Here is a 54,211-nt window from a genome sequence, read left to right as displayed (position 1 = left end):
ACCGCGGCGACCGCGATGGCCTGCCCTGCCCACTGGCCGCCGAACATGGCGTTGGCGGCGTCGGTGAACGGCGCCTTGCTCTCCTGCAACGCCCCGTTCGGCACGGTGCCGAAAACGGTGAACGTGCCGAGGATGTACACGACGGCACAACCGATGGTGCCGAACACGGTGGCGCGGCCGACGTTGCGCTCGGGGTCGCGGACGCGGCCGGCGGCCACCGATGCGGTCTCGATGCCGATGTAGCTGAACAACGCGATCGCGGCTGCGGCCGAGATGGCACCGCCGATCGAGGTGCCGCTCGCGTTGAACGGGCCGAAGTTCGCCGACTTGATGAAGAACAGGCCGACGGACGCCATGAACAGCAGCGGCACGATCTTCAGCACGGTGAAGACGATCTGCGTGACGGCCATGCTCCGCAACCCGGACAGGTTCACGAGCGCGGGAATCCACAGGCCTGCCAACGCGATGACGATCGACCAGCCGACCTGGTGCTCGGTGTTGACGAACACCTCGACGTAGCCGACCAATGCCACGACGATCGCCGCGTTGCCCGCCCACGCCGTGATCCAGTAACACCACGCGTTGAGGAACCCGGCGAACTCGCCGAACGCGTCCCGCGCGTACAGATACGGACCGCCCGAACCGCCGATGCGCTTCGCCAGCGCGCCGAAGGTGAGGGCGAGGGCCAGCGCACCGACCGTCACGAGGACGAACGCCAGAAGGCTGACCGGACCGAACACCGCCAACGCGGACGGCAGGCCGAAGACCCCGGTGCCGATCACTGATCCGACCACCAGCGCGGTCGCGGTGGGCAGGCCGAACCTGGACGGTCGCGGACGGTCACTTCCCGGGTCCGGCCGCGTGGCGGCCTCCGGTCCGGCGGTGTCTGTGCTCACGGCGAACTCCTCACTCCGATGTGGACTGTGTCGCTCTGAGCAGCCTGCGCCGCCGGCACGCGATTCCCCACCACCTCAGGTCTTCTGGGTGGCGGGCCCTAGGTCCCAGGCCACGCGGGCCCCCCGTCTCTGCGCGGCACACACCAGCGCGAGCAGCCTGAGGTGGAAACCTGACGGAGGAGGAATCCTGATGAAGGCGCTGGTCTACCACGGGCCTGGCCGCCGAGCGTGGGAAGAGGTTCCCAAGCCGGCGATCAAGGCCCCGACGGACGCGGTCGTGCGCGTCACGGCGGTGACGATCTGCGGTACCGACCTGCACATCCTCAAGGGTGACGTGCCCGAGGTCGAGCCGGGGCGCATCCTCGGCCACGAGGCCGTCGGCGTGGTCGAGGAGGTGGGCACGTCCGTCACCGGCCTCAAGCCCGGCGACCGCGTGCTGATCTCCTGCATCACCACGTGCGGACGCTGCCAGTACTGCCGCACCGGCAGCTACGGGCAGTGCCTCGGCGGTGGCGGCTGGATCCTCGGCCACCTGGTCGACGGGGTGCAGGCCGAGTACGTCCGCGTGCCGTTCGCCGACACCTCGACCCACCTGCTGCCGGACGACGTCAGCGACGTCGCCGCGGTCGTGCTCGCCGACATCCTGCCCACCGCCTACGAGGTCGGTGTGCTCAACGGAACGGTGAAGCCCGCGGACACCGTCGTGATCGTCGGCGCCGGCCCGATCGGGCTCGCGGCGATCCAGACCGCACAGCTCTACAGCCCCAGCCACATCATCGCCGTGGACCTCGCGGCGTCGCGGCTCGACGCGGCCAAGCAGTTCGGCGCGGACATCACCGCGTCGAGCGCCGAGGAGGCCGAACGGATCGTCAAGGAGCTCACCGGCGGTCTGGGTGCCGACGTCGCGATCGAGGCGGTCGGGGTTCCGGACACGTTCGAACTGTGCGCGAAGCTCGTGCGGCCCGGCGGGCACGTCGCGAACGTCGGTGTGCACGGCAAGCCCGCGACGTTGCACTTGGAGAGCCTCTGGATCCGCAACGTCACCATCACCACCGGGCTCGTCGACACCGTCTCCACACCCACGCTGCTGCGCATGGTCGAGGCCGGCCGGATCGACGGAGAGCGGTTCATCACGCACCGGTTCACACTGAACGAGATGGAGCAGGCGTACGAGGTGTTCGAGAACGCCGGTGACACCGGAGCGCTCAAGGTCGTCCTGCAAGCCTGACACCGCAACGACAAAGGCGCCGGGAGAACCCCGGCGCCTTTCGCTTGCTCCCAGTTCAGCTTCCCGCGTACTCCACGAACCGCACGTCGGTCACGCCCGCGACGGCCCGTGCCAGCACGTCTGCCACGTGCCGGTCGGTCGGGTCGTTCATCTTGTCCACAATGGACACCTTGCCGCAGTGCACCTCGACCGACCACCGGCGCGCGGAGCCGATCATGTCCAGGCGGTGCCGGATCTCGGCCTCGATGATCCAGTCGTCCCTGCTGATGGAGCGCAGCAGGTCCCGGCGCGTCACGATGCCCGCGAGGTGGCCCTCGTGGACCACCGGCACGCTTCGCACATCGTGCTCCAGCATCAGGTCCGCGACCTCGGCCAGGTCGGTGTTCGGAGTGACCGTCACCGGCGTCGTCATCACCTGCCCCACCAGGTCGGCGGGGGCGGTCCTGGCCTTCGGCGGCTCGCCGTGCACCAGCTTTCTCGGGTCCTGGGGCAGCCTGTGCCGCAGCAACTCGGTCTCGCTCACGAGGCCGACCAGCACGCCGAGCTCGTCCACGACCGGCAACGCGGTGAAGCCGCGCTCGGCGAGCAGGTGGGCCGCGTCGCGGGCGAGGGTGTCCGGCCTGACCACGATCACGTCGGCCGTCATCACGTCTCGAGTCCTCACAGCGCTCTCCTTCACCCGAAGATCTCGGTCTGGCGGGGGTGCTTGGTGTCGTTCCACCCGGCGTCCAGCCGGTTGTGCACGTCCACGACGCCAGGCAGGGACCGCACGAGGTGTTCGGCGATCTCGACCTCGCTCTGGCGCTCCAACGGCCCCTCCATCGTCACCACGCCGTCCGAAACCTCGACGTCGATGGTGTCCGGGTCCACCCACAGCATCCGGCCGAGGATCTCCTCGCGGATCTGCGTGCGCAGCTCGTCGTCCTCCCGCAGGAAGAGCTTGAGCAGGTCGCGCCGGGAGAGCACGCCGACGAGCGCACCGTCGGAGTCCATGACGAAGAGCCGGCGCAGTCCCTCGGCGGCGAGCTCCCGCGCCGCTGCGCTCGCGGTGGTGTCCGGCGACACGGTCTTCACCGGTGACGTCATCACGTCCCGGGCGGTCAGCCCGCTCGCCTGCTCCCACCGGTGCTTCACCGCACGGCCCGCGAACACACCGGGTGCGTCCCCGGTGCCACCGCGGAACTCCTCCTTCGGCAACAGGTCGGCCTCCGACACGACACCGACCGGGTAGCCGCCGTCGAGCACGGGAACAGCGCTGATCGCGTTGTCCTCCAGCAGTTTCACGACGTCCCTGAACGAGCTCCCGACGTCGGCGGTGATCACCTCACGAGTCATCAGCGAGGCGACTGTCGGTTCACGCATGACACCCTCCGGTGATCCTTGGTCCACGTGCCTCCAGCCTTCAACCAGGACCGCGAACAGGACACCTGCCAAAGGTGTCGGCAGGTCAGGACACGGGTCCCGGCAAGGCGGGGACCTACGCCCCTCACCGTCGGCCGTCGTCACTGCGAGTTTCAGAGGTGCGACTTCGACCTGGAGGTGAACCGGATGAACCGCGGTCAGCCGGACGAGAAGACACTGCGAGCGGCGGTGGCGCTCGCCTGCCGCGCACCGTCGGTGCACAACTCCCAGCCCTGGCGCTGGGAAATCGGTGCGCACAGCCTGCACCTGTACGCCGATCGCACGCGCAACCTGCCCGCGATCGACCCGACGGGCGCCGACCTCGTGATCAGCTGCGGGGCCGCGTTGCACCACGTGCGCGTCGGCCTGGCCGCGCTCGGCTGGCGGGCGGTCGTGCACCGGCTGCCCAACCCGAGCCGGCCCGACCACCTCGCCGCGATCGAGTTCGAGACGCAGGAGCCCACCGAGGCGCTCGTGGCGCTCGCGACCGCGATTCCCCGCAGGCGTACCGATCGCCGTGCCTTCTCCTCCTGGCCGCCGCCCGACGCGGTCCTCGACCAGCTCGTGATGCGCGCCCGCAGAGAGGGCGTCGAGGCCCAGGTGGTGACCGGCCGGGCACGGGACGAACTGCTGATCGCGATCGACAGGGCGGCCGCCACCCAGGAGGCGGATCCCGCCTACCGCACCGAGATCCGCGAGTGGAGCGGTGTCTACCCCGGTGCGTCCGCGGGTGTGCCCGCCGCGAACATCCCCTCCGGCTCGCACCAGTACGGCAACCTCCGGATGCGCGAGTTCGCCCCCGGCGAGCTGCTGCAGTCCGACCGCCGCCTGCTCGGTGAGGACGCGGGAGCGTTGCTCGTGCTCAGCACGTCGTCCGACGACGACCTGTCCCGGCTGCGTGCCGGTGAGGCGACGAGCGCGGTGCTGCTGGAAGCCACGTCGGCAGGACTCGCGACGTGCCCGCTGAGCCAGCCGCTCGAGGTCGTCGAGACCAAGGAACTGGTGCGCGACCGCGTGCTCGGCGGCTCGACCTGCCCGCAGCTCGTCATCCGGGTCGGCTGGGCCGGGTTCAACGCCGACCCGCTGCCCGCCACGCCCCGCCGTCCCGTCGTCGACGTCCTCAGCCGCCAGGGGCAGCGATAAGCACCTGCATCGGCGGTGTCGCCACGCTCGGCGGCACCGCCGATGTGCCCGGCCACCAAGAGCAGCAGCGACCACGACACCAACGTCCTCAGCCGCCAGGAGCGGCGGTTCGACCTGCCCGCAGCTCGTCATCCGGCTCGGCTGCGCCGGGTTCAACGCCGACCCGCTGCCCGCCGTCCCGTCATCGACGTCTCAGCCACCAGGAGCAGCAGTGAGCACGTACATCCGCGACTTCACCACGCTCGGCAAGAACGACACCGACATCGCCGGCGGGAAGGGCGCCAACCTCGGCGAGCTGACCCGCGCGGGACTGCCGGTGCCACCCGGTTTCGTCGTGACCGCCGATGCGTTCCTGACCTCGATGAGCCAGGTCCGCGACGACCTCGCCGCCGAACTCGCCGTCGCCCTCGACCGGGCCACCACACCGGACCGGCTCGCTGAGTCCGCCGAACGCATGCGCGACCTGGTGCGCAAAGCAGGCGTCTCCGACGACGTGCGGCACGCCGTGCTGCAGGCCTACCGCGAGCTCGGCCAGGACGAGTCCGTGGCCGTGCGGTCCTCGGCCACCTCCGAGGACACCGCCGGCGCCTCGTTCGCCGGGATGAACAGCACGTTCACCAACACCCGTGGCGCACACGCCCTTCTGGACCGGCTGCTGGACTGCTGGGTGTCGTTGTTCGGCACCCGGTCGGTCGCCTACCGGGCGGAGCAGGGCATCTCCGACGAGCCGGCCATCGCGGTGGTCGTGCAGCGCATGGTCGACTCGGAACGATCGGGCGTCATGTTCACCGCCGACCCGTCGACCGGCGAGCGCGACCGCCTGCTCGTCGAGGCGTCGTTCGGACTCGGCGAGGTGGTCGTCAGCGGCTCTGTGGAGCCCGACACCTACATCCTGCGCCGTGACGGCGACGCGGTGTCTCTTGTGGACACTCGCGTCGGCCGCAAGACGCACAAGATCGTGCGGGGCGCCAACGGGAACGACGAACGGATCGAGCTCACGGCCGAGGAGTCGCACGCACAGGTGCTCACCGAGGCGGAAGCCGTCGCGATCGGACAGCTCGGTGTGCGCGTGCAGCGGCACTACGGCGAGCCGCAGGACACCGAGTGGGCGATCGCCGACGGCAAGACGTGGCTCGTCCAGTCCCGTCCCATCACGACACTGCCCGCCGCCGGCGTGACTCCGGACGGGCCACTGGTCGCCGGGCTCGGCGCCTCACCGGGCATCGCGTCCGGCCGGGTGCGCGTGCTGACCTCCCCCGACGAGGGCTCGCGCCTGCGGGACGGCGAGGTGCTGGTCGCCGAGATGACCAACCCCGACTGGGTGCCGACGATGCGCCGCGCGTCCGCGGTCGTCACCGACGGCGGCGGCATCACCTGCCACGCCGCCATCGTGGCTCGCGAACTGCGCGTGCCGTGCGTGGTCGGCACCGGCTCGGCGACCACGGTGCTGAAGGAGGGCCAGCAGGTCACCGTCGACGGCAGTGCGGGCGAGGTGCGCGCCGGCGCCGCCGCGATCACGACGGCGCCGCGCATCGTGCCGCCTGCCGTGCTCGCCACCGAGGCGCTGGGCACGCGGGTGTACGTGAACCTCGCGTTGCCAGAGCACGCCGCGGAGGTGGCCGCGATGCCGGTGGACGGTGTCGGGTTGCTGCGCGCGGAGTTCATGCTGACCGAGGCGCTCGGCGCCGAACACCCGCGCCGGTTCCTGGCGCAGCACGGCACCGAGGACTTCCTCAATGCCATGACGTCGTCGCTGCTGCAGATCACGCACGCGTTCGCGCCGCGGCCGGTCGTCTACCGCACGATGGACTTCCGCACCAACGAGTTCCGCGAGCTCAAGGGCGGCGACGAGTTCGAGAAGCACGAGCACAACCCGATGATCGGCTACCGCGGCTGCTACCGGTACGTCGACGACCCGATGCTGTTCGCGCTGGAGCTCGAAGCCCTCGCACGCGTGCGAGAACAGACGCCGAACCTGCACCTGATGATCCCGTTCGTCCGCACCAAGTGGGAGCTCGAAGCCTGCCTGGAGCACATCGACCGCAGCCCGCTCGGCCACCACCGCGGCCTGCACCGCTGGGTCATGGCCGAGGTTCCCTCGGTGGCGTACTGGATTCCCGAGTACGCGCGGTCCGGCATCGACGGGGTTTCCATCGGCAGCAACGACCTCACGCAGCTGATGCTCGGCGTCGACCGCGACTCCGAGCTGTGCGCGGACCTGTTCGACGAGTCCGACCCCGCCGTGCTCGACATGATCGGCCGGATCGTCGGCGCCGCACGGGACGCGGGCATCACCTCGTCGTTGTGCGGGCAGGCCCCGTCCAACAAACCGGAGTTCGCCGAGAAGCTCGTGGAGTTCGGCATCACGTCCATCTCGGTCAACCCGGACGCCGTGCCGGCGGCCAGGGCGGCGATCGGTTCCGCCGAACGCCGGCTGCTGCTGCGGCACGCCCACTGACACCTCACTCACCAGGGAGTTCCACCATGGCTGTACGGGTCGGCATCAACGGGTTCGGGCGCATCGGCCGTGACGTGCTGCGCGCCGCCTTCGACCGCCACGACACGGCGATCGAGATCGTCGCCGTGAACGACATCACCGACGCGGAGACCTTGGCACACCTGCTCGCCTACGACTCGACGTACGGCCCGTGGAGCCGCCACGTCACCGTCGAGCGCAACACCATCACCGTGGACGGCCACAGCATCCTCGTGATCTCGCAGGCAGATCCGAAGGACCTCAACTGGGGTCTGCTCGGCGTCGAGGTCGTCATCGAGGCCTCGGGCCGGTTCCGCACCCGTGACACGGCGGGCGTTCACCTCGAACGCGGTGCGCGCAAGGTGATCATCACCGCTCCCGGCAAGGACGTCGACGCGACGATCGTGATGGGCGTCAACGACGACGTCTACGACGCGGGCAAGCATCACATCATCTCGAACGCCTCGTGCACCACCAACTGCGCGGCGCCGATGGCCGCCGTGCTGGACGAGACGTTCGGCATCGTCGAGGGCGTGATGACCACGATCCACAGCTACACCGGCGACCAGGCGCTGCTCGACCGCCCGCACAAGGACCTGCGGCGGGCGCGCTCGGCCGCGGTGAACATCATCCCGACGTCGACCGGTGCCGCCCGCGCCATCGGTCAGGTCATCCCGTCGCTGGACGGCAAGCTCGACGGCCTGGCGGTGCGCGTGCCGGTCGAGGACGGATCGCTCACCGACCTGACGGTCCGCCTCGCCGAGCCGGCGACGGTGGGACAGGTCAACCGCGCGTTCGCGGAGGCGGCCGCCCGGCACCTCAAGGGAATCCTGCGCTACACCACGGATCCCGTCGTGTCGCGAGACATCATCGGTGACCCGGCGTCGTGCGTGTTCGACGCCTCGCTGACCAAGGTGCAGGGCCACGTCGTCAAGGTGATGGGCTGGTACGACAACGAGTGGGGCTACGCCTGCCGCACGATCGACCTCACCGACAGGGTCGCCCGGACGCTGCCGTGAAGCTGCGGACCGATCGTTGACCAGTGCCGGGCACCGCTGGTGCCCGGCACTGGTCAGCATCGCGCAGCCTCGATGCCGGCGAGCACGTCCGAGATGGAGGCACTCCACCGCTCGATCTCCGCCCAGTCGCGGAAGTCTCCGAACCGGCCGCCCAGCAGACGGAAGACCAACGCACCGAACCGGCCCAACGCCTCCGCGGTGACGGCTCCCGTGAACAGGCGGTGTTCCACCGGGTCGACGTCGTCCAGCAGGGCTGCCAGCACGTCGGCCTCACCCCAGGCCGCCCACCTGCTCAGCGGATCGCGCAGCGCGCCGGGCAACCCGACGCTGAACAACCAGACCGGCTTGCCGCGCAGAGCCCGCCGCTGCCTGGTCAGGAACTCCCGGCCGACGGGCAGCCAGGCCTGGTCGTGCACGGCGCTCCCGATGACGAACGCGTCATAGGCGCTCGCATCGTGCACCTCGTCAACGGAACGCACCACGACGTCGTGCCCGCGCGCCAGCAACGCTCCCGCGATCCAGTCCGCGATTCCCGCCGTCGATCCCTCGGCGGTCGCATACACCACGAGAACCTTCATGGCCTTCTCCTCCAACGACCATCGTCACGCGCGAAGACCGTTGGCGGCAGTACCCGGCGTCCTGTCGTAGCGGAGCACAAGTGCTCTGTCGACACGCACCGCGCAGTCGCATTGTGTTGGTATGGCTGAGATTCTCGTCGCGTACGCGACCAAGTCCGGTTCCACCAGGGAGATCGCCGAGGTGATCGCGGAGCAGATCCGCCACGCCGCGCACGAGGTCACCGTGCTCGACGCCGCGGACGTGCGGTCCGTCGAGCCGTACAAGGCGGTCGTGCTGGGCAGTGCCCTCTACGCGGGCCGCTGGCGGCGCGAGGCCGTCAAGCTGTTGATGCGCAACGAGAAACTGCTCGCCCGCCGGCCGGTGTGGCTCTTCCACAGCGGACCCATCGGCCCGCAGCAGGTGCCCCAGCGCGCGCCGCGCAAGGTCCGCGAGATCGCGGCGCGCATCGGTGCGGACGAGCCCGCCACGTTCGGTGGCAGGCTCACGAGCGAAGCCGCGGTCGGCTTCATCGCCAGGAAGATGGCGGGCAGCAGCCTGGCCGGCGACTTCCGGAACTGGGACGACATCCGCCTCTGGGCGCACCTGATCTCCGAGAGACTGGTCGCCGCGCGCTGACCCCCGCGCTCACGCCACGTCCCGGCGCCTCAGCGCGGTCAGCCCCGCCGCCGTCAGTGCCACGGCCACGACCACCAGCCACACCAGCGGTGCCGCCGTGACGGTCCCTCCCGGCATGCGCGGCACGTGGGCGAACGGCGAGAAGTCCATCAGCCACTGGTCGAGCTCCAGCAGCGGTCCGAGCTCGCCGAGCAACAGGAACGCCACCAGCACCGCCCAGCCCGCCGCGGCAAGCCTCGGCGAGACACCGAACAACGTGACCACAACACCGGTCAGCACCCACGCTGCGGGCACCTGCACCAGCGCGCCGACGAGAACGCGACCCACCTGGCCCCCATCACCGGTCTGCACCGCGTGCACGACACCGGCCGCGAGTCCGGCGCTCACGAGCAGAAGCGCTGTGCCCGCGAGAGCGACCCAGACGTGACTCATCGCCCAGCGCGCACGGGTCACCGCCGCGGCGAGCACGGGATTCGCTCGCCCCGCCGTCTCCTCGGTGTGCAGACGCATCGAGGTCAGCACCCCGTACGCCGACGCGATGACGGCCAGCAGTCCGAACATGGCGGCGAACACCGCGTCCGTCAGCACGTCCCGGCCACCGAGCTTGAGGAGCATCTCCTGGGACTCGGCGCTGCCCATCATGGAGCCGATGCTGTCCGCGACGCTGCCCACCATCAGGCCGTACGTCACGAACCCGATGGTCCAGCCCAGCAACACGCCCCGGTGCAGCCGCCAGGCCAGCGAGAGCGGTCCTCGCAGCGACGGTGCCGCGGTGGCGGGCCCGAGCCGTTCGGGGAACACCCCCGCGCCGTGGTCGCGGCGCGAGACGAGCAGATAGGCCACCGCGGCAACGACGACCGCGAACGCCAGGGTGATCGCGAGGACCCACCACCGGTCGCCGGCGTACGGGCGGAACTGCTGTCCCCACCCGAGCGGCGACAGCCAGGACAGCCACCTCGGTCCTGCGACGTCCGCGGTGTCCCCCGCCGCGCGCAGCAGGAACACCACACCCAGCAGGGCCATCGACAGCCCGATCGCGGCACGCGCGGTCCGCACGACCTGCACCGCCACGGCCGCGATGCAGGCGAACGCGACACCGACGCTCATCCAGGCCAGGCCGAAGGCCACCGATCCGGCGACGGGCAGCCCCGCCGCCGCCACCGCGACCGCCGTCAGCACCCCCAGCACGACGTCAGCACCCACCACGACCGCCAGCGCGGCGGTCAGGGGCGCCCAGCGGCCGACCACACCGGATCCGACGAGCTCGAGCCGTCCGGCGTCCTCCTCGGCACGGGTGTGCCGTACCACCAGCACGATCGACAGGATTCCGACGATCACCGCGCCGGTGCCCAGCGCCTTGAGCATCGCCAGCGCGCCGAGAGACGTGGGGTCGTAAATCCTGCCGTACACGGCGACCAGTGCGGGCGTGCCGTTCATGACAGACGCCGCCTGCACCACCGATTCCGCTGTGGGGAACAGGCCCTTCGTCGCCGAGGCGGACGTGACGGCCATGAGGACGAACACCGCGATCCAGACCGGCAGCAGCACCCGGTCACGTCGCAGCGCGAGCCGGACGAGCGTGCCGGTGCCCGTCAGTGCGTTCACCGGTTCACCTCGTAGTGGCGCAGGAACAGCTCCTCCAGCGTCGGCGGGCGGCACATCAGGCCGCGCACGCCGAGCCCGGTCAACGCCCGCAGCACGGGATCGAGCTGGTCGGTGTCGACCTGGCAACGCAGGTGCGTTCCGGAGACGTGCGCCTCGTGCACACCGGGCAGCGTGACGACGCCGTCCGGCGGGCTGACCAGATCGGCCTCGACCGAGGTCCGGGTGAGGTGCCGCAGTTCCGTGAGCGAGCCGGTTTCGACGAGCTTGCCGTGGCGGATGATGCTCACCCGGTCGCAGACCTTCTCGACCTCGGCGAGGACGTGGCTGCTGAGCAGCACCGTGCGGCCCTCCGCACGGATCTCCGCCACGCAGTCCTCGAAAACGGCCTGCATCAGCGGATCCAGCCCGGCGGTGGGCTCGTCCAGCAGCAACAGCTCGACGTCACTGGCCAGCGCGGAGATCAGCGCGACCTTCTGCCGGTTGCCCGACGAGTACGCGCGGCCCTTCTTCGTCGGGTCGAACTCGAAGCGTTCGATCAGCTTCGCCTTGCGGGTGGTGTTGATGCCGCCGCGCAGCCTGCCGAGCAGGTCGATGACCTCACCGCCGGTGAGGTTCGGCCACAACGTCACGTCGCCCGGCACGTAGGCCAGCCGCCGGTGCAATGTCGCGATGTCACGCCACGGATCGCCACCGAGCACGGTGGCGGTGCCGCTGTCGGCGCGCAGCAGTCCGAGCAGGATGCGCAACGTGGTCGTCTTGCCCGCGCCGTTGGGCCCGAGCAGACCGTGCACCTCTCCCGCGCGGACGGTCAGGTCCAGTCCGTCGAGTGCGGAGGTCCGGCCGAACGACTTCCGCAGGCCGGACAAGGCGATTGCCGCTGTCATGGTTCGAAGCTAGGGATCCGGCAGGTGGCGGCGGAGGGGCTTGGGACACCACCGCACGGAACCCAAGGACCCTGTCAGCGCTGGTCCTGACGGCAGACGCTGGGGCACAACCCGACACGAACCAGGAGACGTGATGAAGATCGACGAACTGATCGCGAACGTCAAGGACTCGGTGGACGCCAAGAAGGTCTACGCCGAGCCGTACGAGAAGAACGGGGTCACGATCATCCCTGCCGCGACCGTGGCCGGTGGCACCGGTGGCGGCACCGGTCGCGATGAGAAGGGGCAGGAGGGTGAGGGCGGCGGCTTCGGGATCAGTGCGAAACCGACTGGCGCCTACGTCATCAGCGACGGCCACGTGACGTGGCAGCCCGCGATCGACGTCAACCGCCTGATCGCCACCCTGGGCGCGGTCGCCGTCGCGGCGCTCTTCGTCGCCGCTCGGATCGTCAAGCTGCGCAGCCGGGAGCGGTGAGGTCGGTCTGGTGATCAGGCAGCGACCAGCGTTCCGAGAACCTGCCTGCCGATCGACGTCAGGATCGCCGGAACCAGCGTCCCCGCCTGGGATCGCGACGCCGCCGCGACCAGCCCCGCGGAGTACAGGTCGTTGGTGGCGGTGAAGTCGCACCACAGTCCGTCCACGGACAGGCTGGGAGCGCGGCCGCCGAGCAGCTCGGCGCGGCCTTCCGCGACCGCCTGCAACATGGCCCGGTGCCGGGCGGTGTATCCGTGGATGCTCATCTGACTTCCCCTTCCCGCACACGCATTTCGTGGTGAGGTAAGGCTGCTCTTCTGGCCGGGGTGTGACGCAGATCCCAACGTGGTGACCCTGCCGGGACCATCGCCGCACTCGGGTGAGACCTGAGGCTCTGACTGGTGAGGACGCGGGCCGGAACGCTGGAGCGCATGAACACACTCCTGCGTTCCGTTCCGCTCGGCCGCTACGGGGGCGTCGTGGTGGGCGCGCACTGGTCGACCCTGGTCGCGGTGCTCCTCATCGCACAGGTCGTGGCCGTGTCGTTCCTGCCAGCCACCGCACCGGGGTACTCGCCGGTGAGCTATTGGCTGGTCGGGGTGCTCGCCGCGATGACGTTCATGTTGTCGTTGCTGGGCCACGAGCTGACGCACGCGCTCGTCGCGAAACGGTTCGGTGTCGGGGTGCGTCGCATCGACCTGTGGCTGCTCGGCGGGGCCACGGAGCTCACCGAACCTCCGCCGACGCCGCGGGCGGACCTCCTGGTCGCCCTGGCGGGACCGGGTGCCAGTGCGGTCACCGCCGTGGTCGCCGGCGTCGCCGCGACGGCTCTGAACGTGGCCGGTGGACCGGCGCTGGTGGTGTCGCCGCTGATCTGGCTCGCCGCCGCCAACGTGCTGCTGGCCGCGTTCAACCTGGTGCCCGCCGCGCCGCTCGACGGCGGGCGGGTGCTGCGGGCGATCGTCTGGTGGCGCACGGGTGACCAGGCACGCGGCGAGCGGGTGGCCGCCGTCGCCGGTCGCGCGTTCGGCCTCGTCCTGGCCGCGGTCGGTGCGGGAGAGGTGCTGCTCGGGCAGATCTCCGGGCTGTGGCTCGTGCTCATGGGCGCGTTTCTCGTCGTCTCCGCCTCCGCCGAGCAGTCGTACAACCAGGTGCGGCACCAGCTGGAGGGTGTGCTGGTGCGCGAGGTGATGACGCCGGATCCGCCGGTGGCGCCGGGGTGGTGGACCGCGGACGCCTTCCTGCGCGCCAGCACCGTGGATCGGCATCAGCAGGTCTTCCCCGTGATCTCCTTCGACGGCACGCCGGCCGGTGTGGTGAGCATCGCCGATCTCGTGCGGGTACCGGACCGGGTGAACACGAGGGTGTCCGACGTCGCCAGGGAGGTGCCGATCGCGCGGTCCGACGAGCCGGTGCTGGACGTGATCGGCAGGGTGTCGCTGACCACCGGCAGGAACGTCGTGCCGGTGCTGGACGGCGGCAGGCTCGTCGGCGTGCTCGGCGCCGAGGAGGTCGTCTGGGCGACCGAGATCAGCCGGGTGGTCCGGCTCGGTGACCGGGAGGGGTCGTCATGAGCGGCAACCGGACCGACCTCTACGAGATCCGCATGGCGCTGAGCTATCTGCGCAGGGACATGTGCGCTCCGGCGACGTTCAGCATGTTCGTCCGCGCGCTGCCGCGGTCGCGCGGATTCCTCGTGGCCGCCGGGCTCGCCGACTGCCTGTCGTTCCTCGAGGACTTCGGCTTCACCGACGCCGAGCTGGCCGCCCTCGAGCGGATCACCGGCCTCGACGTCACACCGCTGGCCGGTCTGCGGTTCACCGGCGAAGTGCGTGCCGTCGAGGAGGGACGGGTGGTGTTCGCGGGCGAACCGCTGCTGGAGGTCACCGCTCCCCTCGCCGAGGCGCAACTGGTCGAAACGGCGTTGCTGAACCTCGTCACCTACCAGACGGCGATCGCGGCCAAGGCCGCCCGCTGCCGGATCGCCGCGGCCGGTCGTGACGTCGTCGACTTCGCCGCGCGCCGCACGCACGGCCCGGACGCCGCGATGGCGGCGGCCAGGGCTTCCAGGATCGCGGGTTTCGCGGGCACCAGCTACGTGGCGGCCGCGGACCGGTACGGCCTCGCGGCGAGCGGCACGATGGCCCACTCCTACGTGCAGGCGTTCCCGGACGAGCACGCGGCTTTCGAAGCGTTCGCCGCGGACTTCCCCGCCTCCGCCGTCTTCCTGGTCGACACCTACGACACGCTGACCGGGGTGGACCGGGCGATCGACGTGGCCAGGCGGATGCCGGCGAACCAGCCGGTCGGCGTGCGGCTCGACTCAGGTGACCTCCACACCCTGTCCTGGGTGACGCGCAAGCGACTCGACGACGCCGGCCTGACCGGCTCCCGGATCATCGCCAGCGGCGGACTGGACGAGCACTCCATCGCACGGCTCGTGGCGGCCGGCGCGCCGATCGACGTGTTCGGCGTCGGCACCCGCATGGGCGTCTCCTCCGACGCACCCGCGCTCGACAGCGTCTACAAGCTGGTCGACCTCGACGGCAGGCCGACGATGAAGCTCTCCGCCGGCAAGGTCGGCATCCCCGGACGCAAGCAGGTCTTCCGCGCTGCGGGCAGGCCGGCGGACGTTCTCGCCGCTCACGACGAGGAAGTCCCGCGCGATCACGAGCCGCTTTTGACCACGGTCGTGCGCGACGGCCGGCGGGTTGGTCCACTTCGGACAGAGACGGAACTGGTCCAGGACGCGCGGGACAGGTTCACCGCGGACCTCGCGTGGCTGCCGGCGCACGCGCGGGACCTCGTCGACCCGACACCGGTGCGGGTGCGCGTCAGCGACCGGCTGCACGCGCTCACCGAGCACGTGCGCCGGTCGCTCGCCTCTCAGCCGAGCTGACTCAACGGGTCGCGCGCGGCCGGAATCTCACGGTCCAGGAACGTGTTCACGGCGCGGACGCTGTCCATCAGCTGCGCCGGGAACAGGATCGTCGAGTTGCGCTCGATCGCGATCTCCCCGAGCACCTGCAGGTTCCGCAGCTGCAGCGCGATCGGGTGCCGGGCGATCACGTCGGCGGCCTCGGCGAGCTTGCCAGCCGACAACGCCTCGCCCTCCGCGGCGATGATCTTGCCGCGCTTCTCGCGCTCGGCCTCGGCCTCGCGCGCCATCGCGCGCTGCATCGACTGCGGCAGCTCGATGTCCTTGAGCTCCACCAGTTCGACCAGCACACCCCACCGCTCGGTGGTGGCGTCGAGGATCTCCTTGATCTTCTCGTTCAGCGTCTCGGTCTCGGCCAGCACGTGGTCGAGCGGCGTGCGCCCCACCACGTTGCGCACCGTCGTCTGGGCGATCTGGCTGATCGCCGCCTCGACGTTCTCGATCTCCACGATCGACTTCACCGGGTCCACCCTGCGGAAGTAGGCGACCGCGGCGACACCGATCGACACGTTGTCCTTGGTGATCACCTGCTGCGACTGGATCGGCATGGTCACCGTCCGCAGGGAGACCTTCCTCATCTTGTCCGCCAACGGGATCATGAACCGCCAGCCCGGCTCGCGCACGCCGTGGAGCTTGCCGAGCCGGAACACCACACCGCGTTCGTACTGCCGCACGATCGCCATACCCAGATTGCTCATGACTTCCCTCCCACGTCTGCGCGGTTCTCCGCCTCCACGGTGAAACCGGGGCCGCACCGGGAGCAGTGACCGAGGGCCCGGCATCGAGGACCGAACGCCACTGCCCTTCTCGTGCGCGCGGCCACATCGTTGTGGTGGAAGGGAGACGAAAATGACTGTCGACAGTGGACTGTCCGGGAGGCCGGTCCGACTGTGGATCGGCCTGGTCCTGCTGGCCCTCGGCACGTTCGGCGTCCTCGGCGCGATGGACGTCCTGGACGCCGGCGCACTGGTCGGCACGTGGTGGCCGATCGCGCTCGTCGGGCTCGGCGTCGTCCCGATGGTGGCGCAGCGTCGCGTGTGGACGGGACCTGTGGTGGTGACGATGCTCGGGCTCTTCCTGCTCGTGGACAACCTCGGCTGGGCGGGCAGCGGCCTGCTGTGGCCGAGCGCGGTCCTCGTCGTGGGCGTCATCGTGCTCTGGGGCCTGCGCGGGCCTCGTGGATCCCGCAGCTCGTTCGCGATGTTCGGCGGGGCCACCATCCGGGAACGCAGCCCGCACCTGCGGCACGTCGACACGTCGGCCATCTTCGGTGGCACCACGCTGGATCTGCGGCAGGCGCACATCGACGACGAGGCGACCGTCGACGCGTTCGCGCTGTTCGGCGGTGTCGACGTGCTGGTGCCGCGGGGGTGGCGGGTCTCGATCGGCGGCCTGCCGTTCATGGGCGGCATCGACGACAAGACCACGCCGGACGACGACCTTCCCGCCGACGCTCCGGTTCTGGTCGTCAACGGCATGGCGATGTTCGGCGCCGTGACGGTGAAGGACAGGCCCGATGAGGAGTGACGTCCCGGCCGGATCGGGACCAAGGCCCGCGTCCGAAGGGATTCAGGCCGAGAAGACTCGAATCAGGAGAACACTTGGGAGGTAACGATGTCCGCTGTTCATGCCCCTGTTCGCACCCGCACCGACGCGGGTGCGCTGTCCCTCGCGGTCCTGCGCATCGCGACCGGCTTGTTGTTCCTGTGGGCGTTCGTCGACAAGGCGTTCGGTCTCGGCTACGCCACCCAGGCCAAGAACGCGTGGTTCTCGGGTGGTTCGCCCACGAAGGGCTTCCTGAGCCGGGTGAACGTCGGGCCGTTCGAGTCCGTGTTCCACGACATCGCCGGCACCTGGTGGGCGGACACGCTCTTCATGGCCGGGCTGTTCGCGATCGGCGTGGCGCTGGTGCTCGGCATCGGCCTGCGCATCGCCGCCGCCTCCGGTGCCGTGATGATGCTGCTCATGTGGGCGGCCGAATGGCCGCCGGCGCAGCACAACTCGGCCGGTGAGGCCACCATGTCCACCAACCCGCTCATCGACTACCACGTCGTCTACGCGCTGGTGCTGATCGCGCTCGCCGCGACGGCCTCCGGTGCGGTGTGGGGTCTGGCTCGCTGGTGGGCCGAGCTGCCGTTCGTCAAGGCCAACACCTGGCTGCGGTGACGGCACCGGGAAAAAGGGGAGGGCACCGCGGTGCCCTCCCCTTTTCGCGTGCGCGGATCAGCCGGCGCGGCGGGTGCGGTCGATCTGCTCGTCGAGCCCGGGTCGCACGAGCAGGACCGGGCACGGGGCGTGGCGGACGACCGCCTGGCTCGTCGAGCCGAGCAGCTTTCCCCGCAGACCTCCGGTGCCGTGCGACCCGATCACCAGCAGCGAGGCACCCGCGGCGAACTCGACCAGGCGGTGCGCGGCGGACCCGTGCACCACGTGCCGCTCCACCCGCACACCGGGGTGCCGGTCGGCGCACGCCTCGAGCCGCTGTGCCACCGTGGCGTCACGAACGGTGTGCAACTCGGACCACACGATCCCGACCGACTCGGCGAGCTTCTCGTTGCCCAGCGGCGGGTGCCAGGCGTGCACGGCGACGAGCGACGTGCCCCGGACCTCCGCCTCCTCGAACGCGCGGTCCAGGACCACCCAGTTGTGCGGTGCGCCGTTCACCCCGACGACCACGGGACCTTCGGCCTCGTCACCCCGGACGACGGCCACCGGGCACATCGCACGGCAGGACAGCGCGACGGCGACCGAGCCGAGCAACAGGCCCGTGAAGCCGCCCAAGCCGCGTGAACCGACGACGACCAGTCCGGCCGTCGCCGACTCCTGCTCCAGCATCCAGGCCGGCGTGTTCACCTCGACCCGGTACGTGATGTCCAGCGCGGGCGCGGTGTCGAGCGCATCCACGACCGCCTCTCGCACCCAGCCCATCGCCTCGTCGTGCAACGCACTGCGCGCCATTCCCGTCATGTCCAGAGCGTCGGCCGGCAGCGGCAGCTCGGCGTGCACGATGCGCAGCGAGGCGCCACGACGGCCGGCTTCCCCTGCCGCCCAACGAACAGCGCGCCGCGCCGACTCGGAACCGTCCACTCCGACGACAACCTCGTTCGCATGTCCGATCGGGACGGTCACACGACTCACCTTCCAGTCCAGTCCGAGGAGATCTGCTCCCACTCACGAGCCCAGCGGTGCAGCCGGATCCGCTTGTGCACGAACCGCGTGACGAGGTACAGCAGCACCATCGCGCCGGCTGTGGCTCCCCACAGCAGCAAGGCGAGCACGATCGCATCGATCGCCGCACCCTCCGTGGTCATCGGCGGTTCCGACACGCTGCCGCGCTCGTCGACCCAGATCGTCACTCCGGCGCCGGCTTTCGCGTCGTAATGCGCCTGAACCACGCCCTGCCGCGCACTTCCGTCCGCCAGGCGCCACCTCGCGAGCACGGGAGCCGTCTCGACGACACCGCCGCGTTCGGAAGACCCGATCGCCTCAGGTGCGTCCTCGATCAGCACGGCGTCGACCTTGTGCCGGGTCGCCTGTTCGACGGCGACCCGCGCCCTCTGGGTCGTGTAGATCTCCGACCCCATCGCACCCACGACGGGGACGGCCAGCAACGTGACGGTGAGCCCCAGCACGAGCACCGCGCCCTCAACGCGGTCACCCGCCGTGGCTAGCCGGTTGCGGCCGGGGAAGGCTTGATGGACGAGTCGGGACATCGGTTTCGCGGTCATGTGGTCCACCTCCTGGTTCAAGATTTCCGCGTGGAGGTGGCAGGTCCCAGGGTCCTTCGTCGCATCGGCGATGAGCCCGTGGTCTCGCCGAAACGAAGTCGGGATGCGGTGTTGGCCGCGTGTGCCGCGGAGCAGCCTGGGAGCAGACTTCGACACCGGGAGACCACGATGACCACGCCACTTCTCGTCGCCGACCAGCAGCGCTACGCGGACGTCAGGGATCGCAGGCTCGCCGCGATGCTCGCGGAGGAGGACGCGGCGGAGGAGCTCGGGCTGAACCCGCTGGAACGCGTCTCCTGCCGGCTGCACCGCCGCTGGCTGCACCACTGCGTGCACTCCGCGGACCACGTCATCAAGGTCACCGGCCACCGGTGGTGCCGGGACTGCTCAGCGGTCGCCTCCGTCGGTGTCGACGAGCTGACCGGTGACGTCCTGGTCCGCTGCCAGTCGTGCGACACGACCCCGGACACCGCGGCGACCCGGCAGATCGTCCGCACGTGCCGGGCGAGCCTCGCCGCCGCGCAGGGCTTCTTCGCCGATCACACGATCGCGGTCGCGATCACACGGTAGATCAGCACCGACAGCAGGTCCTGCACGACCGTCGCGAGTGGACCCGAGCCGAACGCCGGGTCTCCCGATGCCGACACCGACCGACAGGCCCTCGTCGTGCTCCTCAGACCGCACGACCGGTGCGAGGCGTCCATGACGCCGCTGATCCGCTCCTGGGGACTCGAAGCCGGCAGCCGTTCGATCGTGAGCAACCCGACGAGCGCGCCGTCCCGGCACACGGCCAGGACGGCGTGCTGTCGAACGCCGTGACGACGAAACCGTGCGCCGCCGCGGTGTCCAGGCGGTGGTTCAGCTCATTCGGGCTGGACATCGATCGCGATCTTGCGTTCCTCCGGCACCGCCGCCAGTGGAATGCGCACCTCCAGGATCCCCTTCTCGTACTTCGCGGAGATCTTCTCCGCGTCCGCTCCGGTGGGCAGCGTGACGGCACGGGTGAACGAGCCGTAGTGGAACTCTGTGCTGTTCCTTGGTGGTCTCCTCCCGCTTGGCCGTGATGGTCAGCACTCCGTTGGCCGCGCTCACGTCGATGTCCTTCGTGGCGTCGAGTCCTGGGAGCTCCGCCCGGACGACGTAGGCGCCTTCCTCGACGAAGTCCTCGATGTGCATGGGGTGCCTGGACGAGAACGGCCAGGACGTCTCGAACATGTCCCAGAGGTCGGGGATCAGTGCCCCGACGGGACGACGGGCGAGCGAAGTCATCTCCTCACCTTCCTGTTGTGGTTGTCTCGCACCAGCCCTGCGGCGTGATCCGGAACCTCCGTCTGCAGGGCACGTGCGGTGCGCTGATAGCCCGTCGACGACGGGCGGTCGGGCAGGGTGATCCGCGGCGCGGTCACCTCGTGGTAGTCGATCGTGCTGAGCAGGTGGGCGATCATGTTGACCCGCGCGCGCCGCTTGTCGTCGCCTTCGACCACGTACCAAGGGGAATCGGCGATGTCGGTGTGCACCATCATCTCGTCCTTGGCGCGCGAGTAGTCCTCCCAGCGCGTCAGCGACTCGAGGTCCATCGGCGAGAGCTTCCAGCGTTTCAACGGGTCGTCGAGGCGCTTGCGGAAGCGGTTTTCCTGCTCGGCGTCGCTGACCGAGAACCAGTACTTGCGCAGCAGGATCCCGTCCTCGACGAGCATCCGCTCGAACAGCGGGCACTGCCGCAGGAACAGCCGGTGCTCCTCCGGCGTGCAGTAGCCCATCACGTGCTCGACGCCGGCGCGGTTGTACCAGCTGCGGTCCAGCAGCACGATCTCCCCCGCGGCGGGCAGGTTCGCCACGTAGCGCTGGAAGTACCACTGGGTGCGTTCCCGTTCGCTCGGCGCCGGCAGCGCCACGATCCGCGCGACCCGGGGTTGAGGTGCTCGGTGATCCGCTTGATCGCCGAGCCCTTGCCCGCGGCGTCACGTCCCTCGAACACCACCACGAGCCGTGCCCCGGTCTCACGCACCCATTCCTGCAGCTTCACGAGCTCGGTCTGCAGCCGCAGCAACTCCCGCTCGTACACCTCGCGGTTCAGCCGTTGCATCAGGCTCCCTTCCGCCGGCGGTGCCACCACTTCTCCAGCTCCACCAGGACGTACGACACGGCGCTCAGCACCACCACCACGAGCCAGGGCTCCCAGCCGAGAGGCGCGGTGTGGAACAACGTGTTCATGAACGGCGCGTACGTCAGCAGCAGCTGCAGTCCGACGGTCAGCCCGACGCCCACGAGCAGCCACCGGTTCGGTCCGGTGCGCGGCCGGAACCGCTCGAGCGACCGGCAGTTGGCCAGGTAGGCGATCTGAGCGCCGACGAACACGTTCACCGCGACAGTCCGCGCGACCTCCAGCGACGCGCCCGACGACAGCTGCCAGCGGAAGGCGCCGAACGAGCACGCGAGCAGGATCGCCGAGACGAACAGGATGCGGCCGACGAGCTGCTTGGTCAGCAGCGGCAACGACGGTGGCAACGGTGGCCGGCTCATCACGTCCGACTCACGCGGTTCGAACGCCAGCGTCAGTCCCAGTGCCACGGCCGTGGTCATGTTGATCCACAGGATCTGCACGGGCAAGATCGGCAGCGCCGCGCCGATCAGGATGGCCGTCAGGATCACCAGGCCCTCCGCCATGTTGGTCGGCAGCGTCCAGATGATGAACTTGCGCAGGTTGTCGAAGACCGCGCGCCCTTCCTCGACGGCGGCGCGGATCGACGCGAAGTTGTCGTCGGTCAGCACCATGTCGGCCGCCTGCTTGGCGACCTCGGTGCCGCCCTTCCCCATCGCCACGCCGATGTCCGCGCGCCGCAACGCAGGTGCGTCGTTCACGCCGTCGCCGGTCATCGCGACGACGTCACCACCGGCCTGGATCTCCTTCACCAGCCTCAGCTTCTCCTCCGGCGCCACACGGGCGTGCACGGAGGTGATCCCGAACTCGGCCGCGATCGAGCGCGCCGTGGCCGGGTGGTCGCCGGTGATCATCTTGACCTCGATGCCCGCGGCCTGACAGGCCCGCACCGCTTCGATCGCCTCGGGACGCGCGGGGTCGTGCATCGCGACGACGCCCAGCAGCTCCACGTTGCCCTGCAGGCCTTCCTCGGTCAGCTCGGCGCCCGCCGCACGACCGATCGCCAGCACTCTCAGGCCGGCGTGGGCCAGTTCCTCGGCCTCGGCGCTGTGGTCGAGCCCGGCCAGCGCGAGAACCCGTTCGACCGCGCCCTTGACGTACACCACGTCGTTCGCGTGCCGGGTCGCCATGAACAGGCGCTCCGAGCTGAACGGCAGGGCGTCCACCCGTTCCGCCACGTCGGCGTCGGAAAGCCCCGCCTTGCGCGCCGCCACCACCAGCGCGGCCTCGGTGGGGTCACCGACCGGCAGCCAGCGTCCGTCCTCCTCGACGATCCGCGCGTCGTTGCACGCCAGCCCTGCCAGCAAACACTCGCGCAACGCCGGCGTCACCGGCGGCGCGACGGTTCCACTCGGGTCGTACCCGATACCGGACAGCTCGTACCGCGTGTCGCCCACGATGACCGTGCCGACTGTCATCGCGTTGGCGGTCAACGTTCCTGTCTTGTCCGTGCAGATGACCGTCGTGCTGCCCAACGTCTCCACGGCGGGCAACCGCCGGATGATCGCGTTGCGCCGCGCCATCCGCGCCACCCCGATCGCGAGCGTCACGGTGACCGCGGCGGGCAGGCCTTCCGGGATCGCGCCGACGGCAAGAGCGACAGCGGCGGTGACCATCTCGGCGAACGGTTCGCCGCGCAGCAGGCCGACCACGACGCTGACCGCCGCGAGCGCGAGGATCACCACGGTCAGCACCTGGCTGAAGTGCGCGAGCTTGCGGGTCAACGGGGTCTGCACGGTCGTGGTCGTGCTCACCAGCCGGTGCACCCGGCCGATCTCGGTGTCCGCACCGGTCGCGACCACAACACCACGTCCGCCACCTGCCGTCACCAACGTGCCGGAGTAGGCCATGTTGGCGCGATCGGCCAGTGCGGTGTCCGACGGCAGCGCCACCGGGTTCTTCGTCACCGGCACGGACTCCCCGGTCAGCGTCGACTCGTCGACGTGCAACTCCTTCGTGGACATCAGCCGGAGATCGGCACCGACCTGGTCACCGGCCTCCAGCACGACCAGGTCGCCCGGCACGAGCTCCGCAGAGGGAACGCGCGCGGTGAGCCCGTCGCGCACCACGGTGACCTCGGTGCGCACCATCTCGGTCAGCGCGTCCAGTGCGCGTTCGGCGCGCGCTTCCTGGACGAACCCGATGATGGCGTTCACCACGACCACGCCGAACACCACCGACGCGTCCACGACCTCGCCGAGGACGGCGGTGATCGTCGCGGCCGCGAGCAACACGTAGATGAGGGGGTGGTTCAGCTGCCCGAGCAGCCGCACGACCCAGCCCGGCCCTCGGCGTGCCGGCAGCACGTTGGGACCGAGCTGGGCGAGCCGCTGCCGCCACTGGGCGGTCGAGAGGCCGGCACCGGAGTCGGTCTCGGCGAGCAGGACGACCTCGGCCACCGGCAGCCCGTGGTGGAGGACGTCCTCGCGGTCAGGCGCGGTGACCGGCATGGTCCACCCTCAGATGCGGATCGTCGCGGCTGAGCGCCCGCAGCACGTCGAGGCGGGTGACCACGCCGATGACCTGCCGCTGGTCGAGGACCGGCACGCAGAGCACCTCGTAGCGGGTCATCGCGTCGAACAGCGTCTCGACGTCGAAGTCGGGCCCGACCGTCAGCTCCGGCTGCGACATGACCCGTTCGACCTTGGGAGCGTCTTCGTCGCCACGCCGGCAGCCGGCCTTGGTCACCACGCCGAGGAAGACGCCCTGATCGACCACCGGCAGCATCGTGAGGCCGAAGTCGTCCATCAAGCCCTCGGCGTGGCGGGCGAAGTCGCGCGGCCCCACGGTGACGAGGGGTCGCGCGACCAGGTCTCGTGCCTTCATCGCGTGCTCTCCGCGTGCTCGCGGTCGGTCACCGGGATCACGACGACCGGGGCGTGCGCGTGGTGCACGACGTGCATGCTGGTCGAGCCCAGGATCATCTGCCGGATCCGGTGGTCGGTGTGCGAGGCGACGACCAGCATCGCCGCGCCTTCCGACGCCGCCTCCAGCACCTCGGCCGCGTCACCGCGCAGGCTGCGCCGCACGATCTCCGGCTGGTCGGTCTTGCCCCGCAGCGCGCGCTGCAGGGCCTGCTCGACCAGCTGTTCGGACGCGGCCTGCTCGCGCTGCGCGGAGGTCTCCGTCCAGTCGACCAGCGCCTCGTACTGCCAGACGTTGACGACGTGCAGCGGGCAGCCGCGGGTGACCGCCTCGTCCACCGCCCACGCGAGTGCGCGGTCCGACGCCGGCTTCCCGTCCACGCCCACCACGATCGGGTCTGACTTCGTGCTCATCTCGATCTCCTCGTCTCGTGTTGTCAGCTGGTCCGCAACCGCCGCAGGAACGGGTCGGTCCGCCGTGCCGGAGCGACGCGGACCCTGGCGTCCACCACCAGGCATCCCTTCTCCGACACGACAAGCGGGTTGATGTCGAGCTCGACGACCTCGGGCAGCGCCGCCGCGAGGGCGGCCACCCGCAGCAGGACGTCGCGCACGGACTCCTTGTCGGCGTCCGCCAGCGCGGCACCGGCCGCGCGGAAGCTGTGCAGCAGACCATCTGCGTCCGTTGTGGACAGTGGCGCCAGCGCGGCGGCACGGTCGTCGATCACGTCGGTGTCCACCCCGCCCAGTCCCGTCACGACGAGCGGGCCGAACTTCTCGTCGGTGGCCACACCGACCAGCAGCTCCCTGCCGCCGCCGGCCATCGGCTGCACGAACACCCCGCGCAACCGGTCGCCGAAGCGTTCCTGGAACGCGCGGAACGCTTCCGTCACACCGGCGGCATCGGCGACACCGAGCTCCACACCGCCGCCCTTGCTCTTGTGCAGCAGGTCGTCGGCGACGGCCTTGAGCGCGACCGGGGCGTCGTACGCGCGTTGCGCCGACACCGCGTGCTCCGCCGTCGTGGTGAACGTGCCGCCCAGCACCGGCAGGTCGAACGCCTTGAGCAGCGTCACGACCTCGTCCGGCGTGAGCCACCCCTCGCCGCGGCGAGCCACGATCGCCTGCGCGGTGGTCAGGTCCACGCCGTCCAGCTCGGGGAACTCCGCGGGCCGCGCGAGCCAGTCCGCACGCTCGGCCAGCCTGGCGAGCGCGGCGGCCGCGCGGGCGGGTTCGGCGTAGCACGGCACCTCGTCCGCGAGGCGTTCGGTCTGACCCGTGCGCACGGCCAGCACGGGCTTGCCCTCGGCGCGGTGCACGCCGCCGGTGGGGTCGCCGAGTGCGGTCGGCACGGTCACGGTGATCACGGCGTCGACGGCGGGATCGGCTCCGATGACGTCCAGGCACCTGGCGAACGTCGCGTCGTCCACGACGGCGGTCGTGTCCACCGGGTTGTGCGCGCTCGCGGCCGGTGGCACCAGCTTGCGCAGCGCGGCGACGGTCTGCTCGGAGAGCTCCGCCATGTGCAGTCCCTCGCGCACACAAGCGTCCGCGGCCAGGACGCCGAGCCCGCCGGCGTTGCTCAGCACGGCGACAGACCGGCCTTTCGGCAGCGGTTGCCAGCTCAGCGCCATCAGCACGTCGGTGAGCTCCGGCACGCTGTCCACCGCGATCACCCCGGCCTGCCGGAACAACGCGTCCCTGGTGACCGAGGGCGTCGCGGTCGAGGCGGTGTGCGAGGCGGCGGCGCGCTGTCCTGCGTCGCTGGTGGCGGACCGGATCGCAAGCACCGGCTTGTCGCGGGTGACGCGCCGGGCCAGCCGGGCGAACTTGCGGGGATTGCCGAAGGATTCCAGGTACAGCGCGACGAACCGGGTCTCCTGGTCGTGTTCGCACCACATCAGCAGGTCGTTGCCGCTGACGTCGAGCTTGTCGCCGGTCGACACCAGGCTCGACAGCCCAAGTCCCAGGCGCCGCAGCTCCTCCTGCACACCGATCGCGATGCCGCCGGACTGGGTCACCAGCGCGATGTCGCCCGCGAGGGTGCTGTGGGCGGCGAAGGTGGCGTTCATCCGGACCGCGGGCGAGCTCGTCGAGACGCCCAGGCAGTTCGGGCCGATCAACCGCATGTCGTAGCGGTGCATGACCTTCCTCAGTTCGTCAGCGTCCACACCGGACGAAATGACGACCAGGGCTCGCACGCCGCGGCGCCCGCACTCGTCGGCCACGCCCGGTACCGCCTTGGCCGGAACGCACAGCACGGCGAGCTCTGGCGGTTCGGGCAACGCGGTCACCGAGGCGTAGCATTCGACGTTCGCGACGGACTTCGCGTGCGGGTTGACCGCGTACAGGTCACCGGCGAAGTTCCCCTTCACCAGGTTGCGCAGCACCGCGTGGCCCACCGAGTCCGGCGACCGGCTCGCGCCCACGACGGCGATCGATCCAGGGCGCAACACGTGCGTGAGACTCGCGACATCAGCCACGGCTTCACGTTCGGCGATCGCGTCGAGATAGCGGTCGCAGGCCTCCAGGCCGAGGTCGACGTGCACGACGTCGCCGTCCGGCACGACCGTCCACACCAGACCCATGTCGGTGAACACCCGCAGCATCCGGAAGTTCATCGCGAGCACTTCCGCCGTGAACCGGCGCACGCCCCGGCTGCGGGCCAGGGAGACCAGGTGCTCGAGCAGCAGCGTGCCGATGCCGTGCGTCTGCTCGGCGTGCGACACGACCAGCGCGACCTCGGCGCAGTCGGTGTCGCCGAGCACGACGTAGCTCCCCGCGCCCAGCAACCGGTCGCCCCGCAGAGCGCCCAGCACCACGTGGCGCGGTACGTCCGGGGACACCATCCGCTGCACGAAGTCCTCGAGCTGCCGCGGCGAGGTGCTGAAGAACCTCAGGTACTGGTCCTCGACCGGCAACGACCGGTGCAGCTCCAGCAGCGCCGACACGTCAGAAGGCCCCAGCTCCCGGACGGTCACGGCCGTTCCGTTCGTGAGCAGTGCCCGCACGGGTGCCTGTGACGGGGTCATGTCGATCCTTCCTCGGCGGAGATCCGCGAGCGGTCAGAGCAGGGGGCCGGGGGTGAGCGGCACGGCTTGCCGGAGGTGCCCGGGCACGGTCTCGGTCTCGGCTTCGACCTTCGGCGCGCGGATCACGACCACGGGGCACGCGGCGTGGTGCACGCAGTACGAGCTCACCGAGCCGAGGAGCGCCTCGACGATCGGCCCGTGCCCGCGACTGCCCACGACCAGCAGCTGCGCGTCCTCGGACGCCTTGACGAGCACGGTCCTCGGGTCGCCCTCCACGAGCACCCGCAGGATCCCGGCGTCGGCGAACTCCTCCACCGCGCCGTCCAGCACGGCCTGCTGGGCCGCCTGCCTGCTCGCCGGCGTCAGCTGCATGCCGATCTCGGCGGGCATCGGGCCGACGATCATGCCGTAGTCCATGTGCCACGCGGAGACCGCTTCGACCCGGCAGCCGCGCCGCCGGGCGTCCTCCACCGCCCACCGCAGCGCTTCCCGTGCGGCCGGGGATCCGTCCACGCCGACCACGATGGGCCGGGAATCGTTCTCGCTCATGCACTTCAGCCTCGCGGTCAGCGCCGCAGGCGGTGAGTGTCCGGGGTCCTTCCGCGTTCGGGACCTTCGTCCTGGACTACCAGGCCATCCCGAGTGCCACCGCGGCGACGACCGGGGCCAGCCACGCGCCGAGCCGCAGCGCGAACCTCGGCCCGCCCGTCACGGTGGCCAGAACCAGCTTCACGACGGTGTTCGTGGCCAGCGCGGCGCCGCACGCGATCACCGCGATGCGCACCGGAATCGACTGCGGCGCAAGCGAAGCGGCCGCGATCGCCGCGGCGTGCGCGTCCGCGAGGCCACCGATGGCGCCCGCGGCCACCACTCCCCCGCCACCGAGCCATTCCGCCGACGCACGGGTGGCCACCAGGAACAGCACCAGGACCGCCGCCAGCGACAGCGCCGCCTTGAGCGACATCGGCCTGCTCACCACGGGCTCGTCGTTCTCCACGTCGGCGGGCTTCGTGCGCCACACCAGCCACGCGACCTCGGCCAGCAGCACGACCAAGCCCGCGCCGATCGAGGGCAGCAGTCTCAGGGCGACCGGAGGACTCGCGACCGCGATCACCGCGAGGATCTGCGTGAGCGTCGCGAGGTTCACCGCCACCGCTCCGGGAAACGCCGCCGCACCGACGACCCGGTATTTCCGCGCCATCACCGCCGTCGTCGCCGAACCGGAGACGAAACCGCCGGCGAACCCGGTGACCAGCAGCCCCCAGCGCTCTCCGAACGCCCTCGCCGCGACGTAGCCGGCCCAGCCGATGACCGTGACCGCGATGACGAGCCACCACACCCTCGCGGGGTTCAGCACCCCGTACGGGCCAAGCGGGCGATTGGGCAACAACGGCAGCACGACGAACGCGACGACGAACAGCATCATCGCGTCACGCACGTCCTGATCGCTCACCACCTTGCGCGCGAACTGGTGCAACGGCCGTTTCGCGGCCAGCAACGCCGCGGCCGCCACTCCCACCGGGACCGCGAGCTCCGGGCGCGACCACGCGAGCGCGCCGAGCAGGAACGTCGCGATGGCGGCGATCTCCGTCGTCGCACCGGGTTCGGTGGTGCGCAGGTACCAGGCGATGACCAGAGCGCCCACCGCTGCCAGCGCGACACCGAGCGCGACCGGTGACACCGCGGCGCTCACCGCGCCGCCGACTGCGATCAGCGGGAACGTCCGCGACCCCGCGGGTCTGGTGGAGTCCTTCGCGTTGTCGTGCTCGCGCTCCACTCCCAGCAGCAGCCCGATCGCGAGCGCCGTCGCGAGGTGACCGAGCGCGACAGCGGTGTCCACGACTCAGCTCACGTGGAGGCGCGCGGCCTCGTCTTCGGCCGTGACGACGTGCGCGTCCGGGCCGGGGAACACCAGCGCCTCGTGGTCGGTGTCGAGCCACCGCACCACGTACGGCGGGCTGCCGTCCTCGTGCCGCAGCCGCACGATCTGCCCGCGCCGTCCGCCGTGGTCCACCACCGGGCCCTTGACGACCAGCCAGTCACCCGCCTTCGCCTTCATGACGCCCGCCTTTCACTCGGTCCTGTGCGATCGAGGGTTCGCCTCGCGCGCGTGCGACAGCAGTGCGGATCGGCTCGCCGGTCTCGTGACATTGGTCCCTGCCAGCGGGTACGACCTAGGCCCTGCGCTGGGCGCTGAACGAGGCGCCGCGACGCAACGCGCGCGTGGAGGCGGTGCTCGCCCACCGCGCGGAGCCCGCGTTCGTGCCGGCCTCGCCCATGGGTTTCAACCCGCACGGCGACATGCCGGCACAGCACCCGGAACAGGAACTGCACGCTGCCGTGCAGCAGGTTCGCGCCCTCGTGCCCGGCGCCGCCGAAGTCGCGGAGACGGTCGTGGTGGGTGACGCGGCACGCCAGCTCGCCCGTGCGTCCCAGGACGCCGCGTTGCTCGTCGTGGGAACCAGGGGACGTGGGAAGGTCGCCGGGGCCGTGCTGGGCAGCGTCGCCGCGGATTGCCTGCGGCACGCGCAATGCCCGGTCGTCGTCATCCCGCGACGTGCCGTGCACTGACGCCTCATGTTGATGAAGGGCTCTTTCCTCGACGAGGTCGAGGAAAGAGCCCTTCATCAACGTTGGGTCAGTCGCCCGGCCGCACGATCGCCAACGGGCACGGCGCGTTGTACACGAGTGCCTGGCTCGTCGAGCCCAGCAGCATGCCGGCGAACCCTCCGTGCCCGTGGCTGCCCACGACCACGAGCTGAGCCTCGGCCCCGTACCGCATCAGCGCCCGCACCGGCCGATCACGTAGGACCACCCGGTTGACCACCACGTCCGGGTACTTCTCCTGCCACCCGGCGAGGCGCTCGGCCAGCGCCCTGCGCTCGTCCTGTTCGACCTGGCCCCAGTCCACGGTGAACCGCGACGCGGTGTACGCGCTCTCCACCATGAAGTCCTGCCAGCACATCAACGCGGTCAGCGGCGCACCGCGCACAGACGCCGTCTCGAAGGCGAAGGCCAGTGCCGCCTCGCTCGTCGGGGAACCGTCGACACCGACCACGACCGGTCCGTCCGGCACTTCCGTGCCACGCACGACCACCAACGGGCACTTGCCATGGGACGCGAGAGCGAGCGCGGTCGAGCCGACCAGCAGACCCGTGATGTTTCCGAGCCCCTGGGAGCCGAGCACCATCAGCCGTGCGTCGCGCGACTCGGCGATCAGCAGTGTCGTCCCGTACTCGCAGAACCGCTCGGTGGTCACCTCGACGTCCGGTGCGACGCCACGGGCGGCAGCGGCGGCCTCGGTGAGCCAGGCGTCGGCCTGCTCCTCGATCGCGTGCCGGATCTCGTTGCCCGTCATGACCATCTCGGGGTATCCGCGGGTCGGCAGCGCGTACCCGTGCACGAGCCGCAGCGGGGCGTGGTGGCGGGCACACTCGGCGGCGGCCCACTTCACCGCGGCCAGGGCCGAGGACGAGCCGTCGACACCGACCACGACCGGAGCGGCGGGTCCCTTCATCACTTTCCTCCTGTCAGCACGCGCACGCGCAGCACGCCGTGAATCGACTTCGCGAGTGCGACGAGAACGTTCCTGGTCTCCTCATCGGTGTTCTCGGCCCCGATCGCCGCCTCGCCGTCCCGCACAACGACCGTCCACTTGCGACTTCCGCCGGCGTAGAGGTCGAGCACGCGCTGGACTTCCGCCGCGACGGTCGTGTCCGTCCTGGCCAGCGCCCGGACGAGGTCGCGCCGCGTCACGACGCCCACGACCTCGGAACCGTCCACGATCGGGAAGCAGCGGACGCGGTCGTCGACCATCGCACGCGCCAGCACCGATGCCTGGGCGTCGCGGTCCATTGCGACCGCAGGGGTGGTCATCACGTCGCCGACGCGGGAGCCGCCCGCCTCGTCGCCGTATCCGTTGCGCAGCAGGTCGGCCTCGGTGACGATGCCGATCAGCCTCTTGTCGTCGTCGACGACCGGTAGTGCGGTGAAGCCGTGCGACACGAGCAACGCCGCGGCCCCGCGCACGGGTACCTCCGGTTTCACCGTGATCGCCGGGCTGGTCATGATGTCGCGAGCGCGCATGGCGTTCTCCCTTCCGCCTTCGACGCTAGGAACGCGCCGCGCACGAGGACGCGGTCGTTGGTCCCGCCCCGTCCGGGTCCTTGGCACCCACGTGCAACAGGGCCTGCGGAAACCCCGCGAGCTCGTACTGCTCGATCAGGCCGGCCCGCCACTGCTGGCGGTGCATGAGGTGGACCACCGGCCGCACCCGCACCCCCGTGGAGCGGGCGGCCAGGACTGCTCCCTGCAGCGCCGCCCCGCCCCGCACGTGGTCCGGACGCCCGTCTCCCACCGTGACGACGATCAGCGTGTCGTCGGCGACGCGGTGCAGTTCGGTACCCGCCCAGTGGTTGGCCGTCACCAGGTCACGCGCGTCGCCGTCGCCGGTGCCGCCAGGCAGCCGGATCGCCTGGTGCTGCGCGAGTTCCTCGGCTCCCGGAGGTTGCCGGCGGTCGGCCTTGACGACCGCGATCAGGTCCGGGTTCGCGTGGTCGGAGGGGAACACGACCTTCGCGTGCCAGCCGGCGACCCTGATCGCGAGCACGATGTGCTCCAGGGCGGCTCCGCAGGACAGCAGCCGATCCATGCCCAACGGGTCGTGCAACGACTTGTGCGCCACCTCGTACAGGTAGACCGACCGGCCGTGCAACTCGAGCACCCACGGCCTGATCCCGCTGTACACCGGCGCTTTCCGCGCCGCCTCAACGATTTCCGCTGCCTCCGCCGGATTCCAACTCATGCCTCGACGATCCGCCCGCGGCCTGCTCGCCGACAGGGCGGACCGGCTCGCCCGGCACGGGCCCTTGGACTCTGCGCCAGCCCGCGCACGACGTCGCAACCTGGAAGCCCCGGACGAGGAGGATTCATGAGCACCGCCAAGAAGTGGAGCGTCGAGCTCCTCATCGACGAGCACGAGGGCCGGACCAGGGCCGAGGCCCGGCTGCACACCCAGGACCCGACCCACCTGGTCGGCATCGGGACGGCACGGCTCAACCCCGCGGACCGCGACGTCCCGGAGATCGGCGACGAGCTCGCCGCGTCCCGCGCGCTCGCCGACCTCGCGCACCAGTTGCTCGACGCGGCCGCGAACGACATCGAGGGCGTCACCCGGACGCCTGCCCGACTGAGCGAGTGAGGCGGCCATGATGTGGTACTACGGCGACGCCCCGATGGGCTGGGGCGGGATCGTCATGATGACCCTCGGCATGATCTTGTTCTGGGGCACGCTGGCCGTGGTCGGCGTCCTGGTGCTCCGCAAGGTCAACGAGGGCGGGCGGAGCGGCTCCGCGCTGCGTATTCTGGAAGAACGGCTGGCCAGGGGCGAGATCGACACCGAGGAGTTCGATCGCGTGCGCAAGACCCTGAGCACTCGTTGATCAGAGTCTTTGGACCCTGTGTGGGTGCGTCTGGCCAGAGGATCGTCCATTGTGTTGTCAGCGGACGAAAGGTGGTTTGCGGTGGTCTCGCGTGTGTTCCTGGTGGATGACCACGAGGTGGTCCGTGTCGGGATCAGGGAACTGCTCAGCGCCTCCGAGGACCTCGAGGTCGTCGGTGAGGCCTCCTCGGTCACCGAGGCGCTCACCAGGATCCCCGCCGTGGCACCGGACGTGGCCGTGCTCGACGTGCGGCTGCCCGACGGCAACGGCATCGAGCTGTGCCGTGAGCTCATGTCCCGGCTGCCTGACCTCAAGTGCCTGATGCTCACGTCGTTCACCGACGACGAGGCGCTGTTCGACGCGATCATGGCGGGTGCGGCGGGGTTCGTGCTCAAGCGCATCGTGGGCAGCGATCTGACCAACGCGGTGAAGACGGTCGCGGCCGGGCAGTCCCTGCTGGACGCGCGGTCGACGGCGGCGTTGCTGAACCGGATCCGCCGCGAACGCGAGCAGGGCGACCCGGTTCGCTCCCTCACCGAGCAGGAGCGCACGGTGCTGGACCTGATCGGCGAGGGCCTGACCAACCGGCAGATCGCGGACAAGATGTTCCTGGCCGAGAAGACCGTCAAGAACTACGTGTCCCACCTGCTCGCCAAGCTCGGCCTGGAGCGCCGCACGCAGGCCGCCGTGCTCGCGTCCAAGCTCACCGCGCCGCCCGCGCCGCGCGAGGACGGTTAGTCGAGAGGGACCTGCCAGGTCACCCGCGTGCCGCCGCCGGGTTCGTCCGCGACGGCACAGGTGCCGCCGTATCCCGCCGCGCGCTGCTCCAGGTTGCGCAGACCGCTGCGCGCGACGTGCGGAGGCATGCCGACTCCGTTGTCCACCATCGTGATGACCAGCGCGTCACCTGCCTCCACGGTGAGCGTGAGGTTGGTGGCTCGGGCGTGCCGCAGCGCGTTGCTGACCAGCTCGCGGACCACAGCCTCGGCGTGCTCGCCGATGTGGTCGGGCACGAGGTTGTCGATCGTGCCGCTCATCCGCACGGCGGGCGTCAGCTCGGCACCCTCGGTGAGTTCGGCGACGATGTCCAGCAGCCGGCGGCGCAGCCCCGTGTCGCCCATGTCGGCCTGGAGGTCGAAGATCGACGTGCGGATCTCCAGGACGGTCTGGTCGAGCTGGTTCACGGCCTTCTGCACCCGCTTGCGGGCCTCGGGGTGGTTCACCCAGGTCAGCGAGCCCTGCAGGCTCATGCCGGTGGCGAAGAGCCGCTGGATCACGTGGTCGTGCAGGTCGCGGGCGATGCGGTCGCGGTCAGCCAGCACGTCCACGAGCCGGCGCGCCTTCTGGTTCTCGGCGAACTCCAGCGCCACCACCGCCTGGTCGGCCAGCGAGGCCAGCAGCGGCATGAGATCCGCGTTGAACGGCGCGGCGCCCTTCTCCCGCACGCACACCAACAGGCCCGCCACCGCCGAACCGGCGCGCATCGGCACGATCACACAGGCACCCAGCTCGTTTCCTTCGGAACCGAACAGTCCCTCGACCGCCTCGGCGAGCGCGGGCGCCGCCGTCTCCAGAACCTCGCCCAGCAGGGTGCCCTGCGGGTCGATGACGCCGCCCACCAGCGCCACGCCGGCCTGGGCAGCAGCTCGCAGCCCCTGTTCCGCCCCATCGGTCAGCAGCACCAGCGCGCTGGAGCCGGAGGTCAGCTCCACGGAGCGCTGAGCGATCAGGTGCAGAGCGTCATCGGCCGACGCGCCGCCCAGCAGCTGCGAGTTGATCTCCGCCGTCGCCTCGAGCCACCGTTCGCGCATCCGCGACCGTTCGAACAAACGAGCGTTCTCGACCGCCACACCGGCCGCCGCCGCCAACGCCTCCAGCACCACCTCGTCGTCCGCGGTGAAGTCGCTGCCGTCCTTCTTCTCGGTCATGTAGAGGTTGCCGAACACCTCGTCCCGCACGCGAACCGGCACACCGAGGAAGCTGTGCATCGGAGGGTGGTTCGGCGGGAAACCCACCGAAGCCTTGTGCTCGGCGAGGTCGTGCAACCTGATCGCCCTCGGCTCCTTGATGAGCAACCCGAGCAATCCCTTGCCCTCCGGCAGATGGCCCATGTTCGAACGGGTCTCGGGGTCGATGCCGACGTAGACGAACTGGGAGAGGTTGTCCCTCTGCCCGAGCACTCCCAGCGCGCCGTAGCGCGCACCCACCAGCTCCACGGCTGCCTGCACGATGCGTTGCAGGGTCGAGTCGAGCTCCAGTCCCGCGCCGACCGCGAGGACCGCGTCGAGCAGCCCCTGCATCTTGTCCCGGGTGGAGCCGATCTCGGCCAGCCGGTCTCGCATCTCGTCGAGCAGTTCGTCGAGGCGCAACCCTCCGAGCAGGCTGCGCGCCCGGCTCTCTGCTGAACCACTCATGGATCACACTCTGCCCCACAGGACGTTGCGGCGCCAAGCAGTCCCGGTCAGGTTGGGACCTTCGGCTGTGGGGTACCGCTCCCCCATTGGTGAAGGTGGATCGCACCACGATCGACCGGCACGACATAGAGGTGAAATTGATGACCGAGGTGACCTCGGCGCTGGGGTTGGCTCCGGACCAGGTGCGGACGATGCTCGAGTCCGCATCGCTCGCGCCGTCGGTGCACAACACCCAGCCATGGCGGTTCCGGCTGTTGCCCGACCGCATCGAGCTGCACGCGGACATGGAGCGCAAGCTCATCGCGACCGATCCCGACGCACGTGAGCTGCGACTGTCCTGCGGTGCCGCGCTGTTCAACCTCCGGGTGGCGTTGCAGGGACTCGGGGTGCGCCCGCTGGTCACTCTCCTGCCTGGACAGGCCGCACCCGGCGCCCTGGCGACGGTCCGCCGTGGTGGGACGGTGCGTCCGGACGACGAGATGCGGGCGTTGCTGCGCGCCGTGCCCGCCCGCCGGACCAACCGCCGCCCGTTCTTCGAGTCCGGAGTGGACGGACGGCAGCGCCATGCGCTGGTGCGGGCCGCCGAGCTGGAACGCTCGTGGCTGCACGTCGTCGCCACCCGCGAGGAAGTCGCGCGGATGAAGCACTTCGTGCGGCGCGCCCACCAGATCCAGCTGGCCGATCCGGACGTCCAGGCCGAGCTGCGCTCCTTCACCGGTCATCGGCCGGGTGCGGGCGACGGCGTCCCACCCGCCTCCGCCGGCGTCCGCCCCGCGGCCCAGGACGAGTGGGCGTTCCGCGACTTCCACCCCGGAGCAGACCACGACCGGCTGCCCGGCAAGGACTACGAGTCCAACCCCCTGGTCCTCGTCGTGTGCTCGCACTACAACGGTCCGCTCGGCGAGCTCCAGGCCGGTCAGGCGATGCAGCGGGTGCTGCTCACCGCGACCACGCTCGGGCTGTCCGCGTCGTTCCTCTCCCAGCCGATCGAGGTGGCCGGCGTGCGGGAGGAGCTGCGGCGTGAACTCGGCGGGATGCTGGTTCCGCAGACCGTGCTGCGCATCGGCTACAGCTCCCCCGTCCCCGCGACGCCACGGCGTCCGATCGCCGAGCTGTTGCTGGAGTCGTCCGACTCGACGACCTGAGGCCTCACACCAGCACTCGCTCGCCGTCGCGCGGGACCACTGCGGTCCAGCCGTGCTCGGTCTCCAGCCGTTCGGCCAGCGTCTCGGATCCCTCCGGTTCGCCGTGCACCACGTAGGTGGTGGCCGGAGGGGGCCCAGTGGCCGCCCACGCGAGCAGCTCGTCCGCGTCGGCGTGGGCGCTGAACGCGTCCAGCACCTGCACCTCGGCTTTCACCGGCACGTACCGGCCGTGGATCTTGATCTCGCGGGCGCCGTTCACCAGCTGACGTGACCGCGTGCCGACCGCCGCGTAGCCGACGACGACGATCGTGTGCCGGTTGTTGGGCAGCATCGACTTCAGGTGGTGCAGCACCCGCCCACCTGTGGCCATGCCGGAGGCCGAGATGATGATCGACGGCCTCTTCGGGTCGTTGGCCTGCATCGACTGGGTGGCGGTGTGCAGCTCCGCGAGGTGTCCGGGGTCGAAGGCGTCCTCACCGTGCATCAGTTCGGGACGGATCTCCGACCAGCTCTTCGCGACCGCCTCCCGGTAGACGCGCAGCGACGCGAGCGCCATCGGGCTGTCGACGAACACCGGCAGGTCGGGGATCTCACCCGCGCGCACGAGCTTGGCCAGCTCGATCAGGATCACCTCGGTCCGGTCCACCGCGAACGCGGGGATCAGCACGCTGCCACCCCGCGCGGCCGTGCGGCGGATGGTGTCCGCGAACAACGCGACCGCCGCGGCGTCGTCGTGCCCGCGGTCGCCGTAGGTCGACTCGATCAGCAACGCGTCGCACGCCGGCCTCGGCTGCGGCGGCAGCAACACCCGGTGTGCGGGTCTGCCCAGGTCACCGCTCACGACCACGCTGCGATCGCCCAGCGTCAGGTGGGCCCACGCCGATCCGAGGATGTGCCCGGCGCGGCCGAACTCGAGGTCGACTCCGTCGGAGATGGCGCGGACCGCGTTGAAGTCGATCGGCCGGAACAGCCGGATGGCGCGTTCGGCGTCGTCCGCGTCGTACAGCGGCAGCGCGGGCCGGTGCTTGGACCAGCCCGCCTCGTTGGCCTGACGCGCCTCCTCCACCATCAGGTGCGCGCTGTCGGCCAGCACGATCGCGGCCAGGTCCGCGGTGCCCTCGGTCGTGAACACCGGCCCGCGCCACCCGTGCCGCACCAGCACCGGCAGATAGCCGCAGTGGTCGAGGTGGGCGTGGGTGAGCACGACCGCGTCCAGCCGGTCGAGGTCCAGCGGGGGCTGCTTCCAGTTCCTCCGCCGCAGCGGCGCGAGCCCCTGGAACAACCCGCAGTCCACCAGCACCTGCGAGCCGCCGGTGTCGAACAGGTACTTGCTGCCGGTGACCGTGCCCGCGCCACCGAGGAACGTCAGGGTGCTCATCGTCTGCCTCCTCGTGCTCACCGGTCACACGGTCCTTTTTTCCCGGCGTCGCACCCAGCGGCACGTGACCCTGCGGTATCGGGACCTTCGTCCCGGTTCAGCGCCTTGCTTTGCGCTCTGTGCCGGGAGAGAGGGCCAGGCGACCGTGGAGGCATGGAACCTGTCGTGGTGATCGCAGACGGCTCCCCGTGGGACGAGGAGGCCGCGCGCTGGGCGCGTGCGCACGCGGAACTGGTCGGCGCCGAGGTGGAGACTCATCGGCTGCAGGACCACTTCCACGCCCAGCTCGTGGTCCTGGGCTACCAAGGCCGGAGCAGCTCCCCGCTCGGGCTCGGCAGGCACGTCCTGCCCACCGTGTACGCGACGTCCTGCGACACGGTGGTCGTGCGCGGGACGGCGGCCGCGTTGCGCGGCGAGCACGGCCGCGTCACCGCGCTCGTCAGCGGCGGTCCGGACGACGACTTCGTGCTCGCCGCCGCAGCGGCCTTCGCTCTGCGGCGGGGCGCCGTGCTGCGCGTGCTGCACGCCGCGCCGTTGCCCGTCCTGCGCGACGACCTCGACGAGGACCACAGCTGGGTCCTCGCCCGCTCGTCCGCGTCGCTCGGCGGGTTCCCGCACACCGCCGTGCTCGTGCGCCGTCAACCGCACGAGGCCATCAGCCGCTGCACCGACAGCGACCTGCTCGTCGTCGGACCTGGTGAGACCCGCACCTGCGGGGCCGTGACCAGGGCCGCGCTCCACCACGCCCCGTGCCCCGTTCTCGTGGTGCACCGACCCGTACAGGAGGAACGCCGTGGCACCCCTTCCGTCCCCGCTCCTCGCCGACCAGTTCGCACCTCGGTTTGAGTTCGGCCGCACCGACCACGTGGTCGTGGACGCCGATCCCACGTCGGCGTTCCAGGCGGTGCACGACCTCGACCTGACCGACCTGCACGGCTTCCTGGTCACCGCCGCGGTCCGGCTGCGCGAGCTGCCCGAGACGTGGCGTGAGCGCAACCGCCGGACACCCCGGCAGCGCACGCGTCTGACCATCAACGACCTCGCCGCGGGCTCGGACTGGGTTCTCCTGGGCGAGCAACCCGGCCAGGAGATCGTCTTCGGCGCGATCGGCAAGGTCTGGCAGCCGATCGTCAAGTGGGTGCCCGTGGAAGAGGCACGCGACTTCATGGACTTCGCCGAACCCGGCTACGCCAAGGTCGTCTGCTCGCTCTCGGTGCTCCCGTACGGCCAGCGGCGCTCGCTCGTCAGCGCGGAGATGCGGGTCGTGCTCACGGATCCGCACGCGTGGCTCAGCTTCCGCCGCTACTGGCGGATCAGCACGCCGTTCATCGGGGTCATCAGTCGCGCTGTCCTGCGGACTGTCAAGCACTCCGCCGAGGCGGGGAGTCTGCGATGAACGTCATCAGCACACGTCAGCTCACCAAGCGCTACGGCAGAACGACGGCCTTGCGCGACCTGAACCTGGAAGTACGCCAAGGCGAGGTCTACGGGCTGCTCGGACCGAACGGAGCGGGCAAGACCACCACGCTCCGCCTTCTCATCGACGTCATCAGGCCGACGCGCGGCAGCATCACGCTGTTCGGCGAGCCGATGTCGCCCCGGCTGCGCGGCCGGATCGGCTACCTGCCGGGCGAGCTGGTGCTCTACGACCGTCTCACCGGCGCCGACTACCTGCGCTTCTGCGGCGCCCTGCGCGACCACGCCGACCTCGGAGAGGCGACGACCCTCGCCAAACGCCTCGACCTGGACCTGGACCGCCGCACGGGCGAGCTCTCCAAGGGCAACCGGCAGAAGCTCGGTCTCGTGCAGGCGTTCGCACACCGGCCCGACCTGGTGATCCTCGACGAACCCGCGTCCGGCCTCGACCCGCTCGCACAACGGGAGTTCCACGCGTACCTGCGCGAGTACATCGACGGCGGCGGCACGGCGTTGTTCTCCTCGCACGTGCTGTCCGAAGTGGAGCACGTGGCCGACCGGGTCGGCATCCTGCTCGCGGGCAGCCTCGTCGTCGAGGACACCGTCGCGTCGCTGAAGGCGAACGCGTTGCGGGAGCTGACGTTCACCTTCGCCGAGGAGGTCGCGGCGGCGACGTTCAGCGGGATCCCCGGTGTGCAGGCCGTGCAGGCCACGGGCAACGAGGTGCGGTGCCGCGTCTCGGGCGCCGTCGGCGAGCTCGTGCGCACGGCCGCCCGGTTCTCGTTGCTCAACGTGACGAGCCACGAGCCCGACCTGGAGGACATCTTCGTGCACTACACCGAGGAGCGCGGCGATGACGACTGAGCTGATGACGAAGTCCTTGCGCGACAACCGGTCCGGCATCATCGGCTGGGGTGTCGCGCTCGTCGCGAGCGTGCTGCTGCAGCTCGCGGTCTACCCCGCTGTCCGCGACGCGGCCGGGAGTTCGAGAAGCTGCTCGACTCCTATCCCGAGGCGTTCAAGGCGTTGTTCAACGTCCAGCAGTCCCTCGCCAGCGGCGTCGGGTACCTGCAGGGCGAGGTGTTCGGCTTCCTCGCCCCGCTGGTGCTGCTCGGCATCGCGATCGGGCAGGCCGCCAGGGCCACCGCGGCCGAGGAGCAGGAGCACACGATGGACCTCCTGCTGGCCAACCCGATCTCCCGCACCCGCCTCGTGCTGGACAAGGCCGCCGCCGTGCTCGCCGCGGTCGCGATCGTCACCGCCGCGTTCGCCGTCGTGCTCGTGGCCGGCAGCGCGGCCGCGGGACTGGGCGTGCCGTGGCAGGACCTGCTGGCCGCGGTGCTGGCGAGCGCGGTGGTGGCACTGCCGTTCGGCGCCACCGCGTTGCTCATCGGTGCGCTGACCGGACGGCGCGGCCTGGCGATCGGGGTGTCCGTGGGCCTGGCCCTGTTCAGCTATCTCCTGGACGCCCTGTCCGCGCTCGCTGACGGGTTGCGCCCGTGGCGAGTGCTGTCTCCGTTCCACCACGCCGGGGTGAACGAGGCGCTGACCGGCGATCCGAACTGGCTGGGACTCGCCGGCCTGGTGGTGCTCACCGGCCTGCTCGTCGTGGGCGCCGCGGCGGCGTTCGAACGCCGGGAGATCAGGAGCTGACCAGCCGGTGCCGTGCGGCGGCCAGGTAGGTCGCCGCCGGCATCCCGGCGAACAACCGCCATTCCTGTGGTGACGTCGTGGCCTCGTCGAGGAACCGCAGGGCCGGTTCCGCGGTGCGGTACCGGAACAACGCGCCGAACGCACGTTCCAGCTGGGCAGGTTCCCGCGTCACGACGTCCAGCAACACGCCGTCGAACAACCGGAACCTCGCTGATTCCGCCGGCAACGCGAACGGGTGCCCGTACTCGTGCAACGACTCCGCGATCGCGGCGCTGTCCCGTTGGACGCGCTGGTAGCCGAATCCAGTGGATGCCTTGAGCAGCCCGCCCTTGGCACCGATCGTGAGCACGTTGCCGTTCCTGCGCGGGGTTTGCCGGGCGCGCAAGGGAAGCACCGCGTGCTCTTCGCATTCGATCTCGTACTGGCCGACGTCCGCAAGGTACTCGGCAAGAGCTTCTCGTTGCGCTGCTTGGTCAGTTGTCGCGTCCGGCGCCATGAACGAGGTGTGCTCCACGAGTGCGTGATGAGCGTCGCCCGGCAGCACGTACACAAAGCTCGCCCCGCGCGCCTGTGACGTCCGGAAGTCGAACAGTGTGGGTATCTCCGCGTCGAAGGCCGCCCGTTCGGCCCGCACCCGCCATCCCCGGAACGACAGGAGTGCGTCCGCGGGCGGCTCCTCCGCCGGACCGATCACGCTGTCGAAGACCCACCGGGCCCGCAAGTGCTGTCCGTCAACCACCACTCCGTCATCCGCGATCCGATCCACATGACCTTCGTAGAACGTGAAGTGCCGCAACGGATCGGTGAACCTCCGCACCACGGAGGCCAGGTCGTCGCCCCGCACCACCCGGTACCGGTAGCGGCCGAGCCGCAACACCTTCGTGGTGCCGTTCACGTGCACACGAATCCGGTCGAACCACCGGCAGGCAGCCGCGTCCAGCAGCCCGGGCCGGTCGCTCCACGACGCCCAAGCCTTGGCGCTCAACGGATCGCGCCCGTCGTCGACCACGATCACCGGGTGCCGGTGGTCCATCACCGCGAGGTGCGCCGCGAGACTCAGCCCGCTGAGGCCACCTCCTGCGATCACGATGCGCGTCATACCACCACTCTGTGCGGAAGTGTCCTTGCCCACCACGGCAAGGCGCACTCTGAGCTGAGGACCTTGGTCCCTGCGTTCGGCGTCGCCGATAGCGCAACGTTGAGGTATGAGCACAACGCTGACACGCGAGGTCTGGAAGACCTGGTTCGCCTGGGTGACCGCCGGGGAGTTCCTCGGCTTCCTGGCCCCGGCGCTGACCGGCGCCCTGACGTCGTCGGCACCGGTGCTCGTCCTCGCCGGCACAGCGGAGGGCGCGATCCTCGGTGCGGCGCAGTGTCTCGTCCTGCGCCGCACGTTCCCCTCGCTCAGCGCACCTCACTGGATCGGCGTCACCGCACTGGCCGCCGGTTTCGCCTGGGCGGTCGCTCTGCTCGCCGTCGACCACAGCCAGTTCCTAGGTAACCTCCCGCTCCCCGCACTGCTCGCGCTCGTGTCGATCGCCGGCATCGGCGTCCTTTTGTCGCTGGGCACGGGTCAGTGGCTGGTCCTGCGCCACCACGTCGCCAGGGCACACCTGTGGGTGGGGGCCAACGCCGTGGCGTGGGCCGCCGGCCTGGTCGTGTTCGCGGCGTTCACCACTCCCCTCTGGCAACCCGGCCAGCCGGCGGTGCTGATCGCCCTGATCGGAGCACTAGGAGGCCTCGTCATGGCGGCCACGATGGCAGCGATCACCGGCTCCGCCCTCACCCGACTCCTCAACCGGAGCTGACATGGACACCGACAGCTACATCGCCTTCCTGACCATCAGCACGCTGCTGGTCATCGCCGACGCCGCGATCATCACCATCAGCGGGCGCCGCTACCTCGCCACGAACTCCCACCGCGGCACGAGCATCGCCGCAGGCTGGCTGACCACCACCCTGTTCATGCTGATCGTGCTCGGTCTCGTCGCGCTGCTCTCCACCGTCGACGTGCCAGTCGACGGCCAGCTGCAGCAGCTCGTCACCAAACTCGGCATCGTGCTGCTCCTCCTGGCATTGGCGCACGCGATCACCATGAGGGTGCTCGTGAGCTACCGCGGTGAAGAGCGTCAGGAACAGCTGGCCGACCAGCTGGCGGAGGAACACACCGAGCGCGACCGGAACCACAGGCCCTCAGTCACGCGGTCGATCGAACGGTCGGAGCCCTATTCGACGCCGTAGGGCACACACCGAGTCGCTCGCCGTGCTGATTGCCGTGTGACACCCCAACTGCGTTCGCCCGGCGTCGGCGTGCCGTTCGGTCCGATCGCCGAACCCATCGCCCACAAGCACGCCACGCTCGGGGTGCGGCCCAACCGGTACCTGATCGTCGGCAAGCACTTCATCGGCGCCGTCGCGACCGTGCTCGGTGACGCCGTCACGCCTGAGGTCGCGGCCGCGTGGGACGAGGTCTACTGGTTGTTCGCGGCCTCGCTGATCGCCGCCGAGGCACGGCTGCACCAGAACGCCTGCGTCTCCCCCGACACACTCTGGCGGCCCTGGCGCGTGGCGAAGCGCGACGAGGAAGCCGTCGACACCATGTCCTTCACCCTGCTGCCCGATGACGGGCGGACCGGTACTGGCGTTCGAACTGGGCCAGTACGTGTCGGTCGCGGTCGACCTGCCAGACGGGCAGCGCCATCCGCGTTGAGCTGCTTCTGTTCGCGGTGGTCATGGCCGCGACCACCGTGCACGGCATCGCCCACAGGCCAAACGCCAACCCCGACAGGGCCAGGGCGGCATCCATCACCGCGCTCGTCGGCTCACTTGGCGTCGTCCTGCTCGCCACCGGCCTGGTCGAGGCCACCTGGCACGGTCGCGCGACGGTCGCTCGCGCCCGTGGGCAGGCGCAGCCGCTTGAGCGCCAGCGCGTTCACGGCGACGATGAGGCTCGAGCCGGACATCGACAACGCGGCGATCTCCGGGCGGAGCATCAGCCCCAAGGCGGGTTCGAACACACCGGCGGCGATCGGCAGAGCGATGGCGTTGTAGCCGATGGCCCAGCCGAGGTTCTGGCGCATCTTGCGCAGCGTGCCGCGCCCGATGCGCAACGCGGTCGGAACGTCCAGCGGGTCGGAGCGCATCAGCACCACATCGGCGGTCTCGATGGCCACGTCGGTGCCGGCGCCGATGGCGATGCCGAGATCGGCCTGAGCCAGGGCCGGGGCGTCGTTCACGCCGTCGCCGACCATCGCGACCTTGCGGCCACTTCGCTGCAGCTCGGCGACGTGTGCGGCTTTGTCGCCAGGCAGGACCTCGGCGATGACGGTGTCGATGCCGAGCCGCGAGGCGATGCGTTCCGCGGTCGCCTGGTTGTCGCCGGTCAGCATGACGACCTCGACCCCGAGGTCGTGCAGCGCCTCGACGGCGGCCACCGACGTTTCCCTCGGCGCGTCGGCGATGCCGATCACGCCGGCGGCCACACCGTCGACCGCGGCCAGTACCGCGGTGCGCCCGGTGGCGGCCAGCTCGTCCCGACGCGCCGCCAGGGAGCCGAGGTCGACGCCTTCCCGCTCGAGCAGTCGCCGGTTGCCGACCACGACACGCCGTCCGTTCACCTGAGCGATCGCGCCGTGTCCCGGCACGTTCTCGAACCGCTCGGCGCGCACACCGTCGAGGTCGCCGGCGCGGCGGACAATGGCCTCGGCAAGCGGGTGTTCGGACTCTCGTTCGACCGCTGCGACGAGCCGCAGCAGTTCGGTCTGGTCGAAACCGTCGGCGATCACGTCGGTGACCTCGGGCTCACCCTTGGTCAGGGTGCCGGTCTTGTCCATCACGACGACATCGATGCGCGCGGAGGTCTCCAGTGCCATGGCGTTCTTGAACAGCACGCCGCGCTTGGCGCCGAGCCCGGTGCCGACCATGATCGCGGTCGGGGTGGCGAGTCCGAGGGCGTCCGGGCAGGTGATCACGACGACCGTGATGGCGAACAGCATCGCGGTGGCGAACGAGGCTCCCGAGAGCAGCCAGGCCGCGAGGGTCAGCGCGCCACCGGCCAACGCGACCAGCACCAACCAGAACGCCGCCCGGTCGGCGAGCCGCTGACCAGGTGCCTTGGAGTTCTGTGCTTCCTGGACGAGCTTGACGATCTGGGCAAGCGCGGTGTCCGAGCCGATCTTGGTCGCTCGGACGCGCAGCGTGCCGTTGGCGTTGATCGTGGCGCCGATGACGGCCGAGCCGGGTGCCTTGTGCACCGGCAGGCTTTCACCGGTGACCATCGACTCGTCGACCTCGGACTCGCCGTCCTCGACGACACCGTCCACCGCGATCTTCGCACCCGGCCGCACCAGGAGTAGATCACCGACCACCACCTCGGCGGTGGGCACCTCGACCGGCTCGTCGTCGCGCAGGACAAGGGCTTTGGGTGGCGCCAGGTTCAGCAGTGCCCGGATGGCGTCGTTCGCGCCGCCGCGGGCCCGCATCTCGAACCAGTGTCCCAACAGGACGAACGCGGCCAGCACAGTGGCGGCCTCGTAGAAGACCTCTCCCCCGCCGGTCAGCGTGATCACCACGGAGTACAGCCAGCCCGCGCCGACCGCCACCGCGACGAGCACCATCATGTCGAGTGTCCTGGCACGCAACGCACGCCAAGCACCGTCGAAGAAGATCCAGCACGAGTAGAAGATCACTGGCAGGCTGAGCAACAGCGACCACACGTCCGCGCGGATCCCGAACGGCGTGGGCAGGTGCAGCCCGAAGACTTCCGTGCCGATCGGCGACCACAGCAAGATCGGGATGGAGAACAGCAACGCCACCAGGAACCGGTTGCGCATGTCGGCGACCATCGCGGCCATCGACATTCCCGCATGGCCACCGTGGCCCATCATCTCGTGCGGCGAGTGCTCAGCGCCGGGTTCCGCGGCCGGATCGCAGATGTGGTGCGGCACGGACTGGCCGGCGCAGTGGTAGCCGCAGTCGACGACCCACTGGCGCAGGTCGGCCACGGAGGTCACGGCCGGGTCGAACCGCACGGTCGCGGTCTGCGCGGTCGGGTTGACCTCGACGTGGTGCACACCGGGCTGCCTGCCGAGCTTGGCGTTGACGACGTTCTGCTCGGACGCCCAGTGCAGTCCGCTGACGTCCAGCACCACGGTGCTCATCGAGACTCCTCATAGCCGAGCACGGACATCATCCCGGCTTCGGCGTGGTAGGCGTTGTGGCAGTGAACCATCCACTGGCCGGGGTTGTCCGCGTCGAACTCACACGCCACGGTCTGGCCGGGCCGCACGATCACGGTGTCCTTGCGCGGGCCGTTCAGCTGGAAGGTGTGTCCGTGCAGGTGCATCGGGTGCCACATCATCGTGGTGTTGACGAACTCCAGCCGGACTCGCTGTCCACTTCGGACACGTGCCGGGGTGAGGTCGCCGGCGCGGCCGTTGATGCCCCACTCGTAGCTCATCATTCCCCCGGTCAGGGCCACCCGGTGCACCAGGTCCGGTTTCCTCACGCCCAGCGAATGCACCGCCTTGAGCTGGTCGTACGTCACGACCTTGCCGTCCAGCTCGGCAGGACGCACGTCGGGAACGGCGCCGGAGCCGGTGCGCACGACCGCCTGGGCATTGGCGTTCTTGCCTTCCGCGAGCGCTACAAGCGGGAACACGCCGTCCGCCAACGTGATGAGCACGTCGTAGCGCTCGCCCATACCGATGACCAGGGCGTCGGTGTCCGCTGGGGTCACGGGGAACCCGTCGGTGTGGGTGACCGTCATGCGATGGCCACCCAGTGCGACCCGGTACGCGGTGTCCGCGGCCGCGTTGATGAACCGGATCCGCAAGCGGTGGCCCGGCTTCGCAGCGAACGTGACGGGCGCGGCCGCGACTCGGCCGTTGATCAGGTGGTGCGGATGAGGCACGTCCCCGCCCAGCCCGGTCATGCCGTGCATCGAGTGCCCGCCGCGCCGCCGCAGTCCCGCGAACACCTCGTCCGGGTTCGTGCCGGTCCCGTCGAGCCAGTCGTCGAGCACGACCACCCACTCCGCGTCGTACCTGCCGGGTTCGGCGGAGTCCTCGACGATCAAGGGCGCGTACAGGCCGCGGTCGAGCTGAGTCCCGGTGTGCGGGTGGAGCCAGTGCGTACCGGGCGTTGGCGCGACGAACCGGTAGGTGAAGTCCTCCCCCGGTTTGATCGCGGCCTGGGTCACGAGAGGCACGCCGTCCATGTCGTTGCGCAGCGCCAGCCCGTGCCAGTGGATCGACGTCTCCGCGGGCAGCCGGTTCACCAGCCGGGCCTCGACGAGGTCGCCAGCGCCGACGCGGATCTCCCTGCCTGGCAGAGCTCCGTCGTAGGTCCACGTCTCGACCACCGGACCACCGAGGTCGATCTGGCTCCGGGTCGCGGTCAGCGTGACCGCACGGGCACGGCCGCTGCCACCGCGAGCCGACTCCGTGCGGCTCACCATCGGATCGGTCGGCAGGATCAGCCGGTTCTCCGCCGAGCACCCGGCCAGTCCGAGTGCAACGGTGCCGAGAAAGGCCCGGCGGCTGAACGAGTTCATGTCGTCGCCCTTCTGAAGAGCCTCGCGGCCAGCACACCGAGTACAAGCAGCCAGCCGAGACCCAGCAACAACGCCGCGGTCTCGTCGAAGCTCGCGGTCAGCCCGCCGTCCAGCAGCACGCGATCGGCGCCGTAGCCCGGCAGGAACCGGGCCCAGTCCGCCGGTTCGGCGCGCAGCATCGGGCTCTGTGCGATCCCCACGTCCAGAAACGGCAGCAGGAAGGCGATCAGCACACCCGACACCCGGCCGAAGATCGGCCCGATGCACACGCCGATGAGGGCGTAGGTTGCGGCCAGCAACGCGTTGCCGCCCGCGTAGACGGCCCATTGCTCGGCGTCGAACACCGTGGCGGTGACGGCAAGAGTAGCCGCGGTCACCAGCAGCACGACCAAACCGATCATGCTCAACCGTGCGGCCAGCAGCGTACGGGTACGGAACCCGGCGAGGGTGAGGCGCTGGTCGCCGGAGCGGGCGTCGAGGACGGCGAACAACCCGGCGAGCGCGGCCAGCGAGGCGACGGCGATCGGGGTCATGGTGCCGGCGTGCATGTTCGGAAGCCAGAACGAGAACAGCGACTTCCTTCCGTCGTCCACAAGGGACAGCGACGTGGTGTCGTCCGGCGTGATCACCTTGGACAGCCAGATGAACACGACCGGCACCACCACCAGCAACGCCCAGAGCACCGGGTTGCGGCGGTAGTCGCGCAGTCCCATCCGCAACGCGGTGGTAAAGCTGCCCCAGGTCCGGCCACCACGTGCGATTCGCGTGGTCGCGGCGACAACGACGCAGGCGGTGATGAGTGCACCGATCGTCCAGGCGAGTGCCCAGCCGAGGTCTCCGAGGCGGCCACCGTGCCGGGACGGCAGGTCGATCATCCACAGCGTAACGAAGTGCGTCGGCAGCCACCGGGTCGCGAGCCGGTCCGGCGAGCCCACGGCGGGACCGAAGAACACGTCCATGATCCAGACGAACAGGATCAGCACGGTGCCGTTGACCTGGTTGTGCACCAGGACACCGGTCACCGCTCCGATGGCGAGGTAGATCACCGCGAACATCAGCGTCCCGGCGGCCACGCGCCACGGCTGGTCGATCCCGGTGCGGGCGGGGAGCGCCACCAATGCCGCCGCGGAGGCCAGCACCGCCAGCGCCAGGCCGGTCGCCACGCGCGCGCTGACCAGTCGTGCGGACGGCAAGCCGGCGAGCACGAGCCTGCGGTCAGCCGCCCTCGCCGCCCGCAACTGGAAGTACGAAGCGATCCCCGCCAGGAAACCCGCCGCCCAACCCGCGGCGGCGGTCTCGACCGACGGCCCGGTGCCGCCGAGCAGCTTCGCGGCCTCGGCCATCGATCCCGCCGCCACAACCACGAACACCACCGGCACCAGCACAAGCACCAACGGGTTGACCGGGTTGCGCGCGTAGTCGGCCAGGAAGCGCCGCACGAACAACAGCGTCGTCATCGCGTCTGTCCGTCACTGAGGTGGACGATGCGGTCGAAGCGCTCCTCGTCGGCGACGAAATGGCTGATGATCAGCACCGATCGGCCTTGCTCGCGTCGTTGGGCGACGAGTTCCCAGAACCGCAGATAGGTGTCCCAGTCGAACCCGGCGTAGGGCTCGTCCAGCAGCAGGACCTCCGGATCGGCGAGCAGTGCGAGACCCAGGTTCAGCTTCGCCAACGTGCCGCCGGAGAGCTGGTCGGCGCGGGTCGCGGCGTACCGCTCGAACCCCAGCGCCGCGTACAGCTCGCGCCGCGCCCGCCGCTCGGCCTGCTGGCTCATCCGGTAGGCGCGCCCGAACAGTTCGAAGTGCTCGTCGCACGTGAGCCGCTCGTAGTACACCGGTTCCTGCGGGCAGTACCCGAGCCTGCCCACGACCGACACCGTCCCCGCGTCCGGCTGTAACGCCCGGACGAGTATCTTCATCAGCGTCGACTTGCCCGAGCCGTTCTCCCCCACCAGGCCGACGACCTCACCTGGCAGCAGCCTGAGGTCCGCGCCCCGCAACACCTTCCGGCGCTGCCGGAAACCCCGCCGATAGCTCTTCTCGAGGCCGGACGCCTCCAGCACCGCGGTCCGCAGAGGTAGGTCTGTGGTGGTCATGGCGCGGTCCAGGTGCCGATCGCGTCCTGAGGCAGTCCGGTGATGCGCAGTTCGACCGCGGCGCCCGACGGAACCGGCGTGGTGAACCGCAGCGTCCCTTCGCGGTGGTGCCCACCGGGTCCGGAACCGTCCCAAGCCGCTCCGCCGGCTTGAGTGCCGTTCACGGTCATGACGGCGGTGGCCGGGTCGAGCCCCAGTTCCACGGTGTGCGTGTCGAACTCGACCCCGAAGACGGCACCTGAGTGGTCCAGGGTCAGCGCGGTCATCGTCACCTCGACCTCGCCGGCCCGCGTGGTGCGCGTACCCAGATCCGCCGGGGCCGAGCCGGAACGGGTGGCGGACCAGGCGACCACGCCGAGGACGACCAGGGCGATCGCGGCGACGACGGCGACTCCGCGTCGCGACGTGGTGATGTGGACCATCGTTCTCACCGTCCTGTTGGGACCGGCATGCGGCGCAATCTGCGCGCTGCGAGGAAGACGCCGAGTGCGTTGATCGCGATGCCGGCCGCCATGATCGGAGTCCGGTACTCGGTCAGGAACACGGCGGCACCGGACGCGCCGATGACCGGCGCCAGGTCGGCGATGTGGTGGGCGCAGCACGCCACCATGCCGACTGCGGAGGCTCCCGCGCCGCCACCCGTCGCGGCGCGCACGTCGGCGTGCAGCCGCTTGCGCCGGCGGAGTTCGGCGAAGAGTCCGATCTGCGTGCCGAATCCGCCGACGATCATCACGAGCCAGGGCCAGTCCTCGACCGTCTGCTGCCCCAGGTGCTCAAGACCGCCCGCGAAACCGACAACCAGCGCGTAGAACGCCGCAAGGGCAACAGCCGCCACGACTCCGGCCCGCACCGCGTTCCTCGCCGCCATCACTGCCGACCGGTCGTGTGGTGGTCGCGATCCTGCTGATCGGATCCACCGTGACCGCCGTGACCGCCCATCATGAACATCATCATCAGCGGACAAGCCAGCACGACCAGACCGAACAACATCGTCTGGACAGGAACTCCTACGAAGGCGAGGCCGACGATCAGGATCGCGAGTGCGATCGCGTACAGCCCGAAGTGGTAGCGCTTCACGACGTCCTCCTCTGCTACCTGGACGTCTTCGAGCATCATCGCCTGAACCGCTGGTCAGCAGAGCAGCTCGTCGCGACCGGCGGAATCCGAAGGTCCCCACCTGGGACCGGCCTAGGTCCCTAGCACCGGCCTACGACGTCACTTAGGAGGTTTTCGTTTGCTGAAAGTCATCCTGCTCTATCGAACGGACGACCTTGCGAGGTCGGGTCCTAGGGCTCTGAGCAATCGACACAAGCCGAAGCACCGTAGAAGTCATGAGGACAGCCAAGATCGCGGGACTGGCAATGGGCGGCACCGTCGCAGCTGTGGCGTCGTATCCACTGTTGTGGCGCGAGTGGTGCCTGACCTGGGGCGCGACCGAGGAGGAGGCTCGGGCCACGTTGCCCGGTGACGACCTGCTGCGCCAACCCGACCTGATGACCACCCGCGCGATCACCGTCGCGGCGTCTCCCGGCCGAATCTGGCCGTGGCTGGTGCAGATGGGCAGCGGGCGCGGCGGCGCCTACACCTATGACTGGATCGAGAACCTGTTCGGCCTGAACATGCACAGCGCCGACGAGATCCTTCCGCAGTTCCAGGACCTGCACGTCGGTGACGTCCTGCCGGTCGGGGAAGGAGGGCCCAAGCTGCTGGTGGAGATTCTCGAACCCGATCACGCGCTCGTGCTGCGTTCCGACGACATGCGGTGGGTCTGGGCATTCGTGCTGCACGAGATCCCCGGCGGTACCAGGCTGATCAGCCGCAACCGCATCGCCGTCCCTGACGCGTCGCTGCTCGTCCGGTGGTTCAACCAGCTCGTGATGGAGCCGGGAAGCCTGGTGATGGAGCAGAAGATGTTGCGCGGCATCAAGCAGCGGGCCGAACGGCACCTCCGATGATCGACCGGGCAAGTCCCGACGACATGGTGTCGCTGGCCTCGGACATGCAGGTCGGCGCGATAGTCGTGCTGGAACGGGATCCTGGCGACGTCGAATCCCTGCTCGCGGACCGCATCCGGACCGTTCCGCGGCTGCGCCGGCGTCTGATCCGGACGCCGTTCGGTTGTGGCCGCCCTGTCTGGATCGACGACGCCGAGTTCGACATCACCAGGCACGTGCATCGCATGGTCTGCCCGGCTTCTGGCGACGAGACAGCGCTGCTGAACATCGCCTCGTCGCTGGTAATTCGCCCGTTGCCCCACTCGTCACCACTCTGGTCAGCAACGCTGGTCACCGGGCTGGCAGAGGAAAGAGCGGCGCTGATCCTGGTGTTTCACCACGTGTTGTCCGATGGCATCGGCGGCCTCGCCGTGCTGGCGAACCTGGTCGACGGGGCACCTCCTACCGAGACCGTGCCCTTTCCCGCTGTCGCGCCCTCCCGTCGTGAACTCGCGAAGGACGCCTGGAAGACCCGGCTGAGACTGCCTCGGCGCGACTCGTTCGCCGGGCTGCGGTGGCCCTCACGCGGTGCGCGCTGCTCCCTGAACCAGTCGACCGGCCCACGGCGGCAGCAGACCATCGCACGCGCCAGCGTGTCCCGCCTGCAGGCCGCCGCACACCGCTGCGGGGGCACGGTCAACGACGCCTTGCTCACCGCCGTCACGGGAGCACTGGGCACGGTGCTGATCGGACGCGGCGACCACGTCAACGAGCTGGTCGTCTCGATCCCCGTGTCGACGCGTCGATCTACCACGGCATCTCACCTGGGCAACAGCACTGGCGTCATGCCCGTCGCGCTGCCGACCGGCGGCGACCACTGGTCACGTCTGTCACGGATCGCCGCCATCACCCGGTCACACAAGAAATCGGTCAGGTCGGCCACACCGATCTTCCGGGTGTTGAAGGGGCTCGGGGCAGCGGGTTGGTTCATGAACCACCAACGCTTGGTGCACACCTTCGTCACCAACGTGCACGGCCCTGATCACCCCATGCGCCTGGCCGGCACGTCGGTCGTCGGCCTCACTCCGCTGTCGGCCACCACCGGCAACGTGACGGTGGCGTTCGCGGCCTTGTCCTACGCCGACACGTTCACCATCACGGTGGTCGCCGATCCCGATCATGTGCCCGACCTGCTCGTGCTCACTGAGGCGCTGCAGGCCGAGCTCGACCTGCTCAGCTGAATGCCTCAGCCAGGCGGAGGTGCGTTCGACCGGCCAGCGGACTGTGCCCTGTGGGGTACCAAAATGTGGTCCGACGAGTCTGACCTCCGTATCAGGCCGCCTCAGGTTCATGCTCGTTGATCAAGCCGCCGAGTACTGCTGACGACGTACGGGCCTACGGCCTGGCCCTGCGATCGGGTGATCGGGTCGCGGTGGGGTGTGGTCCCGTGTACTCACGCGGCTTCGTCTGGTACGGCAGAACTGCCGATCGCGACACTCCACCCCAACCGGCGGTCACAGAATCGAACTGGTGAACCAACTGCTCTACGGTCGGCACGGCAACAGCGGTGAGATCGGAGACTGCAGGATGACCGAGGCGAAGGAGTTCCACCGATACGCACTCCCGGCGTCACATCCGGTACTGCTCGACGATGATGGCTTCCTTCTGCCACCTTCCGAGGACGACTGGTTGAGCGGCGATGACGTACGGCCTGCCGCAGTCACGACGCTTCCCAAAGCGAAAAGCTCCTTCGCGCTTCTTGGTACCGGTGGTGCCGGTAAGACCAGTACCTTCGTAACGGTTGTCCGGCGCGGGGCCGGATCGATGCCGTCAGTCTTGAGGATCTCCCACACCGTCGACGCGGCGATCGCGACACCGAGCAGCGCGAGTTCACCGTGGATACGTCGATACCCCCACGAGGGGTTCTCGGTTGCCAGGCGCAGGACGAGATGGCGGATCGAAGCGACAGTGCGCGGACGTCCGGGCGCTCGGTTCACGCTCATGCGGGCATGGCGGCGCTGATCAGGTGGCGGTGCCACCTCAGCACCGTATCCGGGCTGACCAAGAGCCGGAGCCGGCGCAACGTCGCGCGGGCCACGGGCACAAGCAAGGCTGCGAGCAACACCCTGTCCTCAGGCCGCCATCGTGGACGCTGATCGCCGAGTTGCCGGTGCAGGACCGCAAGTTGGTGGCGTAACGCGAGAATCTCGACATCCTTCTCCCGATCGGTCATACGCAAGAGCCACAGCGCGGCGAAGACCTGGGAGACGGCGAGGTAGGCGAAGCGGACCAGCACGGCCGCGATCATGCCGGATGATGATCGCTAACACGCCGATGCCTGCTGGCCTGCACGGACGTATTTCTCGGCACGTACAGTGCTGCACTACGAACCGCTGCCCACCGCGCTGGGTCAGCTGGCCGAGGTGAACCTGACGACGTAGTCGCCGCCCTCGGTGCGGTGCATCGCACCGCGCACCGAGGGCGGGCATCACGCTCGTCGTCGTGCTCGCGGTCTTCGCACTTCTGCTGGGCGCCGCGATCTTCCTCCTGTCCACCTGAGGTCAGGACTGCGGCAGGAATTGCCATTGCTGGTTGGCGCCGCCGTTGGCAGTCCATTGCACGACCTGCGCACCGTCGCTTGTGGACGCTCCGTAGACGTCCGCCGCGAGACCGTTGCCGACGTTGACGATGGTGAAGAACCCACCGGCCGCCGGCCGCAGGAACCACTGCTGGTTGGTGCCGCTGTTCGCGGTCCACTGCTGTAGCTGTAGCCCGGCGGTGGTAGAGGAACCGTTGACGTCGAGCACCTTGCCGGTCGCGTCGTAGCGCAGGGTGAAGGCTCCGTTCTGCCCGGCGCTGATGGTCCAGGTCGCGTTTCCGGTCTGCTGCACGGTTTTGGCACCGTCGGCGGTGGAGTTGCCCGCGATGGCCAGCGGCTTGCCGCTGTTGCGGTTGACGATGCGGTACTTGCCGGGCGTGGGACCCTGGCCGGCGCCCAACGTGAAGTACTCGGCCGTGTCGGTGAACGTGGTGACGCCGGACTTGGCGGTGGACAGGACGAGGTACACCCGTGAGCCACTGGCGGGGGTCGTGAAGGACACCGGCTGGCTCACGCGCGAACCCAGCGGGATGGTC

At 70.0% G+C, this 54,211-nt stretch carries 59 protein-coding genes and 2 pseudogenes (1 of these 61 only partly in view); 25 read left to right on the top strand and 36 right to left on the bottom strand.

Features of this window, described 5'->3' with window-relative positions; all coding sequences use genetic code 11:
* Positions 1 to 896 carry the 5' portion of an APC family permease gene (locus DI276_RS40355; protein WP_232837249.1) on the bottom strand. It extends 478 nt beyond the left edge of the window, so 896 of the gene's 1,374 nt are visible here — the first part of the coding sequence; its start codon is at positions 894 to 896; its stop codon lies off the left edge, out of view.
* Between the two features lie 190 nt (positions 897 to 1,086).
* On the opposite strand from DI276_RS40355, the gene DI276_RS40350 reads away from it, so the two are divergent.
* Positions 1,087 to 2,124, top strand: a complete 1,038-nt coding sequence (locus DI276_RS40350; protein WP_112273805.1) for a zinc-dependent alcohol dehydrogenase family protein — start codon at positions 1,087 to 1,089, stop codon at positions 2,122 to 2,124.
* Between the two features lie 55 nt (positions 2,125 to 2,179).
* On the opposite strand, the gene DI276_RS40345 is transcribed toward DI276_RS40350, so the two are convergent.
* Entirely contained in the window at positions 2,180 to 2,788 is a 609-nt protein-coding gene (locus tag DI276_RS40345; protein WP_157985273.1) for a CBS domain-containing protein, read from the bottom strand.
* Between the two features lie 11 nt (positions 2,789 to 2,799).
* A complete protein-coding gene (locus tag DI276_RS40340; RefSeq protein WP_112273801.1) occupies positions 2,800 to 3,486 on the bottom strand; it encodes a CBS domain-containing protein in 687 nt (228 codons plus the stop codon).
* Between the two features lie 186 nt (positions 3,487 to 3,672).
* Here DI276_RS40340 and DI276_RS40335 point away from each other — a divergent pair, with 186 nt between their 5' ends.
* From DI276_RS40335 to gap, 3 genes are all read left to right on the top strand, one after another.
* Positions 3,673 to 4,668 carry an Acg family FMN-binding oxidoreductase gene (locus DI276_RS40335; protein WP_112274071.1) on the top strand — a complete coding sequence of 332 codons (996 nt, stop codon included), beginning with the start codon at positions 3,673 to 3,675 and terminating at the stop codon, positions 4,666 to 4,668.
* 211 nt (positions 4,669 to 4,879) lie between these two features.
* Positions 4,880 to 7,126, top strand: a complete 2,247-nt coding sequence (gene ppsA, locus DI276_RS40330; RefSeq protein WP_112273799.1) for a phosphoenolpyruvate synthase — start codon at positions 4,880 to 4,882, stop codon at positions 7,124 to 7,126.
* 26 nt (positions 7,127 to 7,152) lie between these two features.
* Positions 7,153 to 8,163: a type I glyceraldehyde-3-phosphate dehydrogenase gene (gene gap, locus DI276_RS40325; RefSeq protein WP_112273797.1), complete on the top strand. Its 1,011-nt coding sequence runs from the start codon at positions 7,153 to 7,155 to the stop codon at positions 8,161 to 8,163.
* Positions 8,164 to 8,216: 53 nt separating this feature from the next.
* Here gap and DI276_RS40320 read toward each other — a convergent pair whose 3' ends face one another.
* Positions 8,217 to 8,741, bottom strand: a complete 525-nt coding sequence (locus DI276_RS40320; RefSeq protein ID WP_112273795.1) for a flavodoxin domain-containing protein — start codon at positions 8,739 to 8,741, stop codon at positions 8,217 to 8,219.
* A 121-nt stretch (positions 8,742 to 8,862) separates the two neighbouring features.
* Between DI276_RS40320 and DI276_RS40315 the strand changes: the two genes are divergently transcribed.
* Positions 8,863 to 9,357 (top strand): flavodoxin domain-containing protein, encoded by a 495-nt coding sequence (locus tag DI276_RS40315; protein WP_112273793.1) that lies wholly within the window; start codon positions 8,863 to 8,865, stop codon positions 9,355 to 9,357.
* A 9-nt stretch (positions 9,358 to 9,366) separates the two neighbouring features.
* Here the strand turns inward: DI276_RS40315 and DI276_RS40310 are convergent, their stop codons facing one another.
* Together DI276_RS40310 and DI276_RS40305 are read right to left on the bottom strand one after the other, a co-directional pair.
* Positions 9,367 to 10,962 (bottom strand): ABC transporter permease, encoded by a 1,596-nt coding sequence (locus DI276_RS40310; protein ID WP_112273790.1) that lies wholly within the window; start codon positions 10,960 to 10,962, stop codon positions 9,367 to 9,369.
* Positions 10,959 to 11,846 carry an ABC transporter ATP-binding protein gene (locus tag DI276_RS40305; RefSeq protein ID WP_112273788.1) on the bottom strand — a complete coding sequence of 296 codons (888 nt, stop codon included), beginning with the start codon at positions 11,844 to 11,846 and terminating at the stop codon, positions 10,959 to 10,961. Before DI276_RS40305 ends, DI276_RS40310 begins: the two co-directional genes overlap by 4 nt.
* A 133-nt stretch (positions 11,847 to 11,979) precedes the next feature.
* On the opposite strand from DI276_RS40305, the gene DI276_RS40300 reads away from it, so the two are divergent.
* Positions 11,980 to 12,321 carry a spore germination protein GerW family protein gene (locus DI276_RS40300; RefSeq protein WP_112273786.1) on the top strand — a complete coding sequence of 114 codons (342 nt, stop codon included), beginning with the start codon at positions 11,980 to 11,982 and terminating at the stop codon, positions 12,319 to 12,321.
* A 14-nt stretch (positions 12,322 to 12,335) separates the two neighbouring features.
* On the opposite strand, the gene DI276_RS40295 is transcribed toward DI276_RS40300, so the two are convergent.
* A complete protein-coding gene (locus DI276_RS40295; protein ID WP_112273784.1) occupies positions 12,336 to 12,587 on the bottom strand; it encodes a hypothetical protein in 252 nt (83 codons plus the stop codon).
* Positions 12,588 to 12,752: 165 nt separating this feature from the next.
* On the opposite strand from DI276_RS40295, the gene DI276_RS40290 reads away from it, so the two are divergent.
* Both DI276_RS40290 and DI276_RS40285 read left to right on the top strand, forming a co-directional pair.
* Entirely contained in the window at positions 12,753 to 13,895 is a 1,143-nt protein-coding gene (locus DI276_RS40290; protein ID WP_112273782.1) for a site-2 protease family protein, read from the top strand.
* Complete coding sequence (locus DI276_RS40285; RefSeq protein ID WP_112273780.1) at positions 13,892 to 15,220, top strand: nicotinate phosphoribosyltransferase; 1,329 nt, start codon at positions 13,892 to 13,894, stop codon at positions 15,218 to 15,220. Before DI276_RS40290 ends, DI276_RS40285 begins: the two co-directional genes overlap by 4 nt.
* Here the strand turns inward: DI276_RS40285 and DI276_RS40280 are convergent.
* A complete protein-coding gene (locus DI276_RS40280) occupies positions 15,208 to 15,957 on the bottom strand; it encodes a slipin family protein (RefSeq protein WP_112273778.1) in 750 nt (249 codons plus the stop codon). The genes DI276_RS40285 and DI276_RS40280 overlap by 13 nt on opposite strands.
* A 151-nt stretch (positions 15,958 to 16,108) precedes the next feature.
* Here DI276_RS40280 and DI276_RS40275 point away from each other — a divergent pair, with 151 nt between their 5' ends.
* Entirely contained in the window at positions 16,109 to 16,786 is a 678-nt protein-coding gene (locus DI276_RS40275) for a LiaF transmembrane domain-containing protein (RefSeq protein WP_112273776.1), read from the top strand.
* A gap of 87 nt (positions 16,787 to 16,873) precedes the next feature.
* Positions 16,874 to 17,425, top strand: coding sequence for a DoxX family membrane protein (locus DI276_RS40270; RefSeq protein WP_112273773.1), 552 nt, complete (start codon positions 16,874 to 16,876; stop codon positions 17,423 to 17,425).
* Between the two features lie 57 nt (positions 17,426 to 17,482).
* Here DI276_RS40270 and DI276_RS40265 read toward each other — a convergent pair whose 3' ends face one another.
* Entirely contained in the window at positions 17,483 to 18,388 is a 906-nt protein-coding gene (locus DI276_RS40265; protein ID WP_198681212.1) for a universal stress protein, read from the bottom strand.
* Between the two features lie 5 nt (positions 18,389 to 18,393).
* Positions 18,394 to 18,987, bottom strand: a complete 594-nt coding sequence (locus DI276_RS40260) for an Rv1733c family protein (RefSeq protein WP_157985272.1) — start codon at positions 18,985 to 18,987, stop codon at positions 18,394 to 18,396.
* A gap of 168 nt (positions 18,988 to 19,155) precedes the next feature.
* On the opposite strand from DI276_RS40260, the gene DI276_RS40255 reads away from it, so the two are divergent.
* Positions 19,156 to 19,557, top strand: a complete 402-nt coding sequence (locus DI276_RS40255; protein ID WP_112273767.1) for a hypothetical protein — start codon at positions 19,156 to 19,158, stop codon at positions 19,555 to 19,557.
* Here DI276_RS40255 and DI276_RS51595 read toward each other — a convergent pair.
* The 10 genes and pseudogenes from DI276_RS51595 to DI276_RS40205 all read right to left on the bottom strand — a co-directional run bounded on the left by DI276_RS51595 (position 19,527) and on the right by DI276_RS40205 (position 29,103).
* Positions 19,527 to 19,775, bottom strand: a complete 249-nt coding sequence (locus DI276_RS51595; RefSeq protein ID WP_198681229.1) for a hypothetical protein — start codon at positions 19,773 to 19,775, stop codon at positions 19,527 to 19,529. The two genes, DI276_RS40255 and DI276_RS51595, sit on opposite strands and share 31 nt — an antisense overlap.
* Positions 19,776 to 19,845: 70 nt before the next feature.
* Entirely contained in the window at positions 19,846 to 20,256 is a 411-nt protein-coding gene (locus tag DI276_RS53640; RefSeq protein WP_456298526.1) for an Hsp20/alpha crystallin family protein, read from the bottom strand.
* Positions 20,253 to 21,073 (bottom strand): annotated as a pseudogene (ppk2, locus tag DI276_RS40240) (polyphosphate kinase 2). The gene DI276_RS53640 and the pseudogene ppk2 overlap by 4 nt, the downstream one beginning before the upstream one ends.
* Positions 21,073 to 23,598, bottom strand: coding sequence for a cation-translocating P-type ATPase (locus DI276_RS40235; protein ID WP_112273765.1), 2,526 nt, complete (start codon positions 23,596 to 23,598; stop codon positions 21,073 to 21,075). Before DI276_RS40235 ends, ppk2 begins: the two are co-directional and overlap by 1 nt.
* Positions 23,579 to 23,974, bottom strand: a complete 396-nt coding sequence (locus DI276_RS40230; protein WP_112273763.1) for a CBS domain-containing protein — start codon at positions 23,972 to 23,974, stop codon at positions 23,579 to 23,581. The genes DI276_RS40235 and DI276_RS40230 overlap by 20 nt, the downstream gene beginning before the upstream one ends.
* Entirely contained in the window at positions 23,971 to 24,426 is a 456-nt protein-coding gene (locus tag DI276_RS40225) for a universal stress protein (RefSeq protein WP_112273761.1), read from the bottom strand. The genes DI276_RS40230 and DI276_RS40225 overlap by 4 nt, the downstream gene beginning before the upstream one ends.
* A 23-nt stretch (positions 24,427 to 24,449) precedes the next feature.
* Positions 24,450 to 27,044: a bifunctional acetate--CoA ligase family protein/GNAT family N-acetyltransferase gene (locus tag DI276_RS40220; protein ID WP_112273759.1), complete on the bottom strand. Its 2,595-nt coding sequence runs from the start codon at positions 27,042 to 27,044 to the stop codon at positions 24,450 to 24,452.
* A 33-nt stretch (positions 27,045 to 27,077) separates the two neighbouring features.
* On the bottom strand, positions 27,078 to 27,593 hold the full coding sequence (locus DI276_RS40215) for a universal stress protein (RefSeq protein ID WP_112273757.1): 516 nt from the start codon (positions 27,591 to 27,593) through the stop codon (positions 27,078 to 27,080).
* A gap of 76 nt (positions 27,594 to 27,669) precedes the next feature.
* Positions 27,670 to 28,884 carry an MgtC/SapB family protein gene (locus DI276_RS40210; protein WP_112273755.1) on the bottom strand — a complete coding sequence of 405 codons (1,215 nt, stop codon included), beginning with the start codon at positions 28,882 to 28,884 and terminating at the stop codon, positions 27,670 to 27,672.
* A 3-nt stretch (positions 28,885 to 28,887) separates the two neighbouring features.
* On the bottom strand, positions 28,888 to 29,103 hold the full coding sequence (locus DI276_RS40205; RefSeq protein ID WP_112273753.1) for a DUF1918 domain-containing protein: 216 nt from the start codon (positions 29,101 to 29,103) through the stop codon (positions 28,888 to 28,890).
* 122 nt (positions 29,104 to 29,225) lie between these two features.
* On the opposite strand from DI276_RS40205, the gene DI276_RS40200 reads away from it, so the two are divergent.
* Complete coding sequence (locus DI276_RS40200) at positions 29,226 to 29,615, top strand: universal stress protein (RefSeq protein ID WP_112273751.1); 390 nt, start codon at positions 29,226 to 29,228, stop codon at positions 29,613 to 29,615.
* A gap of 67 nt (positions 29,616 to 29,682) precedes the next feature.
* Here the strand turns inward: DI276_RS40200 and DI276_RS40195 are convergent, their stop codons facing one another.
* From DI276_RS40195 to DI276_RS40185, 3 genes are read right to left on the bottom strand one after another with little or no spacing between them, the layout of a single operon-like run.
* Entirely contained in the window at positions 29,683 to 30,561 is an 879-nt protein-coding gene (locus tag DI276_RS40195) for a universal stress protein (protein WP_112273749.1), read from the bottom strand.
* Positions 30,561 to 31,130: a CBS domain-containing protein gene (locus DI276_RS40190; RefSeq protein ID WP_112273747.1), complete on the bottom strand. Its 570-nt coding sequence runs from the start codon at positions 31,128 to 31,130 to the stop codon at positions 30,561 to 30,563. Before DI276_RS40190 ends, DI276_RS40195 begins: the two co-directional genes overlap by 1 nt.
* A gap of 25 nt (positions 31,131 to 31,155) precedes the next feature.
* Positions 31,156 to 31,848 carry a hypothetical protein gene (locus DI276_RS40185; protein WP_157985271.1) on the bottom strand — a complete coding sequence of 231 codons (693 nt, stop codon included), beginning with the start codon at positions 31,846 to 31,848 and terminating at the stop codon, positions 31,156 to 31,158.
* A 126-nt stretch (positions 31,849 to 31,974) separates the two neighbouring features.
* Between DI276_RS40185 and DI276_RS40180 the strand changes: the two genes are divergently transcribed.
* The 3 genes from DI276_RS40180 to DI276_RS40170 all read left to right on the top strand — a co-directional run bounded on the left by DI276_RS40180 (position 31,975) and on the right by DI276_RS40170 (position 33,223).
* The gene (locus tag DI276_RS40180) at positions 31,975 to 32,244 is read left to right on the top strand and encodes a DUF1876 domain-containing protein (RefSeq protein WP_112273743.1); all 270 of its coding nucleotides are present in this window, start codon (positions 31,975 to 31,977) and stop codon (positions 32,242 to 32,244) included.
* Positions 32,245 to 32,251: 7 nt separating this feature from the next.
* Positions 32,252 to 32,485, top strand: coding sequence for an SHOCT domain-containing protein (locus DI276_RS40175; protein ID WP_112273741.1), 234 nt, complete (start codon positions 32,252 to 32,254; stop codon positions 32,483 to 32,485).
* A gap of 81 nt (positions 32,486 to 32,566) precedes the next feature.
* Positions 32,567 to 33,223, top strand: a complete 657-nt coding sequence (locus tag DI276_RS40170; RefSeq protein WP_112273739.1) for a response regulator — start codon at positions 32,567 to 32,569, stop codon at positions 33,221 to 33,223.
* Here DI276_RS40170 and DI276_RS40165 read toward each other — a convergent pair.
* Positions 33,220 to 34,899 carry a GAF domain-containing sensor histidine kinase gene (locus DI276_RS40165; protein WP_112273737.1) on the bottom strand — a complete coding sequence of 560 codons (1,680 nt, stop codon included), beginning with the start codon at positions 34,897 to 34,899 and terminating at the stop codon, positions 33,220 to 33,222. The two genes, DI276_RS40170 and DI276_RS40165, sit on opposite strands and share 4 nt — an antisense overlap.
* A 140-nt stretch (positions 34,900 to 35,039) precedes the next feature.
* Between DI276_RS40165 and DI276_RS40160 the strand changes: the two genes are divergently transcribed.
* On the top strand, positions 35,040 to 36,044 hold the full coding sequence (locus DI276_RS40160; RefSeq protein ID WP_112274069.1) for an Acg family FMN-binding oxidoreductase: 1,005 nt from the start codon (positions 35,040 to 35,042) through the stop codon (positions 36,042 to 36,044).
* A gap of 4 nt (positions 36,045 to 36,048) precedes the next feature.
* On the opposite strand, the gene DI276_RS40155 is transcribed toward DI276_RS40160, so the two are convergent.
* On the bottom strand, positions 36,049 to 37,422 hold the full coding sequence (locus tag DI276_RS40155) for an MBL fold metallo-hydrolase RNA specificity domain-containing protein (protein ID WP_112273735.1): 1,374 nt from the start codon (positions 37,420 to 37,422) through the stop codon (positions 36,049 to 36,051).
* Positions 37,423 to 37,575: 153 nt separating this feature from the next.
* On the opposite strand from DI276_RS40155, the gene DI276_RS40150 reads away from it, so the two are divergent.
* The 4 genes from DI276_RS40150 (at position 37,576) to DI276_RS40135 (ending at position 40,491) form a co-directional block, all read left to right on the top strand.
* Positions 37,576 to 38,268 (top strand): universal stress protein, encoded by a 693-nt coding sequence (locus DI276_RS40150; RefSeq protein WP_112273733.1) that lies wholly within the window; start codon positions 37,576 to 37,578, stop codon positions 38,266 to 38,268.
* Entirely contained in the window at positions 38,216 to 38,818 is a 603-nt protein-coding gene (locus DI276_RS40145; RefSeq protein WP_112273731.1) for a hypothetical protein, read from the top strand. Before DI276_RS40150 ends, DI276_RS40145 begins: the two co-directional genes overlap by 53 nt.
* Positions 38,815 to 39,702, top strand: coding sequence for an ABC transporter ATP-binding protein (locus tag DI276_RS40140; protein WP_112273729.1), 888 nt, complete (start codon positions 38,815 to 38,817; stop codon positions 39,700 to 39,702). Before DI276_RS40145 ends, DI276_RS40140 begins: the two co-directional genes overlap by 4 nt.
* A gap of 162 nt (positions 39,703 to 39,864) precedes the next feature.
* Positions 39,865 to 40,491: an ABC transporter permease subunit gene (locus DI276_RS40135; protein ID WP_157985270.1), complete on the top strand. Its 627-nt coding sequence runs from the start codon at positions 39,865 to 39,867 to the stop codon at positions 40,489 to 40,491.
* On the opposite strand, the gene DI276_RS40130 is transcribed toward DI276_RS40135, so the two are convergent.
* A complete protein-coding gene (locus DI276_RS40130) occupies positions 40,481 to 41,590 on the bottom strand; it encodes a lycopene cyclase family protein (protein WP_112273725.1) in 1,110 nt (369 codons plus the stop codon). The genes DI276_RS40135 and DI276_RS40130 overlap by 11 nt on opposite strands.
* A 106-nt stretch (positions 41,591 to 41,696) precedes the next feature.
* Here DI276_RS40130 and DI276_RS40125 point away from each other — a divergent pair, with 106 nt between their 5' ends.
* The 3 genes and pseudogenes from DI276_RS40125 to DI276_RS53335 form a co-directional block, all read left to right on the top strand.
* Positions 41,697 to 42,299 carry a hypothetical protein gene (locus tag DI276_RS40125; RefSeq protein WP_112273723.1) on the top strand — a complete coding sequence of 201 codons (603 nt, stop codon included), beginning with the start codon at positions 41,697 to 41,699 and terminating at the stop codon, positions 42,297 to 42,299.
* Between the two features lies 1 nt (position 42,300).
* Positions 42,301 to 42,732: a hypothetical protein gene (locus DI276_RS40120; protein WP_112273721.1), complete on the top strand. Its 432-nt coding sequence runs from the start codon at positions 42,301 to 42,303 to the stop codon at positions 42,730 to 42,732.
* A gap of 36 nt (positions 42,733 to 42,768) precedes the next feature.
* Positions 42,769 to 42,921: pseudogene (locus DI276_RS53335) on the top strand (hypothetical protein); the annotation flags it as partial.
* A gap of 41 nt (positions 42,922 to 42,962) precedes the next feature.
* Here DI276_RS53335 and DI276_RS53330 read toward each other — a convergent pair.
* From DI276_RS53330 to DI276_RS40080, 8 genes are all read right to left on the bottom strand, one after another.
* Complete coding sequence (locus DI276_RS53330) at positions 42,963 to 43,091, bottom strand: hypothetical protein (protein ID WP_332874751.1); 129 nt, start codon at positions 43,089 to 43,091, stop codon at positions 42,963 to 42,965.
* 222 nt (positions 43,092 to 43,313) lie between these two features.
* Positions 43,314 to 45,650, bottom strand: coding sequence for a heavy metal translocating P-type ATPase (locus tag DI276_RS40110; protein ID WP_112273717.1), 2,337 nt, complete (start codon positions 45,648 to 45,650; stop codon positions 43,314 to 43,316).
* Positions 45,647 to 47,044 (bottom strand): multicopper oxidase family protein, encoded by a 1,398-nt coding sequence (locus tag DI276_RS40105; protein WP_112273715.1) that lies wholly within the window; start codon positions 47,042 to 47,044, stop codon positions 45,647 to 45,649. Before DI276_RS40105 ends, DI276_RS40110 begins: the two co-directional genes overlap by 4 nt.
* A complete protein-coding gene (locus DI276_RS40100; RefSeq protein WP_112273713.1) occupies positions 47,041 to 48,501 on the bottom strand; it encodes an ABC transporter permease in 1,461 nt (486 codons plus the stop codon). The genes DI276_RS40105 and DI276_RS40100 overlap by 4 nt, the downstream gene beginning before the upstream one ends.
* Complete coding sequence (locus DI276_RS40095; RefSeq protein WP_112273711.1) at positions 48,498 to 49,142, bottom strand: ABC transporter ATP-binding protein; 645 nt, start codon at positions 49,140 to 49,142, stop codon at positions 48,498 to 48,500. The genes DI276_RS40100 and DI276_RS40095 overlap by 4 nt, the downstream gene beginning before the upstream one ends.
* Entirely contained in the window at positions 49,139 to 49,564 is a 426-nt protein-coding gene (locus tag DI276_RS40090) for a hypothetical protein (protein ID WP_112273709.1), read from the bottom strand. The genes DI276_RS40095 and DI276_RS40090 overlap by 4 nt, the downstream gene beginning before the upstream one ends.
* Before the next feature lie 5 nt (positions 49,565 to 49,569).
* Positions 49,570 to 50,010 carry a hypothetical protein gene (locus tag DI276_RS40085; protein WP_112273707.1) on the bottom strand — a complete coding sequence of 147 codons (441 nt, stop codon included), beginning with the start codon at positions 50,008 to 50,010 and terminating at the stop codon, positions 49,570 to 49,572.
* Positions 50,010 to 50,258: a DUF2933 domain-containing protein gene (locus tag DI276_RS40080; protein WP_232837247.1), complete on the bottom strand. Its 249-nt coding sequence runs from the start codon at positions 50,256 to 50,258 to the stop codon at positions 50,010 to 50,012. The genes DI276_RS40085 and DI276_RS40080 overlap by 1 nt, the downstream gene beginning before the upstream one ends.
* 215 nt (positions 50,259 to 50,473) lie before the next feature.
* On the opposite strand from DI276_RS40080, the gene DI276_RS40075 reads away from it, so the two are divergent.
* Together DI276_RS40075 and DI276_RS40070 are read left to right on the top strand one after the other, a co-directional pair.
* Complete coding sequence (locus tag DI276_RS40075) at positions 50,474 to 51,097, top strand: SRPBCC family protein (RefSeq protein WP_112273705.1); 624 nt, start codon at positions 50,474 to 50,476, stop codon at positions 51,095 to 51,097.
* Positions 51,094 to 52,317: a wax ester/triacylglycerol synthase domain-containing protein gene (locus DI276_RS40070; RefSeq protein WP_112273703.1), complete on the top strand. Its 1,224-nt coding sequence runs from the start codon at positions 51,094 to 51,096 to the stop codon at positions 52,315 to 52,317. Before DI276_RS40075 ends, DI276_RS40070 begins: the two co-directional genes overlap by 4 nt.
* A gap of 758 nt (positions 52,318 to 53,075) precedes the next feature.
* Here the strand turns inward: DI276_RS40070 and DI276_RS51590 are convergent.
* On the bottom strand, positions 53,076 to 53,384 hold the full coding sequence (locus tag DI276_RS51590) for an integrase (protein ID WP_198681211.1): 309 nt from the start codon (positions 53,382 to 53,384) through the stop codon (positions 53,076 to 53,078).
* Positions 53,385 to 53,637: 253 nt separating this feature from the next.
* On the bottom strand, positions 53,638 to 54,211 hold a 574-nt coding region (locus DI276_RS52740; RefSeq protein WP_232837246.1), incomplete at its 5' end, for an RICIN domain-containing protein.

Source organism: Lentzea terrae, assembly GCF_003265345.1.
Lineage (GTDB): Bacteria > Actinomycetota > Actinomycetes > Mycobacteriales > Pseudonocardiaceae > Lentzea > Lentzea terrae.
Note: the sequence above shows the minus strand (reverse complement) of the source record. Positions and strands in the feature narration are given on the sequence as shown.

What these genes read in the sequence shown, in the direction of transcription:
- DI276_RS40075 (WP_112273705.1), top strand. Translation starts at nt 50,474, where the DNA reads ATGAGGACAGCCAAGATCGCGGGACTGGCAATGGGCGGCACCGTCGCA.
- DI276_RS40280 (WP_112273778.1), bottom strand. Translation starts at nt 15,957, where the DNA reads ATGAGCAATCTGGGTATGGCGATCGTGCGGCAGTACGAACGCGGTGTG.
- DI276_RS40315 (WP_112273793.1), top strand. Translation starts at nt 8,863, where the DNA reads ATGGCTGAGATTCTCGTCGCGTACGCGACCAAGTCCGGTTCCACCAGG.
- DI276_RS40205 (WP_112273753.1), bottom strand. Translation starts at nt 29,103, where the DNA reads ATGAAGGCGAAGGCGGGTGACTGGCTGGTCGTCAAGGGCCCGGTGGTG.
- DI276_RS40335 (WP_112274071.1), top strand. Translation starts at nt 3,673, where the DNA reads ATGAACCGCGGTCAGCCGGACGAGAAGACACTGCGAGCGGCGGTGGCG.
- DI276_RS40190 (WP_112273747.1), bottom strand. Translation starts at nt 31,130, where the DNA reads ATGCGCGCTCGCGACATCATGACCAGCCCGGCGATCACGGTGAAACCG.
- DI276_RS40300 (WP_112273786.1), top strand. Translation starts at nt 11,980, where the DNA reads ATGAAGATCGACGAACTGATCGCGAACGTCAAGGACTCGGTGGACGCC.
- DI276_RS40220 (WP_112273759.1), bottom strand. Translation starts at nt 27,044, where the DNA reads ATGACCCCGTCACAGGCACCCGTGCGGGCACTGCTCACGAACGGAACG.
- DI276_RS40285 (WP_112273780.1), top strand. Translation starts at nt 13,892, where the DNA reads ATGAGCGGCAACCGGACCGACCTCTACGAGATCCGCATGGCGCTGAGC.
- DI276_RS40155 (WP_112273735.1), bottom strand. Translation starts at nt 37,422, where the DNA reads ATGAGCACCCTGACGTTCCTCGGTGGCGCGGGCACGGTCACCGGCAGC.
- DI276_RS40100 (WP_112273713.1), bottom strand. Translation starts at nt 48,501, where the DNA reads ATGACGACGCTGTTGTTCGTGCGGCGCTTCCTGGCCGACTACGCGCGC.
- gap (WP_112273797.1), top strand. Translation starts at nt 7,153, where the DNA reads ATGGCTGTACGGGTCGGCATCAACGGGTTCGGGCGCATCGGCCGTGAC.
- DI276_RS40295 (WP_112273784.1), bottom strand. Translation starts at nt 12,587, where the DNA reads ATGAGCATCCACGGATACACCGCCCGGCACCGGGCCATGTTGCAGGCG.
- DI276_RS40305 (WP_112273788.1), bottom strand. Translation starts at nt 11,846, where the DNA reads ATGACAGCGGCAATCGCCTTGTCCGGCCTGCGGAAGTCGTTCGGCCGG.
- DI276_RS40320 (WP_112273795.1), bottom strand. Translation starts at nt 8,741, where the DNA reads ATGAAGGTTCTCGTGGTGTATGCGACCGCCGAGGGATCGACGGCGGGA.
- DI276_RS40235 (WP_112273765.1), bottom strand. Translation starts at nt 23,598, where the DNA reads ATGCCGGTCACCGCGCCTGACCGCGAGGACGTCCTCCACCACGGGCTG.
- DI276_RS40095 (WP_112273711.1), bottom strand. Translation starts at nt 49,142, where the DNA reads ATGACCACCACAGACCTACCTCTGCGGACCGCGGTGCTGGAGGCGTCC.
- DI276_RS40105 (WP_112273715.1), bottom strand. Translation starts at nt 47,044, where the DNA reads ATGAACTCGTTCAGCCGCCGGGCCTTTCTCGGCACCGTTGCACTCGGA.
- DI276_RS40070 (WP_112273703.1), top strand. Translation starts at nt 51,094, where the DNA reads ATGATCGACCGGGCAAGTCCCGACGACATGGTGTCGCTGGCCTCGGAC.
- DI276_RS40340 (WP_112273801.1), bottom strand. Translation starts at nt 3,486, where the DNA reads ATGCGTGAACCGACAGTCGCCTCGCTGATGACTCGTGAGGTGATCACC.
- DI276_RS40150 (WP_112273733.1), top strand. Translation starts at nt 37,576, where the DNA reads ATGGAACCTGTCGTGGTGATCGCAGACGGCTCCCCGTGGGACGAGGAG.
- DI276_RS40270 (WP_112273773.1), top strand. Translation starts at nt 16,874, where the DNA reads ATGTCCGCTGTTCATGCCCCTGTTCGCACCCGCACCGACGCGGGTGCG.
- DI276_RS40125 (WP_112273723.1), top strand. Translation starts at nt 41,697, where the DNA reads ATGAGCACAACGCTGACACGCGAGGTCTGGAAGACCTGGTTCGCCTGG.
- DI276_RS40090 (WP_112273709.1), bottom strand. Translation starts at nt 49,564, where the DNA reads ATGGTCCACATCACCACGTCGCGACGCGGAGTCGCCGTCGTCGCCGCG.
- DI276_RS40110 (WP_112273717.1), bottom strand. Translation starts at nt 45,650, where the DNA reads ATGAGCACCGTGGTGCTGGACGTCAGCGGACTGCACTGGGCGTCCGAG.
- DI276_RS40255 (WP_112273767.1), top strand. Translation starts at nt 19,156, where the DNA reads ATGACCACGCCACTTCTCGTCGCCGACCAGCAGCGCTACGCGGACGTC.
- DI276_RS53640 (WP_456298526.1), bottom strand. Translation starts at nt 20,256, where the DNA reads ATGACTTCGCTCGCCCGTCGTCCCGTCGGGGCACTGATCCCCGACCTC.
- DI276_RS40225 (WP_112273761.1), bottom strand. Translation starts at nt 24,426, where the DNA reads ATGAGCACGAAGTCAGACCCGATCGTGGTGGGCGTGGACGGGAAGCCG.
- DI276_RS40085 (WP_112273707.1), bottom strand. Translation starts at nt 50,010, where the DNA reads ATGGCGGCGAGGAACGCGGTGCGGGCCGGAGTCGTGGCGGCTGTTGCC.
- DI276_RS53330 (WP_332874751.1), bottom strand. Translation starts at nt 43,091, where the DNA reads ATGGTGTCGACGGCTTCCTCGTCGCGCTTCGCCACGCGCCAGGGCCGC.
- DI276_RS40180 (WP_112273743.1), top strand. Translation starts at nt 31,975, where the DNA reads ATGAGCACCGCCAAGAAGTGGAGCGTCGAGCTCCTCATCGACGAGCAC.
- DI276_RS40195 (WP_112273749.1), bottom strand. Translation starts at nt 30,561, where the DNA reads ATGAAGGGACCCGCCGCTCCGGTCGTGGTCGGTGTCGACGGCTCGTCC.
- DI276_RS40260 (WP_157985272.1), bottom strand. Translation starts at nt 18,987, where the DNA reads ATGACCGCGAAACCGATGTCCCGACTCGTCCATCAAGCCTTCCCCGGC.
- DI276_RS40140 (WP_112273729.1), top strand. Translation starts at nt 38,815, where the DNA reads ATGAACGTCATCAGCACACGTCAGCTCACCAAGCGCTACGGCAGAACG.
- DI276_RS40120 (WP_112273721.1), top strand. Translation starts at nt 42,301, where the DNA reads ATGGACACCGACAGCTACATCGCCTTCCTGACCATCAGCACGCTGCTG.
- DI276_RS40230 (WP_112273763.1), bottom strand. Translation starts at nt 23,974, where the DNA reads ATGAAGGCACGAGACCTGGTCGCGCGACCCCTCGTCACCGTGGGGCCG.
- DI276_RS40175 (WP_112273741.1), top strand. Translation starts at nt 32,252, where the DNA reads ATGATGTGGTACTACGGCGACGCCCCGATGGGCTGGGGCGGGATCGTC.
- DI276_RS51590 (WP_198681211.1), bottom strand. Translation starts at nt 53,384, where the DNA reads ATGATCGCGGCCGTGCTGGTCCGCTTCGCCTACCTCGCCGTCTCCCAG.
- DI276_RS40290 (WP_112273782.1), top strand. Translation starts at nt 12,753, where the DNA reads ATGAACACACTCCTGCGTTCCGTTCCGCTCGGCCGCTACGGGGGCGTC.
- DI276_RS40215 (WP_112273757.1), bottom strand. Translation starts at nt 27,593, where the DNA reads ATGAGCGAGAACGATTCCCGGCCCATCGTGGTCGGCGTGGACGGATCC.
- DI276_RS40130 (WP_112273725.1), bottom strand. Translation starts at nt 41,590, where the DNA reads ATGACGCGCATCGTGATCGCAGGAGGTGGCCTCAGCGGGCTGAGTCTC.
- DI276_RS40185 (WP_157985271.1), bottom strand. Translation starts at nt 31,848, where the DNA reads ATGAGTTGGAATCCGGCGGAGGCAGCGGAAATCGTTGAGGCGGCGCGG.
- DI276_RS40350 (WP_112273805.1), top strand. Translation starts at nt 1,087, where the DNA reads ATGAAGGCGCTGGTCTACCACGGGCCTGGCCGCCGAGCGTGGGAAGAG.
- DI276_RS40160 (WP_112274069.1), top strand. Translation starts at nt 35,040, where the DNA reads ATGACCGAGGTGACCTCGGCGCTGGGGTTGGCTCCGGACCAGGTGCGG.
- DI276_RS40080 (WP_232837247.1), bottom strand. Translation starts at nt 50,258, where the DNA reads ATGATGCTCGAAGACGTCCAGGTAGCAGAGGAGGACGTCGTGAAGCGC.
- DI276_RS40165 (WP_112273737.1), bottom strand. Translation starts at nt 34,899, where the DNA reads ATGAGTGGTTCAGCAGAGAGCCGGGCGCGCAGCCTGCTCGGAGGGTTG.
- DI276_RS40275 (WP_112273776.1), top strand. Translation starts at nt 16,109, where the DNA reads ATGACTGTCGACAGTGGACTGTCCGGGAGGCCGGTCCGACTGTGGATC.